Source organism: Enterococcus sp. GPZ-007 (genome assembly GCF_059374735.1).
Window position 1 is genome coordinate 1 of sequence record NZ_JCAFYN010000026.1, and the last position, 57,671, is coordinate 57,671.

Annotated in this window: 55 protein-coding genes (1 of these 55 running past the window's edge); 40 read left to right on the forward strand and 15 right to left on the reverse strand. The window is 39.1% G+C overall.

The genetic code is table 11. The features are described 5' to 3' along the window. The first annotated feature begins 119 nt into the window (after positions 1-119). The 3 genes from AC4J95_RS13380 to dinB all read left to right on the forward strand — a co-directional run bounded on the left by AC4J95_RS13380 (position 120) and on the right by dinB (position 3,200). Positions 120-1,154, forward strand: coding sequence for a helix-turn-helix domain-containing protein (locus tag AC4J95_RS13380; RefSeq protein ID WP_494550313.1), 1,035 nt, complete (start codon positions 120-122; stop codon positions 1,152-1,154). Between the two features lie 171 nt (positions 1,155-1,325). Next, a complete protein-coding gene (locus tag AC4J95_RS13385; protein WP_316401042.1) occupies positions 1,326-1,856 on the forward strand; it encodes a type II toxin-antitoxin system Phd/YefM family antitoxin in 531 nt (176 codons plus the stop codon). A gap of 213 nt (positions 1,857-2,069) precedes the next feature. Continuing rightward, positions 2,070-3,200: a DNA polymerase IV gene (gene dinB, locus AC4J95_RS13390; RefSeq protein ID WP_494550314.1), complete on the forward strand. Its 1,131-nt coding sequence runs from the start codon at positions 2,070-2,072 to the stop codon at positions 3,198-3,200. Here dinB and nrdG read toward each other — a convergent pair. After that, complete coding sequence (nrdG, locus tag AC4J95_RS13395) at positions 3,192-3,794, reverse strand: anaerobic ribonucleoside-triphosphate reductase activating protein (protein ID WP_494550315.1); 603 nt, start codon at positions 3,792-3,794, stop codon at positions 3,192-3,194. The genes dinB and nrdG overlap by 9 nt on opposite strands. A gap of 98 nt (positions 3,795-3,892) precedes the next feature. Next, the gene (gene nrdD, locus AC4J95_RS13400; protein WP_494550316.1) at positions 3,893-6,082 is read right to left on the reverse strand and encodes an anaerobic ribonucleoside-triphosphate reductase; all 2,190 of its coding nucleotides are present in this window, start codon (positions 6,080-6,082) and stop codon (positions 3,893-3,895) included. Between the two features lie 421 nt (positions 6,083-6,503). On the opposite strand from nrdD, the gene AC4J95_RS13405 reads away from it, so the two are divergent. From AC4J95_RS13405 to AC4J95_RS13440, 8 genes are all read left to right on the forward strand, one after another. Next, positions 6,504-7,271, forward strand: coding sequence for an ABC transporter ATP-binding protein (locus AC4J95_RS13405; protein ID WP_494550317.1), 768 nt, complete (start codon positions 6,504-6,506; stop codon positions 7,269-7,271). Beyond that, a complete protein-coding gene (locus tag AC4J95_RS13410; RefSeq protein WP_494550318.1) occupies positions 7,261-9,273 on the forward strand; it encodes an FtsX-like permease family protein in 2,013 nt (670 codons plus the stop codon). Before AC4J95_RS13405 ends, AC4J95_RS13410 begins: the two co-directional genes overlap by 11 nt. A 225-nt stretch (positions 9,274-9,498) precedes the next feature. Continuing rightward, the gene (locus AC4J95_RS13415) at positions 9,499-9,648 is read left to right on the forward strand and encodes a teichoic acid D-Ala incorporation-associated protein DltX (RefSeq protein WP_316401036.1); all 150 of its coding nucleotides are present in this window, start codon (positions 9,499-9,501) and stop codon (positions 9,646-9,648) included. Between the two features lie 44 nt (positions 9,649-9,692). Beyond that, complete coding sequence (gene dltA / locus AC4J95_RS13420) at positions 9,693-11,204, forward strand: D-alanine--poly(phosphoribitol) ligase subunit DltA (protein ID WP_494550319.1); 1,512 nt, start codon at positions 9,693-9,695, stop codon at positions 11,202-11,204. Beyond that, positions 11,204-12,424 carry a D-alanyl-lipoteichoic acid biosynthesis protein DltB gene (gene dltB, locus AC4J95_RS13425; protein ID WP_494550320.1) on the forward strand — a complete coding sequence of 407 codons (1,221 nt, stop codon included), beginning with the start codon at positions 11,204-11,206 and terminating at the stop codon, positions 12,422-12,424. The genes dltA and dltB overlap by 1 nt, the downstream gene beginning before the upstream one ends. Before the next feature lie 48 nt (positions 12,425-12,472). Beyond that, complete coding sequence (gene dltC, locus AC4J95_RS13430) at positions 12,473-12,706, forward strand: D-alanine--poly(phosphoribitol) ligase subunit DltC (RefSeq protein WP_088933251.1); 234 nt, start codon at positions 12,473-12,475, stop codon at positions 12,704-12,706. Next, the gene (gene dltD, locus AC4J95_RS13435; RefSeq protein ID WP_494550321.1) at positions 12,706-13,971 is read left to right on the forward strand and encodes a D-alanyl-lipoteichoic acid biosynthesis protein DltD; all 1,266 of its coding nucleotides are present in this window, start codon (positions 12,706-12,708) and stop codon (positions 13,969-13,971) included. Before dltC ends, dltD begins: the two co-directional genes overlap by 1 nt. 397 nt (positions 13,972-14,368) lie before the next feature. Next, complete coding sequence (locus AC4J95_RS13440; RefSeq protein WP_494550322.1) at positions 14,369-15,493, forward strand: DUF2922 family protein; 1,125 nt, start codon at positions 14,369-14,371, stop codon at positions 15,491-15,493. Positions 15,494-15,593: 100 nt separating this feature from the next. Here the strand turns inward: AC4J95_RS13440 and AC4J95_RS13445 are convergent, their stop codons facing one another. Together AC4J95_RS13445 and AC4J95_RS13450 are read right to left on the reverse strand one after the other, a co-directional pair. Then, positions 15,594-16,217 (reverse strand): response regulator, encoded by a 624-nt coding sequence (locus tag AC4J95_RS13445; RefSeq protein ID WP_494550323.1) that lies wholly within the window; start codon positions 16,215-16,217, stop codon positions 15,594-15,596. Positions 16,218-16,248: 31 nt separating this feature from the next. Beyond that, the gene (locus tag AC4J95_RS13450) at positions 16,249-17,349 is read right to left on the reverse strand and encodes a sensor histidine kinase (RefSeq protein ID WP_494550324.1); all 1,101 of its coding nucleotides are present in this window, start codon (positions 17,347-17,349) and stop codon (positions 16,249-16,251) included. Positions 17,350-17,512: 163 nt separating this feature from the next. Between AC4J95_RS13450 and AC4J95_RS13455 the strand changes: the two genes are divergently transcribed. The 3 genes from AC4J95_RS13455 to AC4J95_RS13465 are packed head-to-tail and all read left to right on the forward strand — an operon-like array spanning position 17,513 to position 20,752. Continuing rightward, positions 17,513-18,445 carry an ABC transporter ATP-binding protein gene (locus AC4J95_RS13455; protein ID WP_494550325.1) on the forward strand — a complete coding sequence of 311 codons (933 nt, stop codon included), beginning with the start codon at positions 17,513-17,515 and terminating at the stop codon, positions 18,443-18,445. A gap of 11 nt (positions 18,446-18,456) precedes the next feature. Next, positions 18,457-19,593, forward strand: a complete 1,137-nt coding sequence (locus AC4J95_RS13460) for an ABC transporter permease (protein ID WP_494550326.1) — start codon at positions 18,457-18,459, stop codon at positions 19,591-19,593. Continuing rightward, positions 19,580-20,752: an ABC transporter permease gene (locus tag AC4J95_RS13465; RefSeq protein WP_494550327.1), complete on the forward strand. Its 1,173-nt coding sequence runs from the start codon at positions 19,580-19,582 to the stop codon at positions 20,750-20,752. Before AC4J95_RS13460 ends, AC4J95_RS13465 begins: the two co-directional genes overlap by 14 nt. A 45-nt stretch (positions 20,753-20,797) precedes the next feature. On the opposite strand, the gene AC4J95_RS13470 is transcribed toward AC4J95_RS13465, so the two are convergent. After that, the gene (locus AC4J95_RS13470) at positions 20,798-21,208 is read right to left on the reverse strand and encodes an NUDIX domain-containing protein (protein WP_494550328.1); all 411 of its coding nucleotides are present in this window, start codon (positions 21,206-21,208) and stop codon (positions 20,798-20,800) included. A 125-nt stretch (positions 21,209-21,333) separates the two neighbouring features. Between AC4J95_RS13470 and AC4J95_RS13475 the strand changes: the two genes are divergently transcribed. From AC4J95_RS13475 to lplA, 5 genes are all read left to right on the forward strand, one after another. Next, complete coding sequence (locus AC4J95_RS13475) at positions 21,334-22,413, forward strand: M42 family metallopeptidase (RefSeq protein WP_494550329.1); 1,080 nt, start codon at positions 21,334-21,336, stop codon at positions 22,411-22,413. Positions 22,414-22,481: 68 nt separating this feature from the next. Then, the gene (locus AC4J95_RS13480; RefSeq protein WP_494550330.1) at positions 22,482-22,649 is read left to right on the forward strand and encodes a hypothetical protein; all 168 of its coding nucleotides are present in this window, start codon (positions 22,482-22,484) and stop codon (positions 22,647-22,649) included. 88 nt (positions 22,650-22,737) lie between these two features. Continuing rightward, positions 22,738-23,511, forward strand: coding sequence for a DUF975 family protein (locus AC4J95_RS13485; protein WP_494550331.1), 774 nt, complete (start codon positions 22,738-22,740; stop codon positions 23,509-23,511). Continuing rightward, complete coding sequence (locus AC4J95_RS13490; RefSeq protein WP_494550332.1) at positions 23,508-24,245, forward strand: MBL fold metallo-hydrolase; 738 nt, start codon at positions 23,508-23,510, stop codon at positions 24,243-24,245. Before AC4J95_RS13485 ends, AC4J95_RS13490 begins: the two co-directional genes overlap by 4 nt. A gap of 33 nt (positions 24,246-24,278) precedes the next feature. After that, positions 24,279-25,286 carry a lipoate--protein ligase gene (lplA, locus tag AC4J95_RS13495; RefSeq protein WP_494550333.1) on the forward strand — a complete coding sequence of 336 codons (1,008 nt, stop codon included), beginning with the start codon at positions 24,279-24,281 and terminating at the stop codon, positions 25,284-25,286. Positions 25,287-25,333: 47 nt separating this feature from the next. On the opposite strand, the gene AC4J95_RS13500 is transcribed toward lplA, so the two are convergent. After that, positions 25,334-26,911: an MFS transporter gene (locus AC4J95_RS13500; RefSeq protein WP_494550334.1), complete on the reverse strand. Its 1,578-nt coding sequence runs from the start codon at positions 26,909-26,911 to the stop codon at positions 25,334-25,336. A 302-nt stretch (positions 26,912-27,213) separates the two neighbouring features. Here AC4J95_RS13500 and AC4J95_RS13505 point away from each other — a divergent pair, with 302 nt between their 5' ends. Then, positions 27,214-27,717: a signal peptidase I gene (locus tag AC4J95_RS13505; protein WP_494550354.1), complete on the forward strand. Its 504-nt coding sequence runs from the start codon at positions 27,214-27,216 to the stop codon at positions 27,715-27,717. A gap of 43 nt (positions 27,718-27,760) precedes the next feature. On the opposite strand, the gene AC4J95_RS13510 is transcribed toward AC4J95_RS13505, so the two are convergent. Both AC4J95_RS13510 and AC4J95_RS13515 read right to left on the reverse strand, forming a co-directional pair. Beyond that, positions 27,761-28,048: a YtxH domain-containing protein gene (locus AC4J95_RS13510; RefSeq protein ID WP_494550335.1), complete on the reverse strand. Its 288-nt coding sequence runs from the start codon at positions 28,046-28,048 to the stop codon at positions 27,761-27,763. A 221-nt stretch (positions 28,049-28,269) separates the two neighbouring features. Continuing rightward, positions 28,270-28,635, reverse strand: a complete 366-nt coding sequence (locus AC4J95_RS13515) for an ACT domain-containing protein (RefSeq protein ID WP_494550336.1) — start codon at positions 28,633-28,635, stop codon at positions 28,270-28,272. 131 nt (positions 28,636-28,766) lie between these two features. Here AC4J95_RS13515 and AC4J95_RS13520 point away from each other — a divergent pair, with 131 nt between their 5' ends. The 5 genes from AC4J95_RS13520 (at position 28,767) to AC4J95_RS13540 (ending at position 32,451) form a co-directional block, all read left to right on the forward strand. Then, positions 28,767-29,720, forward strand: coding sequence for a zinc-binding dehydrogenase (locus tag AC4J95_RS13520; protein WP_494550337.1), 954 nt, complete (start codon positions 28,767-28,769; stop codon positions 29,718-29,720). Between the two features lie 133 nt (positions 29,721-29,853). Next, on the forward strand, positions 29,854-30,150 hold the full coding sequence (locus AC4J95_RS13525) for a hypothetical protein (protein ID WP_494550338.1): 297 nt from the start codon (positions 29,854-29,856) through the stop codon (positions 30,148-30,150). Between the two features lie 110 nt (positions 30,151-30,260). Continuing rightward, on the forward strand, positions 30,261-31,148 hold the full coding sequence (locus AC4J95_RS13530) for a helix-turn-helix transcriptional regulator (RefSeq protein ID WP_494550339.1): 888 nt from the start codon (positions 30,261-30,263) through the stop codon (positions 31,146-31,148). A 66-nt stretch (positions 31,149-31,214) separates the two neighbouring features. Then, positions 31,215-31,844: a GyrI-like domain-containing protein gene (locus AC4J95_RS13535; protein WP_494550340.1), complete on the forward strand. Its 630-nt coding sequence runs from the start codon at positions 31,215-31,217 to the stop codon at positions 31,842-31,844. Positions 31,845-32,178: 334 nt separating this feature from the next. After that, on the forward strand, positions 32,179-32,451 hold the full coding sequence (locus AC4J95_RS13540) for a Na+-transporting malonate decarboxylase, carboxybiotin decarboxylase subunit, madB (protein WP_494550341.1): 273 nt from the start codon (positions 32,179-32,181) through the stop codon (positions 32,449-32,451). A gap of 48 nt (positions 32,452-32,499) precedes the next feature. Here the strand turns inward: AC4J95_RS13540 and AC4J95_RS13545 are convergent, their stop codons facing one another. From AC4J95_RS13545 to AC4J95_RS13570, 6 genes are all read right to left on the reverse strand, one after another. Continuing rightward, positions 32,500-33,300 carry a DUF2705 family protein gene (locus AC4J95_RS13545; RefSeq protein ID WP_494550342.1) on the reverse strand — a complete coding sequence of 267 codons (801 nt, stop codon included), beginning with the start codon at positions 33,298-33,300 and terminating at the stop codon, positions 32,500-32,502. Continuing rightward, positions 33,297-34,181 carry an ABC transporter ATP-binding protein gene (locus AC4J95_RS13550; protein ID WP_494550343.1) on the reverse strand — a complete coding sequence of 295 codons (885 nt, stop codon included), beginning with the start codon at positions 34,179-34,181 and terminating at the stop codon, positions 33,297-33,299. Before AC4J95_RS13550 ends, AC4J95_RS13545 begins: the two co-directional genes overlap by 4 nt. After that, complete coding sequence (locus tag AC4J95_RS13555; protein WP_494550344.1) at positions 34,168-34,809, reverse strand: TetR/AcrR family transcriptional regulator; 642 nt, start codon at positions 34,807-34,809, stop codon at positions 34,168-34,170. Before AC4J95_RS13555 ends, AC4J95_RS13550 begins: the two co-directional genes overlap by 14 nt. Before the next feature lie 181 nt (positions 34,810-34,990). Beyond that, complete coding sequence (locus AC4J95_RS13560; protein ID WP_494550345.1) at positions 34,991-36,976, reverse strand: LacI family DNA-binding transcriptional regulator; 1,986 nt, start codon at positions 36,974-36,976, stop codon at positions 34,991-34,993. A 241-nt stretch (positions 36,977-37,217) separates the two neighbouring features. Further along, complete coding sequence (locus AC4J95_RS13565) at positions 37,218-38,273, reverse strand: Gfo/Idh/MocA family protein (RefSeq protein WP_494550346.1); 1,056 nt, start codon at positions 38,271-38,273, stop codon at positions 37,218-37,220. Continuing rightward, positions 38,270-39,169, reverse strand: a complete 900-nt coding sequence (locus AC4J95_RS13570; protein WP_494550347.1) for a sugar phosphate isomerase/epimerase family protein — start codon at positions 39,167-39,169, stop codon at positions 38,270-38,272. Before AC4J95_RS13570 ends, AC4J95_RS13565 begins: the two co-directional genes overlap by 4 nt. Positions 39,170-39,376: 207 nt before the next feature. On the opposite strand from AC4J95_RS13570, the gene AC4J95_RS13575 reads away from it, so the two are divergent. The 7 genes from AC4J95_RS13575 (at position 39,377) to AC4J95_RS13605 (ending at position 46,975) form a co-directional block, all read left to right on the forward strand. After that, the gene (locus AC4J95_RS13575) at positions 39,377-40,198 is read left to right on the forward strand and encodes a sugar phosphate isomerase/epimerase family protein (protein ID WP_494550348.1); all 822 of its coding nucleotides are present in this window, start codon (positions 39,377-39,379) and stop codon (positions 40,196-40,198) included. Positions 40,199-40,208: 10 nt separating this feature from the next. Continuing rightward, positions 40,209-41,342 (forward strand): substrate-binding domain-containing protein, encoded by a 1,134-nt coding sequence (locus AC4J95_RS13580; protein WP_010745698.1) that lies wholly within the window; start codon positions 40,209-40,211, stop codon positions 41,340-41,342. A 17-nt stretch (positions 41,343-41,359) separates the two neighbouring features. Further along, on the forward strand, positions 41,360-42,853 hold the full coding sequence (locus AC4J95_RS13585; RefSeq protein ID WP_494550349.1) for a sugar ABC transporter ATP-binding protein: 1,494 nt from the start codon (positions 41,360-41,362) through the stop codon (positions 42,851-42,853). After that, entirely contained in the window at positions 42,834-43,829 is a 996-nt protein-coding gene (locus tag AC4J95_RS13590; RefSeq protein WP_494550350.1) for an ABC transporter permease, read from the forward strand. Before AC4J95_RS13585 ends, AC4J95_RS13590 begins: the two co-directional genes overlap by 20 nt. 23 nt (positions 43,830-43,852) lie before the next feature. Further along, positions 43,853-45,031 (forward strand): Gfo/Idh/MocA family protein, encoded by a 1,179-nt coding sequence (locus AC4J95_RS13595; protein WP_494550351.1) that lies wholly within the window; start codon positions 43,853-43,855, stop codon positions 45,029-45,031. A 76-nt stretch (positions 45,032-45,107) separates the two neighbouring features. Then, a complete protein-coding gene (locus AC4J95_RS13600) occupies positions 45,108-46,019 on the forward strand; it encodes a sugar phosphate isomerase/epimerase family protein (RefSeq protein ID WP_494550352.1) in 912 nt (303 codons plus the stop codon). Positions 46,020-46,030: 11 nt separating this feature from the next. Then, on the forward strand, positions 46,031-46,975 hold the full coding sequence (locus AC4J95_RS13605) for an ROK family protein (protein ID WP_494550353.1): 945 nt from the start codon (positions 46,031-46,033) through the stop codon (positions 46,973-46,975). 536 nt (positions 46,976-47,511) lie between these two features. Here AC4J95_RS13605 and AC4J95_RS13610 read toward each other — a convergent pair. Continuing rightward, the gene (locus AC4J95_RS13610; RefSeq protein WP_270791309.1) at positions 47,512-48,864 is read right to left on the reverse strand and encodes a hypothetical protein; all 1,353 of its coding nucleotides are present in this window, start codon (positions 48,862-48,864) and stop codon (positions 47,512-47,514) included. Positions 48,865-49,716: 852 nt separating this feature from the next. Between AC4J95_RS13610 and AC4J95_RS13615 the strand changes: the two genes are divergently transcribed. From AC4J95_RS13615 to AC4J95_RS13650, 8 genes are all read left to right on the forward strand, one after another. Next, positions 49,717-50,514: a MerR family transcriptional regulator gene (locus AC4J95_RS13615; protein WP_270791308.1), complete on the forward strand. Its 798-nt coding sequence runs from the start codon at positions 49,717-49,719 to the stop codon at positions 50,512-50,514. A 58-nt stretch (positions 50,515-50,572) separates the two neighbouring features. Next, positions 50,573-51,334, forward strand: coding sequence for an SDR family NAD(P)-dependent oxidoreductase (locus tag AC4J95_RS13620; RefSeq protein ID WP_270791307.1), 762 nt, complete (start codon positions 50,573-50,575; stop codon positions 51,332-51,334). 161 nt (positions 51,335-51,495) lie between these two features. Continuing rightward, positions 51,496-53,418 carry a BglG family transcription antiterminator gene (locus tag AC4J95_RS13625; RefSeq protein WP_270791306.1) on the forward strand — a complete coding sequence of 641 codons (1,923 nt, stop codon included), beginning with the start codon at positions 51,496-51,498 and terminating at the stop codon, positions 53,416-53,418. Between the two features lie 212 nt (positions 53,419-53,630). Continuing rightward, on the forward strand, positions 53,631-53,960 hold the full coding sequence (locus tag AC4J95_RS13630; RefSeq protein WP_270791305.1) for a PTS lactose/cellobiose transporter subunit IIA: 330 nt from the start codon (positions 53,631-53,633) through the stop codon (positions 53,958-53,960). A gap of 3 nt (positions 53,961-53,963) precedes the next feature. Beyond that, entirely contained in the window at positions 53,964-54,269 is a 306-nt protein-coding gene (locus AC4J95_RS13635; protein WP_270791304.1) for a PTS sugar transporter subunit IIB, read from the forward strand. A gap of 2 nt (positions 54,270-54,271) precedes the next feature. Beyond that, the gene (locus AC4J95_RS13640) at positions 54,272-55,642 is read left to right on the forward strand and encodes a PTS sugar transporter subunit IIC (protein ID WP_270791303.1); all 1,371 of its coding nucleotides are present in this window, start codon (positions 54,272-54,274) and stop codon (positions 55,640-55,642) included. Continuing rightward, the gene (locus tag AC4J95_RS13645; RefSeq protein ID WP_270791302.1) at positions 55,635-57,092 is read left to right on the forward strand and encodes a 6-phospho-beta-glucosidase; all 1,458 of its coding nucleotides are present in this window, start codon (positions 55,635-55,637) and stop codon (positions 57,090-57,092) included. The genes AC4J95_RS13640 and AC4J95_RS13645 overlap by 8 nt, the downstream gene beginning before the upstream one ends. A gap of 107 nt (positions 57,093-57,199) precedes the next feature. Then, a protein-coding gene (locus tag AC4J95_RS13650; protein WP_270791301.1) for an HAD-IIB family hydrolase crosses the window boundary here: on the forward strand, positions 57,200-57,671 show its 5' portion. It continues 374 nt past the right edge of the window; only the first 472 of its 846 coding nucleotides appear in the window; it begins with the start codon at positions 57,200-57,202; the stop codon falls past the right edge of the window.

Below are 57,671 nucleotides of genomic sequence, written 5' to 3' on the forward strand. Positions count from 1 at the left end.
AAACATCTGAGTATTCAGATGTTTTTTTTTTCGAAAAAAAGTTGAGAATAAACTCCGATAGAACTTGTGATATTTTTAAATTAGAAGAACTACAATGAGCAGAAGAGGAGATGCTAAGGATGATTTGGCAACTTATAATGACTAAGAAAACGCAACGATATTTGAAACTACTTGAATTAATGAATGACGAACAGTATAAGCTAACAGAACTGGCTAAAAAACTAGAAATAAGCATAAAAACCGTCAGACGTTCTATTGGTGAACTAGAGCATAAAGGGTATATCATAAAAGATAAACCGTGGCGAATTAATCGACAACAGTATCCAAATTACCTTGAGCTTTATCGGAAAATATTGACCGAGGATCCGCTCCTTCAACCTTTTAAGCAATTTCTTTGGAGACTGCCCTCTGCAGAAATGAAGTATACAGAGGTAAGAAGGTTAAATGGACACTTGATTTATTTGAACCTTTGGGCAAAATGGCGAACAGGTAAATTGCTAGGTGATCCAGGTATCATTCTATTTCTACAGTTACGTTACTTGAGAGATTTTTATTATTTTGAAGAAGAGGAAATTTATCAACAAGTGGAGCAATATTATCAGCATCAATCTGCTCCTTCATTTGACCGAGCGTTGTTTCCAGACCAAGTGCTGATCAATAGTTTCATTGAGAAATTTAATGTCCAGGAACAACTAGCCGGCTTTTTCTTTTTTGATCATCTGCGTTATCATTTTCTGCTGTTTACTGAATTTTATCATTGTCATCAAAAGCACCAAACTGTCTTATATCAGGAAGTTAGGAAAGCAAGTCGAATTATTGAAGATACGATTGCTTGGGAAAGTGAACTATTAGAGAATACATTCAGAGTGAAGCTCTTTGATCTTTTTATCGGAATATACCAAGGTCTGCCTATAGCGCTCTTCAATGCAAAATGGCAGCAGGGACCAGTTTCGCCAGACTATCAACGTTTGAGTAAAGAATTAAAACGACAACTATCTATGTTGAATAATTGCCGAATAGATGAACTGGCGTTAGCTTTGAAAAATATTGTGTTTGCAAGCCATCAGGTGGCATTTAAAACGACGCCCAACTTAGAATCTTCGCTATTGATTCAAGAAAGGTATCAGACATTTTTATCGGATGGTGGAAACTAAGGTGAAGATTTTTCTTCAAGAAAGGTTATGCTATAATGATTAGGACTACGATAAGAGTATCATTCTATTTAGCATGTTGTTTAATGACTAACGTGATTGATAGAGTGGGAACAATTGAAAATAAGGGGTAGTTCTTCTAGCAGAAGGGCTAGAAAGTAGGAGGAGAGCAGAATGGGCTTACGAAAATTAGATGTTCCGACATCTTCGATTACAGAAGTAAAAAAATCTCCAATGGATGTTTTTGCTCAAGCTCGTAAGGCAGAGACCGGGGTTTATATTTTTAATCGCGAAAAAATTGCCGGTGTAATGCTGACAAAAGAACAATATGAAGCATTGGTAGAAGAATTAGATACTTTACGAGATACCTTATATCAACCGGTGGAGCGTGAATTACCGGTTCCAGAAGAGTTAGAAGAGCTGGCCACGGCTTTAAGAACGACATTGGCGAAGGGGTCTGTGATTTCAGCCCGTTACTTAGATGAACGCATGGTGGCAACTGGTTTCATCACAAAAAAAACCGGCTTTGGCGGTGTAACGGAAATGATGAAAGAACTAGAGGACACTGGAAAAATCATTTATCAATTGCGTCGTCGGGAGCATAATAAAGTCATCTATGCCGAAATTTTTGGCGAACCGCAGGAATTCCAACGCGGTTCTGCTGATAAGCTGATGATCCGTAAAGTGAATTTGATTGAGCGTTGATGCTTAATTTTTTCATACCGAATAAAATGAAACTGAACGATCTTCTTTTATCGCTAGTGATAAAAGAAGATCTTTTTTTGTCATTAGAATGCTGAAAAATTGATGGCAGAGGTGGACTCTTAAATTCCTCTTACTTTCAGCAGGAATAATTGTCTGTGAACGGACGTTCGGTTATAATGAGAGTAACAATACTGTTGAAAGGAGGCGGGCCGGATGGCAGAGTTGGTTTTTCCCTTGAAAAATGATACTTCGCGGAAAATTATTCATATCGATATGGATGCCTTTTTTGCTTCTGTCGAAGAGCGGGATGATCCTGAATTGGCAAAGCGTCCGCTGGTAATCGCTCGCCATCCTTCTGATACGGGCGGCAAAGGCGTCGTGACGACGGCCAATTACAAGGCGCGCATCTACGGAATCCATTCTGCTATGAGCGCTCAGAAGGCCTATGAGCTGTGCCCTCAGGCGATCTTCAAGCCAGGCGATCATGCCAAATATAGTGCGGTCTCGAAACAGGTACGAGAAATTTTTCATCGCTATACCGATATCATCGAACCTGTCTCCATTGATGAGGCCTATCTTGATGTGACGGAAAATAAGATCAACGCACGTTCCGCGATTAAGATCGCTCGCTTGATCCAGCAGGATATTTGGCAGGAGCTGCAATTAACCTGTTCATCTGGCGTCAGCTACAATAAGTTTTTAGCGAAGCTAGCTTCGGATTATCAAAAACCGCAGGGAATGACCGTGATCTCACCGGAAGAAGCAGTGGTATTCTTGAAGCGGTTGCCGATTGAAAAATTTCATGGGGTCGGAAAGAAGACAGTTCCGAAAATGAATGAGCTGGGTATTTTTACTGGTGCGGATTTGTATGAGAAAAGCGAGATGTTTCTGATTCAAGTGTTCGGTAAGATGGGCTATTCCTTGTATCGAAAGGTGCGGGGTATCCACGATTCGCCCGTCAGTATCACGCGGGAGCGAAAATCAGTTGGCAAGGAACATACATATGGTCGTCCGTTATCAACAGAGGATGAGGTATTGAGTCAGCTGCGGCAATTGGCGGAGAAGGTGGAGAGCTCACTGAAGCGAGTCCAGCGTCATGGGAAAACAGTCGTCCTGAAAGTTCGTTATGCGGATTACACAACAGTAACGCGGCGAGTCACGCTTCCTTATTACATAGAAAAGAAAGAAGAATTGTTTTCTCAAGCGAGCTTGATCTGGGAAGAGATCGGCGGTGTAGAAAAAGGGATCCGATTAGTCGGCATTACCTTGACCAATCTAGATCCCGTTGCGTATGAGAATATTGTCCTCCCGCTATGGGAAGAACGTGAAGAGCGATCAAATTAGTTCGCTCTTTTTAATTTGTTCAAAGGCCTTTTCCGAATCGTGCAGCTTTTCCCAGATCACGACTTCACCTTGAGCCAATGACTTTTTAACATCGATGATTCGTTGATTGGAGCTGCCGCGGAATTGCAGCATCAAATTTTTCTTTGAGAGATCAAAACGGCCATCTACGAGAATATCAATCTTACTCAACATCTCCAGTTTGTCCTCGCTGTCCAGCAGCAGTTCTTCAAAGGTATAACCGCTCCATGACCAGATATCTTTTGTATCGCCAAATTCAGCGCGAAGACGGTCGATTATTTTTAAGCAGACTTGCGTATTTAAGAAAGGCTCACCGCCTAAGAAGGTCACACCTTGGACGTAATCGTGAGCGGTATCTGCAATCAACTGATCTTCTAGTTCTTGGGTGAAGGGCTTGCCGTAATGGAAATTTTGCGAGGCGGCATTGAAGCAGCCTTCGCAGGCAAAGGGACAGCCGCTAACATAGAGACTATTGCGGACGCCTTCGCCATCGACAAAGTTAAAGGCCTTATAATCAGCGATGTATTGTTGGCTCAGTTCGCTGGCTAGCCATTCTTTGGGTTTAGGATTACGCATATTTTTCCCCTTTCAAGTAAAACAGGGAGCGGCAAAGAGCGCCGTCCCTGTCAATCGTATTTCTGTTTGGTTCAATGGACAAGATCCATTGAACGTTTTTACATATGTTTTACGCGTGAGGCGATTTCTTCGTGACGACCGTGAACCATTGGACGTGCTTGAGGGTTTCCTAAGTAGCCGCAAGTCCGTTTCACTACATCACATGATTTTGGATCGTGATTGCCGCATTGTGGGCATTCAAAGCCGCGTTTGGTTGGCTTGAAGTCGCCTTCGAAGCCGCATTCGTAGCAGTGATCGATTGGTGTATTCGTTCCTAAATAAGCGATGCGATCGTAACCATAATCCCAAACAGCTTCCAATGATTTTGGATTTTGTTGCAGAACAGGGTATTCACAATAATGAATGAAGCCGCCAGAGCAATATTTAGGATAGTCTTTTTCAAAGTCTAATTTTTCAAACGGTGTTGGATTTTTACGAACATCGTAATGGAAACTATTTGTATAGTAGTCCTTGTTCGTGATATTTTCAACGATCCCGAAGCGTTCAGTATCTAAACGGCAGAAGCGGTCAGTCAAGCTTTCACTTGGTGTTGAATAAACACTGAAGTGATAACCATATTCGTTGCCCCATGCATCGGCGTGTTCCTTCAAGTCTTTCATGATGTCGATAGTGAAGTCTTTTGCTTCCGCGTTGTCTTCCCATTCGCCGCCGTAAAAGACGCTGGCAACTTCATAAAGACCAATATAGCCTAGAGAAATCGTTGCTCGTTTGTTTTTGAACAATTCATTGACCGCATCCGTCCGTTTCAAACGTTTGCCGAATGCGCCATATTGATAAAGGATCGGCGCGTTTGCCGGTGTTGCTTCTTTACAACGGTCGATTCGGAAGACTAGTGCGTCTTTTGCGATTTGCAGACGTTCTTCTAATAATGACCAGAATTTTTCTTTGTTGCCGCCAGACTCTAACGCGATTCGCGGTAAGTTCAACGTAACCACACCAAGGTTCATGCGACCCGCATTGACTTCTTCACCTTGTTCATTTTTCCAGCCTTGCAGGAATGAACGACAGCCCATTGGCACTTTGAAGCTGCCGGTTAATTCAATCAATTTATCGTAGTTCAAGATGTCTGGATACATCCGTTTTGTTGCGCACTCTAAAGCCAATTCTTTAATGTCGTAGTTTGGATCAGTTGGATTCAAGTTTGTTCCACGACGTAAAGTAAAGATCAGTTTAGGGAAGATCGCTGTGCGTTTTTCGCTGCCTAGACCTTCGATGCGAATTTGCAGGATCGCTTTTTGGATTTCACGTTCAAACCAGTCTGTTCCAAGACCAAAGCCTAGAGAAGTGAATGGTGTTTGTCCATTTGATGTGAATAAAGTATTGATTTCATATTCCAAACTTTGCATTGCATCGTAAATGTCTTTACGGGTTTTTTGTTTTGCGAAAGCTTTTTGTTTTTCAGGATCATCGATCCATTCTTCCGCATCTTTTAAGTGTTTTGCGTAATTTAGGCGCGCAAAAGGAGCTAATAGCTCGTCAGTACGATCCGCCGAACATCCGCCGTATTGGCTTGATGCCACGTTGGCGATGATTTGCGAGATTTGGGCAGTCGCTGTTTGGATTGATTTTGGACTTTCAACTTCCGCATTTCCGATCTTGAAGCCGTTGTTCAACATGCCTTTGAAGTCAATCAAACAGCAGTTAGTCATCGGGGTATATGGATGGTAGTCCAGATCATGGTAATGGATATCACCTTTTTGATGGGCGTTGGCTACGTGCGGCGGCAACATCTTCAAACCAATTGATTTGCCAACGATTCCAGCTGTCAAATCGCGTTGTGTGTTAAAGACATCACTATCCTTATTGGCATTTTCGTTCACGACAGTTTGATCCTTGTTGATCAATTTGCCGATCGTAAAGTTGATATCGGTCGCTTTGCTGCGTTGGAAGTCGCGACGTGTCCGATAATTGATATATTCTTCTGCTAATTCATATTCGTTGTGTTCTAATAATATATGCTCCACAATGTTTTGAATTTCATAAATTTTGATATCGCTAGTGAAACGTTCAGAAATTTCTGCATCTACACGCTCAACGATTGACTGGATACGTTCATGAGCCAATGGATCGACTGATCCTTTAATTTTCGTTTCTGCTTTGATCAAAGCATCATAAATTTTTTGATCATCAAAGGCTGTGTGACGACCATCACGTTTTACGACCTTAATATTTTTTAGCGACGGCTGATATTCGTTGATTAACGAATCTTTTGTGTGGATTTCCATCATTGCAAACACTCCATTTCCTCTAAAGTTCATTATCAATCATATAGTATTTCTGACGTGGTTGCAACGATATATGGTATCTTTTTTCGGATAAAAAAGAAAAACACACCATATATAGTGTGTTTGTTTACTGAAAGATGAAAGAAAGCTGATGAGGTCAAGCTTCTATTTGAGATAAAATAACTTAAAAATATTTTACCGAAAAAGTGAAAAATTTGTAAGATTATTGAAGGACGTTTCACATGGGAATCTGCCCCAAATATGATACCATAAAGAAAAAATTTTGGATATCAAAAATAGGTTTTTGTTTCATTGTTTGTTGAAATTTTCACCTGAGTGCTCTACTGAAAGATGACTAGTATAACTAACAAGCTCTAGTTGTAAGATCTGCGGCATTCAAATAGAACGAATATGGGAGGAACCAATGAAAAAAATGATCGATGTGCAGCATCTTAGTAAAAGCTTCGGCACACGTAATAATAAGGTCACTGTTTTGAATGATTTGAACTTTACTGTAGAAAAAGGCGAATTTGTCGGAATTATGGGACCTAGCGGAGCCGGTAAGACGACTTTGATGAATATTCTGTCGACGATTTCATTGCCAACGATGGGTTCAGTAAAAATCGATGGCGCGGATATCACGCAAATGCGTGAAAAGCGTCTGACTGATTTTAGACGGGAAAATCTCGGTTTCATTTTCCAGGACTTCAATTTAATCGATAGTCTGACAGTGAAGGACAATATTATTTTGCCGCTGACTGTCAGCAAGCTTTCTTATGAAGAGATTGAGGAACGCGTCCAGCGCTTAACGCGGATCTTGAAGATCGAACAGATTTTGGAGCGCTATCCCGAGGAAATCTCGATCGGACAGCAGCAGCGGACGGCAGCAGCTCGTGCCTTGATCAGTCGTCCGTTGGTTCTATTTGCGGATGAGCCAACGGGTTCTTTGGATTCGAAGGCGGCTACAGAATTCTTGAATTATTTAGATGAGGTCAATTTGCATGAAGAAACAACGATCTTAATGGTGACCCACGATCCTTTCACAGCAAGCTATTGTAATCGAGTCTTGTTCATCAAGGATGGGCGTTTCTTCTCGGAGATCGTACGGCGTTCGTCTCGGAAGGATTTTTTTGAGAAGGTTATCGATATGCAGGCTACGATCGGCGGAGGTGGAAAGGCGAATGCTGATTAGTATTGTTTGGCGAGGCTTCAAAAAACAGCTGTCGAATTATTTAATATTTTTCTTTAGTCTGATTTTTGCGGTCATGGTCTATTACTCCTTTACCGCGATGACTTATGAGCAGCCCTTGATCCGCAGTGCCGGGAAAAATACGCAGCTGGTGGGCATGCTGGGTTTCGGCAGTTTTGCTGTTGTTTTGATCTTGCTATTTTTCATGGCGAATACCAATCGCTTTTTTATCGAGAATCGCCGCAAGGATATCAGTATCTTTCATCTCTATGGTCTGAATTATTATCAAATCTGTCTCTGGTTCATTTTGGAAATTTTCTTTATCGGGATTTTTTCATTTATGATCGGGATCGGAGCCGGCGTTCTGCTATCCAAGCTTTTTAGTATGATTTTAGTAAAAGCGATGGATCTGCCATTGCAAGTCCACTTCTTTTTATCAACCGACGCGATCGTCGCTACGGGATTAGTGGTGCTCTTTATTTTGGTAGTTGTTTCATTCCAGATTCTCTGGCTAGTATCCGGCTATAAATTCTCCCATTTGAAGAAGCTTCAACTGCGAAAGATTCAAGCAATGAAGGTGCCGCTTTGGCAGAAATTATTGGGAGCCATCGGGGCTTTGCTGTTGCTGACTGGCTGGGGAATGGCGCTGGTCTATATTAGTCTGGCTCGTTGGGCAAGTGATTCCTTCGGCTTATTACAGGGCAACGCAGTATTGATGCTGCTCATCTTTTTATTTTGTGTAGTGGGCAGTTATTTGTTTTTTGCCTTCACACTGCGCTGGTACAATTCTTATCGACCGAAGCGTTTGAATAAAAATTTGGGCATGTTATCAAGAAGCGAATGGCAGCTGCGGTTATTTAGTGAATGGCGGTTTTTAGGTTCGATCACCGTTGCGCTGGGTTTGGCATTAGCAATTTTAGGCGGGATGGCAGCAATCGTTTCATTGGAGATGCGTTCAGTTAATGAAATCGCGCCAGCTTCATTGATGCTTACCAGTGAAAGCTATGCTAAGTTTGCCCCCAAGCTACAAGACGTGACACCTTATCAGCGCCAATCCCTGCATTTCAAATCCGTTCCCGCTAAGCAAAGTGTGGAGATTTCTGGCGAAGGAATCAATTCGCAGCCAGAAGTCATGGATATGATCTCTCTTTCTGATTATCGTGCCTTTCAAAAAGTGAATCCGACCTTGCAGGATATCCAACTGAAAACGCCTCATTCGACGGTTGTTTTGAGTTCTTATCAGCGCTACTTCAGCGATTACGTTCGTTACAGTAAAGTAATCTATCTGAAGCATCGGAACTTGACTGTTCAAAAGAGCTTGCCAAACTTTTTTGGTGATCCTAGCCTGCGGTACGGAACGGGGATGATCGTTGTTTCTGATGAAGTTTTTGCAGAGACTCAAGGACATTACTATACTATTGAAGCGATCGATGTGGAGCGATCGTTTGAGGGTCAACTAAATCAGCTGGTTCACCAAAATCTTAAAGGAGATTGGGACTATCCGATCCATTATGATCTTTCCTGGAAAAACAATCAGATTGTCGGGAATATTACTGAAGGGGAAGGAACGAAAAAAGATGGTTCAACGATTTATCGATCGGAATATAGCTCTCGTCAAGAAGTCTATCGAGCGACTCGCAGCAGTATGGGGCTGGTTCTATTCGTAGTGACCTTTGTGACTGCGACCTTCATTATTGCAACAGCCAGCATGGTAACTTTGCGACAGCTCTCTGAGTTCAAGCAAAAGCGGAAAAAATACAGCTTGTTGCGGCAAATGGGGATTCCAGATAAAACGATCTATCAAGAAATCAAGCGCGAGAATCGAGTCGTTTTCTTCATTCCGGCGATTTTAGCTTTGATCCATAGTGTGTTAGCCATCTCGGTCATCTCTCACATTGCCAAAGATGCTAATTATGGGTTTGTTTATCTGTTTTGCGGCTTGATGCTGATAGTCTATGCGTTGTTCTATTGGGCAACCTGCGTTTATCAGAAGAAGGTTTTATAGAAGTTAAAGATTTTTTCAAAAAAGAGCTGTCTTATTGTGTGTTTCGCAATAAGGCAACTCTTTTTTTAGTTATCCAGTTTGATTTCAACTATACCAAACAGATATTCCTTTGTTTTGGGTATGTGACAAAACTGTTCGTTTGAAAGCGTTCTATGTAAGAGGAAGAAATGGTAGATTTTCGGCAAGCTCCTATAATGAATACTAAATAAAGGAGAGGGCGATCGAATGAAGGAATACTTTAAACGCCCGGCTACTCGTTACTGGTTAAGCTTTATTGGAAAGACGCTTTTCTACTTTGCCGTCCTTTTGATTTTAGTTTACTTATACCATTACAAGAGTATCCAAGGCGGTAATTTTATCTATAACGAATTTTAAGGGATTGAAAAGAGTTCGTTCTTGAACTGAACGGGGGGACAATCATGCAAAATATCATCACAGCAATCGACCAATGGGCAAAGAAAATTCCAGAGGCGATTGCGTATCAATCAGAAACAGAAGAGTTCAGTTATCAGACCTTGAGTCAATGGTCTGATAACTTGGCTCAGTATTTGAACAAAAACGCAGCAGCGAAGACACCGATCGTCGTCTTTGGTGAATTGGAATTTGAAATGATCGCCAGCTTCTTAGGAGCCGCTAAAAGTGGTCATGCCTATATTCCAATCGAATCAAACACACCACTAGATCGGATTCAATTAATTTTAGAAGTAGCACAGCCAGCGATGGTCTTAAGTGTTTTGCCATGGCCAGAAGAAATTGATGTAGACATTCCGGTCGTTACACCAACCGAACTCGCTGAGGTCTTCGCAACAGAACATGGAAAAGAAGCGTTGCAGCCGGTCATGGATGACGAAACTTTTTATATCATCTTCACTTCTGGTACGACTGGTGTACCAAAGGGTGTTCAGATAAGCCATAAGAATCTGCTGAGCTTCGTCAATTGGGATTTGAAGGATTTTGGGATCGAAACAGGGATGCGCTTCTTATCACAAGCACCGTATTCTTTTGATCTATCTGTAATGAGTGTTTATCCAGCGCTTTGCAGCGGAGGAACTTTGATACCAATGGAAAAAACAGTCATCAATGATTTCAAGAAGTTATTCAGCTTTCTGCCGAAGTTAGATTTGGAGGTTTGGGTTTCAACACCGTCATTCATGGATATTTGTTTAATGGAAAAGACCTTTGACGGTGAGCATGTTCCTTCTTTGAAAATCTTCCAATTCTGCGGCGAAGAGCTACCACGTAAGACAGCCGAAGAATTACTGCGGCGCTTCCCGAATGCGAAAGTCTTCAATACTTATGGCCCAACTGAAGCAACAGTTGCCATGACGCAAATTGAAGTGACAGCCGAGGTATTGGAAAAATATGATCGTGTGCCGATTGGCTACATCAAGGAAGATACGGAAGTATTAATCTACGACGAAGATCAAGTAGCAGAAAAGGGCGCTTCCGGCGAGATCATTATCAAAGGTCCAAGCGTCTCCAAAGGGTATATGAACAATCCAGAAAAAACCGCAGCGGCCTTCTTTGAAATCGACGGTGTTCCAGCGTATCACACTGGCGATGCCGGCCGTCTTCAGGACGACGGGTTGCTGTTATATGAGGGTCGAATTGACTTTCAAGTGAAGCTGCACGGCTTCCGAATCGAATTGGAAGACATCGATCATCATTTGGAAAAGGTTTCTTATGTAAAGCAAGCGATCGTTGTTCCGAAATATCAAGATCACAAAGTCCAACAACTCGTCGCCTATGTCGTTGCCAACGACAACGAGTTCGAAAAAGCCTATCAGTTAACGAAAGCAGTCAAAGAAGGATTGGCAGAAGGCGTTATGGAGTATATGATTCCGCAAAAATTTGTGTATGTAGATCAATTGCCGCTGACAGCGAATGGCAAGATTGACCGCAAGAGACTAATCAACGAGGTGAATAGCTGATGCTGATCCCTCACATGGTGCCTTATGCGTCACCGACTTATTTCATTATTTTGTTTGTGACCTTGCTGCCGCTGATCTTAAGTTTGCTGATACGGGGCAAACGAATCGGCTGGTATCAATCACTGATCACGCTGTTCTTTCTTTACATTTCCTTTGGTGGAAAAGATTATCGTCAAGGATTGGCGCTGATTGGTTATGTGATCTTCCAAAGTATTTTAGTTTGGTGCTACAACCACTATCGTAAGAACAAGAATCAAGCTGGAGTCTTTTACTTCGCGGTCTTTTTAAGTATCGTACCGTTGTTTCTAGTCAAGGTGACACCCTTTCTAGATGGTCAAAATTCAATCGTTGGATTTCTTGGAATTTCCTATTTAACATTTAAATCGGTTCAGATCATCATGGAAATGCGGGACGGCATGATCAAGGAATACAGTCCGCTGAACTATATTAAGTTCCTGCTGTTCTTCCCAACAATCTCTTCAGGTCCGATTGACCGTTATCGTCGCTTTGAGAAGGATTTAAAGGAACCGCCTGCACCAGAAAAATACGTGGACCTATTAGGTGCCGGTGTCCATGATATTTTTGTCGGCTTTTTATATAAATTCGTGATCGGCTATTACTTCGGTCAAGTTCTGCTGCCAATTGTTGATCGCATGGCGATGCAGCATGGCGGAATCTCTTGGGGCTTAGTCGGGTATATGTATGTTTACAGCATGTACTTGTTCTTCGATTTTGCCGGTTATAGTTTGTTTGCGGTTGGTACCAGCAAACTGATGGGATACGAAACACCGCCAAACTTTAACAAGCCGTTCTTATCTTGGAACATCAAGGAATTCTGGAATCGTTGGCATATGACCTTGTCCTTCTGGTTCCGTGACTACATCTATATGCGCTTGATGTTCACCTTGATCAAAAAGAAAACCTTCAAGAGCCGGATCGTAGCGTCAAATGTTGGCTACTTTGCCTTATTCTTGATCATGGGCGTATGGCATGGCTTGACTTGGTACTATATTTTATATGGATTCTACCACGCTGCCTTGATTTGTTTAACCGATGCGTGGCTGCGCTTCAAGAAGAAGCACAAAAAACAGATTCCATCCAATAAATTTACCCACGCATTGGCGATTTTCTTAACCTTCAATGCCGTCTGCTTGAGCTTTTTAATCTTCTCAGGCTTTTTGGATAAGTTATTATTTCATAACTTATTTTTAGGGCGTTAAAAATTAAATTACCTACTTAAATATAAAACACGAAATGGAGCGAGTAACATGGAAGACACATTATTTAGTATTTTAGAAGATATCACAGGAACGGATGAAGTAAGAGACAATCCAGAGGTAGATCTGTTTGAAGAAGGCTTGATGGACTCTTTAGCGACCGTTCAACTATTGGTTGAGATTGAAGGTCAATTAGGCGTGCAAGTTCCTGTTTCAGAGTTTGACCGCGCTCAATGGAACACACCGAATAAAATTATTGAACAAGTGAAAGCTTTGCAAGCCTAATGAAAAAGAAACTCTTCGGTATCTTTGGGCCGATTGTTTTAGCGGCAGTATTATTGGTTCTTCTGTTTTTTTCACCGTTTAAAATTAACAGCAACGATCCAAAGCTGATCAAAGCTGCTTCAAGTTCGATGGCGGGAAATGTTCTGCGAGGAAACAGTATTACTAAGGAAGCTCTAAGTACCGATAATTATGTACCGTTCTTTGGTTCCTCTGAATTGAGCCGGATTAGTCCATTCCATCCTTCGGTTCTAGCCGAAAAGTATGACCGCGGCTACACGCCTTTTTTGATGGGAGCACCAGGAACTCAATCACTAACACAATTCATGATGATGCAGTCGTTGGGAAATGAACTAAAGGATCGAAAGGTCGTTTTCATCATTTCACCACAGTGGTTTGTTAAAAACGGCATTAAACGCGATTACTTTGATGCCTACTATTCCCCAGAACAAACCTTGAACTGGCTGTTGAATCTAAAAAAGGTTCAAGTTAGCGATCAATATTTGGCGCAACGTTTGACCCATTATGGAGTGGTAAGAAAAGATAATCGTTTAGAACGGATGCTGGATGCGGTCATGAAGGGCGATCTGCCAGACAAGACCGACATCGCCTTTAGCAAACTAAAATTGAATATGCTGGAAAGAGAAGATGAGCTATTCAGTACGATCGGCATGATCAGCAAGCAGGACGCGATCGATAAAAATGTCAAAGCCTTGCCCGAAGATTATAATCAGAGTGAACTGAATACTTTAGCCGATCGTTTAGGAAAACGGGCAACTGAGGGAAATGAATTTGGTATCCAACAACGTTTCTATAAACAACGGATCAAGCCGCATATGAATCGTTTTGCTGATTCGCAAAAGGAATGGGATTATCGTTACTCGCCAGAGTTCTCTGATTTTCAATTGGCATTAGATCAATTAGCGAAAAAACATAGTGACGCGCTCTTTATTATTCCGCCAGTCAATGGCCGTTGGGCGAAATTCACTGGGCTTTCAAATGAGATGCTGCAGCAATTCTCTGCTAAGATCAAATATCAATTGACTTCGCAAGGATTTAACCATATCGCTGACTACTCTAACCAGCAAAACACTCCGTATTTCATGCAGGATACGATCCACTTAGGCTGGAAGGGCTGGTTAGCAGCAGATAAGAAAATCGCACCATTTTTGAAGGATCATCAATCACAAGTGGAGCAGTATCGAATCAATAATCGATATTTCTTAAGCAAAGAATGGCAAGAGATGAATCCAGAAGCAATAAAATAAAAAATGAGGCAGTCACAATTCTAACTTGTGGCTGCCTTTTCTTATTTATAAGTACGACTCTGAAGAATTGGATGATTTTTTTCATCATTTAATGATGAAATTTTTCCGCCTGATTTATTCGTTTCACAAACAAAAAAATGAGCAGCGATATGACCGACAACAGTTTATCGGTGTTCTTTTTATTTGAGAATCAGTAAAACAAGGAAGAAAAACAGGAAGATTGATCTGTTTTTTTTTAATAAATCCATTTAATTTAAAAATAGCCGCAAAATGTGTTCTTTTTTATTTGGCTTCTAGCATCGCTTAATTAAAATCTCGCCAATTCTAGCATCTAGCGTTATGATTTTTTTGAAGAAATAAAACGCATACATTGTTGGAAAAGAAGGAGCGGATTTACATGAAAGCAAAAGAGCAGAAAACACCACTATCTCAGAGACAGTTACTAGGCATGAAGCCCAGTACACTTGAAGCCAAAATCATCAGTTATTTCGAATTTTCTCAAGATGTGTCATCTGTCATCAAATATCTCGTTATTACCATGATGCGAAATGCCCTTGTCACAACGGACTTTTCGTTTCTCTGTAGAGAGCTAATCTGTGATTTATTCATGACGGCCGGACCTAATGACGTGATGCGGAAATACTGTACTTATTTTGAAGATTATTTCAAAAAAAGAGGCGATTGGGATAAAGTTATCCGCCGCTTATTTGCAGATAAGAAGGAATATTATCGCTTATCCGAGGAAACTCGTTCATATAAAAAAATTTTAGATACTCTAGGGACAAATGAAGTCAAGAACCCGGATCATACCATTCGTCTAGTCTCAGTGTTTGAAGATGCTGCCGGGAAAAAACATACCCTGACGCTCCGAGATGCGGACGAAAGGCGATCAAAAGCAGAAATCAATAAAATTCTAGAAATCATGACAACCGTGGATCTTTTTGAAACCGCTACTGGCGTAAGGCGCTTTATGACGCTTGTTAAAGCGAATCGTCCAGGAACAATAGAGACGTTAGACGAAGAGGAAGTGCAAGACGAGTCACAGGTGGAATCTGTTCAAAATTTGGTATCCGAATCAAGAGAAAGGAAGACGATAGAAATCGTTGTCTCAGAAAGCTTTGATCCTGAAGCCTTAAGCGAAAAGGAGCTATTAGCCATGATCCGAGTGGGTCATCCAGATGTGGTTAGTTTGCAAGATGTTCATGTAGTCTTTACTGAACAAGAATCGGAAGTGACGCAGTCGGATGAAGATGTAGAAATGCAAGAGCCAATATTGGAGCCTGTGATAGACTCGAACTCGCCACAACCAGCGTTAAATGATAGTTCCCAATCGAAGAGTTCAACTGGGGTTTCTGATCCACCGGCCACGGATCAAAAGAAACCTAAAAAGCGCAAACGGCTAACAGCGAAACAAGCTTACGCCCAATCTGTGATTGAAAATAGAGGGAATAATATTCAAAAAGGCAGCAGTAAAAATAAGAATAATAAGAACGGCAGAAAAAATAAAAAGAAAAGGAAGTAAAGCCGCTACTTCTGCAGTCGATCTATTTGTCGTGCCTCCAATAAACCTAATAAAAAAACCTAAGTAGAAGAATTCTCCTTAGGTTCCGACGGTAGTTTTATTAATAGTGCTTATAATAGAAGATCGCCAATTGTGTTCGATCACGGACTTCTAATTTCTCCAGCAGTTGGCTGATATTATTACGTACGGTGCCTTCACTTAAAAATAACTCTTGGGCAATCTCTTTGTTGTTTTTGCCGTTGGCAACAGCGATCAATATGCTTTCTTCCCGTTCGGATAAGTTGATCGTCGATTGTTTACGCGGAGATTGATCTGTCAAAATCGAGGCTAGTTTCCCTACGATCTCTGTCCCAAACACGGTTTGTCCGTTGTAAACAGCTTTGATTGCTGGAACGATACTAGCAAGATCCTGCTTGATCAAATAACCTTTGACACCGATTTGCAAGGCCTCTCGGATATATTCATCATCGGAAAAAGTTGTCAGCAACAGGATCACAGCATCTGGTACTTGCTTAAAGATTTCCTTTGCCGCTTCAATTCCAGTACTTTCTCCCATACGAATATCTGTTAGCAAAACATCGGGGCGTTCCTGCAGGTATAGCTTGACTGCTTCTGAGGCAGAGTTTCCTGTGCCTACAACTTGGATCTCATCCGATATCTCTAAAATAGTTTTCAATGATTCCGTTACTAACGGATCGTCATCAACGACGACAACGTGAATCATGGCAAACCTCCTCGTTTAAATATTTTTTTAATTAGTGAATGCTGTGAAAAGCCGAGTGTGTATCTTTTGGCAACACCACATGGATTAGAAAGTTATCTAGGGTCTGGGAGACATGGAGCTGTCCACCGATTTGTTCCACTCTTTGTCGCATACTTTTCAAACCAATTCCCTTGCCGCTTTTTTTAGTCAGCGTTCCATTATCAAGAATCTGCAAGCGATAGAAGGCGGGTAATTCATTGAAAGAGAGTGTAACTTTCGTCGCGTTACTGTGTTTCATCACATTAGCGAAGGCTTCTTTCAGAACCATTAATAATGTCCGTTCCTGTTCTTGACTCATTTTTTCTGGAATATTTCCCCGAATCTCAACATCACAAAACTGAAAATCTTCTATTAATAAGTCTAACCCCTTTGAGAAAGAGAGAGAAGTTTCATGGAGATCATGAACGCTCTCACGAATATTGTCCATACCCGTATGAATCGTTGTTTTTAATTGATTCAACGGTTTTTTTAGGTTGTCTGCCTGATTGATGGCTTCGATCGCTCCTAGTTGAATGATGGCACTGGATAATAAATGACCAACATTGTCATGGATGTCACGAGCAATTCGATTCCGTTCTTCGGAAATCTCCAAATCAATGAAGGTTTCCTGCGACTGCACCAGCTCGTGATTTTTTTGTTTTAACAGCTCTTGTTTTTCCCAACTATCATCCTTCAGCTGCAATAAGGCTTCTCTAATATCTTCTTGTTTTTTGCCGCGCCAAGCTAGCAGGATGGCAAAGCAATTTAAGCATAAAACTAGCAGTCGTTCAGGGGATGAGTAGGCGTCTTGAAGCAAGGGGATGACTAAAACAATGAGTGCCCAGCTCCAAATCACTTCTTCACGCCAGGCAATTCTTAAGTTTGCCGGCAGAAAAACGAGTAGCGTCGGCCAGAAAAAGCTCAGAATCAATAACGGAAAAACACCAAATACTTGTCCTAACGACTTTTTGAGCAGTAAAGCAGGACCAGCTAAAAGAATACTCGCCAAGAGATAGACCACCATTTGCTGTTGAAAATTTTGTTGAAAAAGTAACAGGATGCCGATCATTTCTAAAAAGAAAAAATCCGTCCAATAACTATTTAAATTTTTCATTGCCGCTCCTTTTAATGATCGTAAAAAACGATTAGAGATTTTCGTCACGGTCGCTATGCATATAATGACATTTGTCATCTTATGATTGGCGCAAACTCACTACTGGAAAGTTTCTAATTTTATTATAGTAAATGTAAGAAGAAAAGGAAAAGGGGTTTTTCAAATGTTGATTGAAATCGAAAATTTAGTGAAACGCTACGGTGACTTCACCGCATTAAATCATTTGAACTTATCAGTAAAAAAAGGAGAAATCTTAGGGTTGCTGGGACCAAACGGGAGCGGTAAATCAACGACCATCAATTGTGTATTGTCGTTGTTAACGTTTGATCGCGGCTCAATTAAGATTTTCGGAGAAGAAATGGGACCGGAAAAATATGCCATCAAACAAAAAATCGGTGTCGTTCCTCAGGAGATTGCTTTTTTTGAAGAGTTGTCTGTCACGGATAATATCAAATATTTTTGCGGTCTGTATGTTCAAGACAAAAATAAGCGTGAACAATACGTGGAAGAAGTAATCCAACTGGTAGGGTTAGAAGAGTTTCGCAAATTTTACCCGAAGCAACTAAGTGGTGGGTTGAAACGTAGACTGAATATCGCTTGCGGGATTGTGCATAAGCCTGAGCTGATCTTCTTAGATGAACCAACTGTAGCAGTCGACCCGCAAAGTCGGAATAAAATTTTAGACAGCATCAAAGAGTTGAATCGCCAGGGTGCGACAATCGTCTATACGACCCATTATATAGAAGAGGTCGAGATTTTATGTAACCACATCGTCATCATCGACCAAGGGCAAGTCATTGCAGAAGGCAGTAAAGAACAATTGAAGAACATGGTTCGTGAGAATGAAAAACTGATTATTGAAGTGCCAGGATTGACGCGCGAGCAAGTCGAAGCAGTCGGTGTTTTCCCATCAATTATTGATGTTACATATGATGAAAGCTATCTAAGTGTAACGACAAAAGAGCTGAAGGAAGCGTTGCTGCCGATCTTAAATTATTTCGAAGCTGAAAAAGTCATGTATGCCAATATCCATACGCAAGAGGCGACATTGAATGATGTCTTTTTAGAAATTACTGGAAAAGAATTGAGAGATTAGGAGGAGCTAAAATGTTTATTCGTTTATTTACGTATCGACTACGGGTTTTGTTGAGAAACCGCAGTTTGCTATTTTGGACCTTCGCTTTTCCGATCGTATTGGGACTATTATTCAATCTTGCTTTCAGTGATCTTGATAAGATTGGGACAGTGGAACAATCAACGGTAGGGATCGTTTCGTCAAGCGAGGAAAATCAAGAACGCTTTGAAGCTGTCTTAAAAGAAATCAAGCAGGATGACAAGGTAATCTTTAAAAGCAAAGAAATGACGAAGAAAAAGGCACAAAATCAGCTTTCAAATGATAAAATCTCAGGCTACTTTGAGCTCGATAATAAAAATATCGAGCTGTTCGTCAGCAAAAGCGACACTCAACAGACTGTTTTAAAAGAAGTGCTGAATCAATATCTGCAAAATACGAATAAAGTCGAGACTCTGATGGCGACAGGCCAAGTTCAGCCTCAAGAGGTCAGTCAGTTGCTTCAGCAAGAAAATTACGTTAAGGATGGCAATGGAACGGGTAATTTTAATCTGAAATCTTTCTATTTCTTTACCCTAGTTGGGATGACCATCATGTACGGATTTATGTGGGGGCTTAGAAATGCGAACGATCAGCAGGCAAATCAATCGCCAGAGGGTCTGCGGCTGTGTTTGATCCCGCGGAATAAATTATTCGTTTCTACTGCCAATATGCTGGCTAGTTTTGTCTTATTCTACGTCCAAACCGTATTGATTTTACTATTCTATCGATTTGTTTATCAAGTCGAATTCGGTGACCATTGGAACTACATTTTACTTGTCTGCGGTTTAGGCGCGTTCACCGCCATTTCCTTTGGAACCTTGATCGGCAATACCTTGTCTAAATTAGATTTTCAGCAAAAGATCTCGATCGGTATTTCCATCTCCATGATCATGAGTTTCCTAGCTGGTATGATGGGCTCTCAATCAATCAAATATTGGATTGATGTAAATCTACCCTTTTTAGGTCGGATCAATATCGTCAATCTGATTAGTGAAAGCTTATACCAGCTATTCTATTATCAATCGTTGAATCCATTCTATATAAATCTGATGTGGTTAGCTGGGTTTGGTGTTGTATTTATCCTGCTAAATTACTCTTTTGAAAGGAAGGTTCAATATGACCACTTATAAAGCGATCCTGGAAATTTTAAAAAAGAAAAAAGGCAGCCTTTTATTAGGCGTCATTATCATGGGAGTGATCACCTTTTTCTATGCCGGCCAATTAACCCAAGATGCTGAAGAATTGACAGGTGCGAAAATTGCAATTCTTTCTAAAGATGATTCAGCGATTGAAAAGGAGTTTGTGGATTATTTAGGCAAACAACATACGATTGTTAAATTAAAAGATACGTCTCAAAAAAGATTAGACGATGCGTTGTACTTTGGCGAAGTAGAATACATTTTAGAGATTCCAAAGGATTTCTCCGAAAAATTGGCAAAGGGCGAACAGGTCAAGCTAGCCAGTAAGACCCGACCTGCAACATTTTCAAAATCGTTAGTCGATACGACTGTCAATAGCTATATCAATACCTATTTGACCTACCAAAAACAGATGCCGCAAGAAAGTCAAACAGCTCTGTTGAATAAAACAAAGTCGACCTTGAGCAAGGATGCAGAGGTACATTTTGATACGACTTATCATAAAAAGAAAAAACAAAATGTGACTGGACAAATTTATAATCTATTGGCTTATGGGATGTTCATGTCGATTTTTAGCGGATATGCTGCGGTGAATTTGGCCTTCAATCGTGAAGAAATCCGGCGGCGGAACAGCTGCTCACCGATTTCTCGCCGCAAACTGTCTCGGAAGATTTCGATTGGTAATTTAATTTACTCGGTCTTTTGCTTGATCCTGTTTTTGGCCTTCGTAGTATTCATTACTCAGGGGAGTTTAGACCACGTCACGGGCTATTTCGCATTAAATACGGTGGCATTTTTCATTGCGGTTATCAGCTTTTCGGTAATGATAACTAGTGTCATGCAAAATGAAGACGCGATCACGGGGATCAACAATATCTTCATCATGGGTAGCTGTTTTGTCGGCGGGGTCTTTGTCCCGAGTCAGTTTTTACCAGATATGGTCAACAAAGTAGCGGCATTTACACCAACTTATTGGTTCGCCCAAAACAATGAGCTAATCGGAAAAACCATGAATTTCAATCAACACTTTTTGGATAAATTTTTATTTAACTCTGGCGTTCTGCTAGCATTTGCCGCAGCATTCTGGGTAATCCACATGATTACGATGCGGGAAAAAGGGGCGTGGTCATTGAAAAAGGCTCACGCATAGTAAAAGATCAGCGTGTCCAAATCTGAATTTGGATACGCTGATTTTTTATACTTCAAAGTAGAATTGCTGTTCGTCGCCGAAAAAGATCGGCAGTAGCTCATTTAAGGTTCCGGCTAATTTTTGTGTTTTTAGCTCTTTTTTTTGGATCCAAAAAAGATTATCGGAAACAGCTTGCTTTTCGACTTTTGCAGTGTAGAGAAAAGCTAGTTCGCGGGTTTCCTTGTTTATGTTATTCCACTCAGCTGTGCCTTGCAGGATTGGGTGAGTTGTATACCCAGTTTCTTCTTTGATCTCCCGTACTGCCGCGGTATAACTGCCCTCCTCTTTTTCCACATGTCCGCCAGGGAAAGTCCAGCCGGGCCAATCTCTTTTCCTCCGATCTTGAACCAAGACTTCTCCTAATTCATTTTCGATCATTACCATCATGGTTAATTCAATTGCCAATAAACGTGCCATTTGATCACCTCGTAGTGATTATACAACATACTACGCAGATTTTTTTGACAATGGTATACTAATTTAAGAACGAAAAAGGGTACTGCCCTTATTTTTATGTAGTAGCATTTTTAGGAGGAGTAATAGTGGAGAAAAAGGAAGAGCAATTATTGATTGATTTAACTTCTGCGCGCGGCATCGCTGGCAATGAAGACGAAGTCAGAGAGGTTTTCAAAAGCTATGCGAAGGAATTTTCTGACGATATTTTCTTTGATGGTTTAGGCAGCGTCATTGCGAAACATGGTGGCGGTGGCGGACCAAAAGTTTTCATCTCGGGTCACTTGGATGAAGTCGGCTTCATGGTCACAAAGATCACAGAAAAAGGGTTTCTAGAATTTCAAACGATCGGCGGCTGGTGGAATCAAGTAATGCTGGCGCAGCAGGTTGAGATAAAGACCCGCAAAGGAAAAATTATCCATGGTGTGATTGGTTCAAAACCACCTCATGTGTTGACACCGGAAGCGCGTAAACGTCCATTTGAAATCAAAGATATGTTTATCGATATTGGTGCGACAAGTGCCGATGAGGCCAAAGAATGGGGCATCCGCCCTGGCGATATGGTGACGCCCTATATCCAATACCAACGAATGAATGATTCAAAATTCTTGTTGGCGAAGGCTTGGGACAATCGCATCGGAACGGCTGTGGCTCTACGTGTCCTAGAAAACCTATCAAAACGTGAACATCATAATGTACTGTTTGCCGGCAGTGATGTGCAAGAAGAAGTTGGGCTGCGGGGGGCAAGAACAAGTTCTCATATCGTAAATCCCGATATCGCTTTTGCTTTGGATACAGGTACAGCAGGTGATACTCCTGGAATGACTCCGAAAGAGGCAGATTCAGTTCTTGGAAAAGGACCACAAATTTTGATCTACGACGCATCAATGGTGCCTCATAAAAAGCTATTGGATTTCGTGATTGATGTTGCCGAAGAATTAGATATTCCATTCCAATACACGGTGATTGCCGGCGGCGGAACAGATGCGGGACAAATGCATCTGACCCGCGATGGTGTGCCATCGTTAGCCATCACGGTGCCGGTACGTTATTTGCATTCACATACGTCGGTCATCCATGAAGATGATTATTTCAATACAGTCAAATTGGTTACTGAAGTCGTTGCTCGTTTAGATTACGATACGGTGGGAGAGATCAAGAATTACTAGATCCTTCAGCCGGAGCAAGACGTTGTTTGTTTTATGTCCGTTGGTTCATGTCAAAGGAGAAATGTGATTTGAATACAAAGATAGATACAAAACGTACTGAATTGGATCATTTAAAGAAAGAGTTGAAAACATTTAAACGGCTTAACTGTGCGAATGTCTCGCTTGGGCTTGAAGCAAAACGAGTTGAAGAGAAAATACAGCAGTTAACAAAAGAAATAGAAGCATTGCAACAATAGCTAACAAAAGCTGCCGAGCTTTTTCGACCGTAGTAATTGGAAAAGGTTCTTCAGTAAGCAAATCAGAAGAGGATGGAGAAGTGATTTTATGCGTCTTAGTGAATATCGTCAAACTGCCAAAGATCGATTAAAGGATCAATGGGGGATCAATGTAGGATTAGTGGTGATTGTTGGCTTATTAACCGGAGCGATCGGGAATGTTTCAACGATGACCAATAATACGAATCTTCAATTAGGAATCTCATTCTTATTGAGTATTCTGGTGACTTTTGCTTTCAGCTATGCGCTTTATTACATCAGTTTGTATGTTGTGCGAGGCGGCAGAGCGGAATTAGGACAAATTTTTGTCGTCTTTCAACAGGGCTATTATGTGCCCTTGATGCTGATCAATATTCTTGCGCAAATCGTGCAATACGTATTAGCGGCCATCTTTTTTATTCCCTTACTGCTGCAAGCTGGAAGTAGTGTTTACTTCTCATTGATTTCAACAGGCGGGGTTACCAGTACGTCCAATGTTTCTGCATTGTTGAACATAGGCGTATTAGGACTTTATGTTGTTTTAACTTTGGCCTTCTTACTTGCAACGACTATTATCAGCATCATTTTCAAATTCGCTGTTTGGGTGAAATTTGATTATCCAGATCTTAGCGTGGGAGATTGTATCAAACGTGCATGGTCATTATTGAAGGATCGCTGGGGGAAATATATCTTATTACAATTGTCATTCATCGGCTGGTATATCTTAGGCTTTGTTGCATTAATCGTGGGTCTGCTTTTCGTGGCAGTCTACGTGAATACTGCAAGCGCAGCCTTTTATGACCAAGCCTTGAAGGAAAAGATTGATCAGGGGGAATTAGCATGAAATTGACCGTTCTCGGTTGTTTGGGCGCGTATCCTTATGAAGGTCAGGGAACCACCAGTTATCTGCTGCAAGCTGATGGCTTTAATTTGTTATTGGATGCTGGCAGCTCAACACTTGTTGAATTAGAAAAAGAACTTGATCCATTAGATTTGGATGCGGTGATCTTGACTCATTATCATCACGATCATATTGCCGATTTAGGTGTCTTACAATATTATTGGCAGCTGTATCCGACTCAAACACCGAAGCCAATCCTACCAATCTATGGGCACACGGAAGATGAGTTTCATTTCAATGATTTGACGATGGAAGGCGTCACCGAGGGACATGCCTACTTTGAAGCAGAAGAATTGAAACTTGGACCGTTTCTTGTTACGTTTATGAAGACGATTCATCCAGTACCTTGCTATGCGATGCGCTTTGTGGAAGAAAAAACTGGAGCTGTCTTTGTCTTCACAGGAGATTCCGGCTATTTGGAAACCTTCAATGAGTTTGCTAAAGAAGCCAATCTGTTTTTAGCGGATACGTATCTATTTGATGGCAACGAACGGCATAAAGCGCACTTTACCGCAGGGGAAGCTGGTACTTTTGCAAAAGATGCGTCAGTCAAAAAGTTAGTCTTGACTCATTTGCCGCAGCATGGCGATTTGGAAGAATTACGTCAACAGGCCACAGCTGCGAGTGCAGGAATTCCTGTTGAGTTGGCTCAGCCACATAAAGTGTTCGAGATTTAAGAAAAATTCATTTCATAATAAGGAGCTGGAAACATGCTATACGTACCAAATGACAAAGAACGTGATCCGCGAGTAAACCTTGCCATCGAAACTTATCTGTTGCAGAATATGCCGTTAGATGAACCAATCTTACTTTTCTACATCAATGAACCATCCATCATTATCGGTCGCAATCAAAATACGATCGAAGAGATTAATAAAGAGTATGTGGACGAAAAAGGCATCCATGTCGTTCGTCGCTTAAGTGGCGGAGGCGCCGTATATCACGATCTTGGAAATTTGAACTTTAGCTTCATTATGCCGGATGATGGCAACTCCTTTAGAGATTTCAAGAAATTGACCGAACCGATCGTGGAAGCACTGCATAAGCTTGGGATCGAAGGTGCACAGTTAAAAGGACGCAATGACCTAGTAATTGACGACAAGAAATTCTCCGGTAATGCGATGTATTCGACAAATGGCCGGATGTTTGCTCACGGTACGCTGATGTTCGACAGTGATATCGATGAAGTTGTGAATGCCTTAAAAGTCAAAAAAGACAAGATCGAATCAAAGGGGATCAAATCGATCCGTTCACGTGTAACAAACATCAAGGATTTCTTGCCAGCTGATAAACAAGCTATGACAACAGAAGAATTCCGCCAAGCGATTTTATTACAAATTTTCGGCGTGGATAGTGTTGACCAAGTGAAGACTCATGAGTTGAATGAGGAAGATTGGAAAGCCATCAATCAAATCTCAGATGAATACTATAGGAACTGGGATTGGAATTATGGTCGTTCACCAGAATTTAACTTAGAACGGCAAAAACGTTTCCCGATTGGCTCGATCGAAGTCCGTCTGGATGTTGCCAATGGTGAGATTGAAAAAGCCAAGGTCTTCGGCGACTTCTTCGGGTTAGGCGAAATCAAAGATGTAGAAAATCAATTGATCGGTACCCGCTATGAGAAACAAGCTTTAGAAGAAAGTATTGATCAAATCGATCTGACCCATTACTTTGGGAATATCACCAAAGAAGATTTCTTATCATTAATCTACTAAAACATACCTAAAAGAAAACGACCTTTCCGAAAATCGGAAGGTCGTTTTTATATATCCAAAGTGATCTTAAAGTATTGTTGCTTTTCCTTGTTTTGCCAATGCCATTCGCCATTTGAACGTTTGACTGCCTGTTCTATTTCTGGATGATGATCGATGGGAGTTGTTTTCGCGACTGCTTCATCGAAGGTATGGCGCGTGAAGGCACTCGTACTGCTTTCGATAATCAACTGCGTATGCTCCTGCTTAATGGAAATATCGATGCTGCCAAAATTTGGATCATTCAGAAATTTCTCAAACAGCTGGATTAATAAAGCGATGTTTTCCTCAACTACCATGACTGTTTCCTGTTCAACAAGCAATTGACAGGAGAAAAATTTGGCTTGTTTGCGAAATTCTTTTTGATAGTAAGCCTGCATCTCTTGAAGCAGATGCGTTAATGCAGGTATTTGATTGTTGCTATAGGCTTCTTTTTCAGCCAGTAGCGTAAAGGTCATTAGTAAATTTTGCTGTTTTTCTTTGATTACAATCGACCGTTGAGCATTTTCCTGCTGCTTCGCTCGGTAGTGCTGGATAAATGTGATATCTTCTTCAAACTGATAACCGGAGATCAGAATCATCAGTCCGCTAAATAGGATCAAGGGCCAATCCGTTGTTAAGTTGGCTGCTCCAGCGAACAGCTGGATATAAAAGAAGCAGTGGATAAAAGCAGCCATGATGATTCCCGGAGAACAAATGGTGTAAAAGCGATTATGATCAGCAGACTCCGCCAAAGCGACCGCTGAGGTAAATAGGGTCATGAAGACATTGAACCCGCTGAAAATCTGCATCGCGATAGGTAAGGATAATTTGCCAGCGGCGATACAAAGCAGACCAATGATTAAAAGAAAAACCTGTGAAGCAACACCGTAAAGATAATAATGCTGATATTTTTTTGCCCGTAGTAAATAGTAGTTGGTTAAAAAGACAGGAATCAGAATAGCCGTTAGATTGTAAATAATCGATAAGGTTTTTGGACCAAATAACGTACCGGCAGGAACATTTAAAACGATCGACTGTAATCCAACCAAAACCGTGAAGCCAATCAACAAGAGTGCGGAGATAAATTGCCTTTTTGATCTTTTTGGTCTTAAAAAGAGCAGGACCAGCAAGAGAACGATCAAGGTGGAGCAAAGGATCAAAAGTAAGAATTGCGGCAAAGAACGGAGAATAAAATAGCGGCTGACCTCCGCACCTTCACCAATGAAAACTTGGGCGGGAATCCCAGCGTAGTATTCATAGGGAGTCTTCGTGACGATCCGTAATTTGTGCTGCTGATAATCCTGTGGCAGACGAATTGTCGTTTGCAGCAGGCCTGGTTCACTATGGTTTGCATCAGCACCGTATTTGTAAATAAGTTTTTCTCCAATAAAGACCGAGACCCATTGGTGATTGGTTCGAACGACCAGCTGAGGATCTTTGAGGGTCATTTCCAGCTGCTGCTGCATAACCAGCGCATTATTGGGCTGGACATTTTTCAATCGTTGCTCCGTTTTGCCAAAAACATAATGATCCGAATGGTCTTTTACGATAAAGGTCCAACGATCTTTCAATTCAGAAACATTCGTTTTTTTTATTTCATTATTCACTGTGAATATACTAACTGAAACAATAATTAAAATAACTACAATTATTAATATGGAGTTTGTTTTTGTCCGCAAGCGAGACAGCTTTTTGTCGGCTAGATTAGCAATGATGGAATAACACCCTTTCATTCAAAAAAAGAAAATAAATAGCAATATAATCTACAATAATAGTAACATATTGAGGAAATCTGTCAAAATTAATTCAAATTTTTATTCAATTAACAACTAAAAATTCGATTTTTTTGATTAATGTGATATGATGGAGATAAGATTTTTTTCTTTTTATAGGGAGGTAGAAGAGGGTGATGAAGAATAAAAAAATAACGGTTGTATATGCAGTATCGATTTTTTCTTTATTTCTGCTAGCAATACTGACCATTGTTATTCCAAAGGTGCTGGATGTCACGCCGTATGTGATTTCGGACAATAAAATGGCTCCGGAATATCATCAGGGTGGTTTAGTTTTTGTGAAGGATGTGATGGATCCCATCCATGTCGGCGATACAATCACTTATTATGAGAACCAAGGGAAGGCCATCAAAACACGGCGCGTATTAGCAGTAGATAATAAAATCGACGGCTATTTTGTCAAAGGGGATAACTCCGATAAAGCCGAGATGGGATTGGTCCATAAACGGAATTTGATTGGGCGGCCTCATTTTTATCTACCCTACATAGGAGTTCTTGCCGATGCAAAAGTAATGAATATTTTAAAAAGCACACTATTCATCAGTGCTATTCTGATGACCTTATCTACTTTATTTTTGCATACAGAACTGAAGCAGAAATTTCGCCAGCAAGTCGAATAAAAAAAGACCTTTACCAAGAGAGGTCTTTTTAGCAGTTATCTATCTAATACGAAAGCTTCAACTCATCTTTCACTTCATCTTGGGTATCTTTCATGTCTTCTTTTACTTCCTGACGAGTTTCTTTCAACTCTTTTTTGACTTCTTTAGAAGCTTCTTTGATTTCATCTTTGCTGTCGTCTAAATCCTCTTGAATTTCCTTTTTCACTTCTCGCATCTCTGTTCGAAACTCGCTCTTCCAAATAGGGCGAAGAATGTAGCGATTGACCGTGATCATTCCAATACAAACAAGTCCTAATACTAATACAGTAACATCTAAACGATTTCTTTTCATTTCCAATACCTCCTGGTTTATTCTGACTCTGGCAAAATCCGCTAATTTCAAAAACACTGTTTTTTATTTTCCGATTTATTACTACACTCTCATAATAAGAGAAAAACGAAAGCGTTACGTCCTACCAAAGTTGTATCTTCTTCTCGGAAAAAAGGCTGGAATAATAAAAAGAATGACAAATAGATGAAAAAAGAGCCTGCAAAGGGCTCTTTTGGATAGATTTAAGCGATAGTATATCCAACTTCTTGCAAGGTCGTCACGGCAGCATCATATTTATCGGCTTTGATCAAGATATAATCGGTGTTATAGGTTGAGATGGCAAAAATACTGATGCCCGCGTCAGCCAGCAAGGACGAAATTTTGGCTAGAATCCCGACTAAACTAAAATCCAATACACCCTCGATCTTGAAGCCTTTCCAGCCATCTTCTCGCTTGATCGTGTCCGTAGGCACATTGTCCGTTGCGGAAACGATCGACGTTTCTTCATCCGTCACACCAATAAAAAGTGGCTGCTGTGTCAGATCCACCGTCTTTAGGTCAGCGACCTGATAGACAGATAATTCTAATGGTAAAGTTACTAATTTCATTGAAAATCTCCTTTCATTGCCACATAGTCATTTAAATTTAGCAGAGGTCTTGCAGGAATGCAATCTGATTTTTTGCTGAAAAAATGACTCCATAGTATATTTGAGAAAATCAGCAAAGGGGGATTTTAGGAATGAAAGCTTTGTACTTTGAACAATTTGGCAGCAGCGAAGTTCTGCAATACGGTGAACTACCTCAACCAAAGATCGGAAAAAATGATGTATTAGTAAAAGTGGCGTATATCGGCTTGAATTTCGCGGATATCTATCGCCGGCGCGGCGAGTACCATATTGAAAAACATAACCCATATATCAATGGCTACGAAGGCGCCGGAGTCGTGGTAGAGATCGGAGCCGATGTTACGAAGCAAAAGGTCGGAGAGACTGTCTTGTTTGTCGATGTACCATTCGCGAATGCTGAATATGTAGCAGTCCCCAGTGATCAAGCAATTCAATTACCAGCCGGTATCGACAGCAAACTAGCTGCAAGTATCGGACTGCAGGGAATGACTGCCGATTTCCTTGCCCATGATCTTGGAAAGAATCTTCCTGGTGAAAAAGTATTCATCACAGGCATCAGTGGCGGAGTCGGACAAATACTCTCGCAAATGCTTGTCGCAGATGGCATTGAAGTCTTCGGTTCCGCTTCATCAGCAGAAAAACAGGCATTGGCGCTGTCCCATGGCGTGAAGGAAGTTTATCCAAGCCGAGAAAATGCTTGGGTTGAAACGATTGAAGGACAATTTGCAACTGCTTATGATGGCGTCGGGTTGACCCTTCAGCAAAGCTTGGACTTGATCAAGCATCGTGGCAAAGTCGTCTTCTTCGGTATGGCTGGCGGTGATCCAATAAAGATTGATCCGGTTGCATTGATGTCTGAATCGAAAAGCCTTTTGACCGGAGATTTATGGGATTACTTGATTAGCTATGATGAACGAAAGACCCGCAGTGAACGCTTATTCAGCTATTTCACCAAAGGACAGATTCAAATCAGCGAACCAACCATCTTTTCCCTCTCAGAAGGCAAACAGGCTCATGAGTATTTAGAAACGGGAAAGAGTATCGGGAAAGTGTTGTTGAAACCATAAAGCCGATCAAGCAAACACCACATGCACTTTCATGTGGTGTTTTTAGCTGGGAGCAGGGTCGAAATCTATTGAAAAGTAATTCAACGTTCTTTATCATTAAAGAAAAAGTAGTAGTTTTAGGAGGAAAGTTTGGATGAGTAAAGCAAAACAGGCGATCATTAAGTATCTTTTTGCATTAGCTATAGTTGTTCCAATCGTACTTAACTACATGGGCTTTATACATTTTTTTTATGAACTTTTGATCTTTGGAATAGTCTCAGGTATGGCAGCAGTCCTAATCCTTTTTAAAAAATACTATTTTCTGGCTAACTTGATTAGTTCAAAAGGTGAGACCTACACAGCCTTTGAACTTAAGTTAGGAAGATATTCTGGTTATGCGTGTTTTGCCATATCAGTCATCTGTTTCGTCTTAGCTTTTATCAATAGATAGACTTATTCGCTTGTCCTTCTTCACATAAGCATCAGTGAAGAAGGGCTTTTTTATAACCTGACACGTGTTTGCTGGTTTACGATGCTATACTAATGATGGAGGTGAGTACTGTGGCGGAATATCGTTTGTTCCAGATGGTTTATTATTTGATGGATAAGGGGAGTACCACAGCACCGGAGCTGGCAGAGAAATTTGAGGTTTCGATTCGAACGATTTATCGCGATATAGATATTTTGAGTGCCGCGGGCATTCCTGTGTACACGACGCAAGGAAAAGGTGGCGGGATTTTTCTGCCGGAAAATTTTGTCTTGAACCGATCACTGATTTCAGAGGCGGAACAGCAGCAGATATTGACAGCTTTGCAAGGATTAAGCGGAGTGGATGAAAAAAAAAATCAAGCGCTGTTAAAAAAATTAGGCAGCGTTTTTCAGAAGCAGACGACTAACTGGATCGAGATCGATTTCTCAGATTGGCATCCACAAAGTGAAGAGCTATTCCAAATTATGCAAAAGGTGATTTTTCAAAAAAACCGGATTCGTTTTCGTTATTTTAGCCGAGAAAAACCAGGCTCTGATCGCAAAGTTGAGCCACTGAAGCTGATTTTTAAAGCAAGAGAATGGTATCTATATGCTTATTGCTGTGAGAGGCAGGCAAATCGGCTGTTTAAGTTGAAACGAATCAAAGACCTGCAGCTGACAACAGAACATTTCGAACGGGCAGCGCCAGAGAAGGTGCTCCAGTCGGAAAAGATTTATTCTGCTGATAAGCAATTGGTTCAGCTAGCCTTTGTTCCTGAAATGGCGTACCGGGTTTACGAAAATTATGATCGGGTTGAACAGGCAGCAGATGGCCGTTTACTCGTTTCACAAGAATATCCGGTGAATGATAGTCTATATAGCTTTCTCCTTTCCTTCGGCGGACAAGTAGAAGTCCTGTCGCCTGAGTCTGTCCGAAACGAATTGATCAAAAAAATCAATCAACTTAAAATGATTTACTAAACCTGACACGAGCTGACAGGGTTTGCTCGCTATAATGAAGTCAAAGTAGAAAGTGAGGGAAAAGAAATGAAGTATGATTGGAAAAAACAAGAGAAGCATTTATACGGTACGAAAAAGCAGCCGGAAATCGTGACAGTGCCGCCGCAGAAATTTCTCACGATTAAAGGAGAAGGCAATCCAAACAATCCAGATTTCTCGGATCGGGTCGGTGTGCTTTATCCAGTCGCCTGGAGCATCAAGATGGGCTTCAAAAAATTTTACAAAGCACATCTGGAGTTACAAGAGGACTTTGAGTATTCAGAATTTGCGATCTTTCCGTTAGAAGGTATCTGGTCCACGAAAAATACCGCTGATATCACCGATAAGGAAAGCTTCGAATACAAAATTATGCTGCGGCAGCCTGATTGGATCACACAAGAAATGTTCGAAAGTTCAGTAGCGGCCGTAGCAAAGAAGGAGCCGAATGCTTTGCTGCAGGAACTGAATTTTGAAACGATTGAAGATGGAAAATGTGTCCAAGTTCTGCATCGGGGTTCATTTGATGATGAACCAGCTTCTTTTAGAAAGATGGATCAGTTCGTTGCAGATAATGGATTGAAACGCAGGAGCTTCGAACATCGTGAAATCTATCTGAATGACGCTAGAAAGACTGCACCGGAAAAACGTCAAACCATCTTAAGGTATAAAGTAAAGTAATCAAAAAATAGCAAACGAAACTTATAATTTAATAGAATCTAAAAAAAATGAAAGTACCGCCATCACCCAAAATGGGGAAGGTTTAGCAAAAAAAATCATTTATACTATAAATGAACAGAGGGGATGACTCGTTCGTTCCCTTTGGACAAGCTCTGGATTACTCATGAATCGCAAAAACGGTTAAGTCTCTAACCTCTCTCTAACCCAACCCTGTTGTAGCGTTGTTTGAGAACTTACTATCGCGAGCATGAGCAGTCCAGTTTTTTGCTTCTCGGGCACAATTTTAGTCTTCCTTCGGGCTTTCTAGTATAGTGGTCCTGAGGGAGGTGAGGACATGGAAAATCTTATTCTAGTTGGTCACATTATATTTGGTATCGCTTCATTTGTCGGCTCATTATTATTGACGATCGGTTTTAGAAATACTTTCGCCAAACTGACAGGGATCCAAAAATCAGGCATCGTTCTAACCGTAGCAAGTCTTTTCGGAACAATCGCCTTTGCGATGCTTACTAAAGGAAATGTCATGGGTGCAGTCTTGTTTATCGTATTAGGTTTAGCAATGTGCGCATTACTTGTAGCACCAAAAGCCGTTAAAGAAAAAAATTAGCATAAGAAAAGTCTATCAGCATGTAGTTGATAGGCTTTTTAAACGTGTTCAAACAGCGATGTCTTTTTTCCCATAGTGATAATAGCTTATTCCAATACAGAATATAATCACTATGAGTGTGATGAAAAGATAAGGTGTTTGAATGGTTTTCCCAATCACTAAATCTTCAGTATTAAAGTAACTGAAGGGAGAAAGGTAGTTGAGAAAGGAAAGCTTTTCTTTTAATGAGGCGGAGATACTAAGGAAGTAGCCCAAGAAAACGATACCTAATGCAATGGCAGTATTGGTTCGTGTTTTTGTGATATAAGCAGATAAGACAAACCCAATAAACATAAAAATCAAATGGATCGCCCAAGCACCAAGGGAGATGAACAGGAATCCCTTAGTATCAAAATCATAAATTTTGAAGTGATTCATGAGAAACCAATTACTAACCGAGAAGAAAAGATCAAACAGAGTGACATAGATCAAGGGGCACAACAACTTAGAGGTTATCAACGAAGCACGGTTGATCGGTTTTGAAAGTAAAAATTCGATCGTCCTTTCACTTTCCTCTTTTGACAAAATGGAGGAAGATAGTAGAATCGCATATACACTGCCGAAAATCGTCACTAATAAAAAGGAGCGGCTGGCGTAAAAGTGTAAGATATCCGTCATATTCAAACGATCGAGACTCAAGGCCTGAACAAATTCCTTTGGATACTGGGCTAACATGGCTTCCGTGTTTTTCGCCATTTCCGCGACAGATTCAAAGCTGGCGAGCATCATTGCATTGACCGCAATCAGGAGGACCAGCCAAATACTCCAAGCAACAAGATTACGTTTCAACTCTCTTAACAAAAGGTTCACTTCGCTTCAACCCTTTCATAGTAGTGTAAGAAAACATCGTCTAAAGATGGATCAAGGATAGAAATATCTTTAATTGCTTCGTGGTGTAAAGAATCGATCAAATCATTGATATTTCCTGAGAATAAGAAGGTCACATGGTTTCCAACAATCTGATGATTTGAACTATTTGGTACATTAAAGGAGGCAGGCCGGTCAAAAAACTCTAACTCAATTTGCTTGAAATGACTTTCTTGCAGCGCATCAATCCTTTCAAGCTTCAAAAGCTTCCCTTCGCGGATAATCGCGATCCGATCGCATACTTTTTGCACTTCACGTAAAATATGAGAAGAAAACAAAATGGTTGTTCCTTTTTCTTTCTCCTGCTCTAAAAGAGCGAAAAATTTATTTTGCATCAGCGGATCAAGCCCGCCAGTCGGTTCATCTAGTATCAATACTTTTGGCTGGTGCTGCAATGCTTGTACGATCGCGACCTTCTTTTTATTTCCATAGGATAGGGCGGTCATCTTTTTTGTCAGGTCCAGTTCCAACAGCTGAGCCAATTCCGTAGCTCGCCGTTCACAGTCTTTTTTGTAGAAGCGGGCGGAGTAGAGCAGCAGTTCGGCAACCGTCATATCCTCATAGAAGTTGATTTCCGAAGGGACATAGCCCACGATCTCTTTGATTTTTTTCGCCTCGTGAATACAATTAATCCCGTCAATCTGTGCTTCGCCGCTATTAGGATAAATGAAGGAGAGAAGTAGCCTGATCAACGTCGATTTGCCAGCGCCATTTGGACCAATCAATCCAATGATTTCACCCGGGTCTACAGAAAAACTGATATCCTCGATTCCTCGCGATTGGCCATAGCTTTTTGAAAGATGTTCAATGTTAATCATGTTCATTTTCGATCACCCCATAGAGTAAGATGTCTAAGTATTCCCTTATTTCCTTTTCGATCGTGTCCTTGTTTTGGAAGAATTCCATTGGTGTATCTTTGTACAACGTGAGGTATTGCATAATGATCGTATTGATGTAAAGGGTCATTCCCTGTAAAAGCTTTTCAGAATCTTTTTTGATTGGCAGAGTAGCGATCGCTTTTTGAAGAACCTGTGCTGATTGCTGCTGAGCTTGGAGCATATACTTCTGAATGATTTCTTGCTTTTCTTTCACAACCTCGATGTTCGTTTCCTTAGCCGCTTGGTTTACAAAAAGAATCTTTTCTTTTGCTTTGGAAGAGTACAGAGTCATTTTATTCTCCATGCTTTCAAAGAGAATATCGTAAAAATTGTTTGCGGTAATATCCTGCTTCACTGACATCAAGTCTTCAATACTATCACGTAATAGATAGAGGTAAAATTCTTTTTTGCTGCCGAAATAATTAAATAAGCTGCCCTTTGAAATCCCTAATTCCTTTGTGATTTGATTGGTACTGGCTTCTCCATAAGGATATTTTGTAAAAATCTCGATTCCTTTTTGCGTGATCTTTTCTCGTTTGTCCAATGGTAAGTTAAAAAAAGTTTCTATTGCCATATACTGCCCTCCTGACCACGTGGTCATTTTGTTTTTAAAAAAAATATTTCTTTCATCGTTCGAGTACAGTGTAACATTTTATGACCGGGTGGTCAATCGGATGTAGGTGACAAAATATTTTTATACTCATAGAGCGCCTCTGAAACTAGTCTCAGAGGCGCTCCGTTTTTGTGTATAAAATTTACTTTCTAGCAAGCAGCTCTCGTAATTCTTTGGGCGGTTCTTCTTTAAAGATAGTCCGCCATGAGTTGAGTAAATTCCCCTTATTAACCATGAGTGGTTCTATTCCGATGAAGCTAGGTACATGTTTTTGCAGAATCGATTGTGCTGCGGCCAAAGCGATGGCTCTTCCTTGTTCGAAGGGCTGTTGCGCACTCACGCATTTTATCGGTCCATCCTCAGCAATCACTAACGCGGAAGAAAAGTCTAAATCGACTGTTCCAACAATGACATCTAAACGGTCTAGAGTAGCTAATGCCTTGATGACTTGTTGCGCCGGTCCATCCCATGAGATATAGAGACCTTCTATTTCCGGGTGTTCAGCCAACAGCTCCAAGGTTTTATCAAAGACCTCACTTTCACTTTTGAAGGAGGAGTTCGCTACTATTTCCATTGCCGGAAAATCCTCATCAATCAGCTGTTGTGCCGAGGTATCTCTTTGATTGGTGGCATAAAAATCAGAGTCGAAGGTCATTAGACCGATTTTAGTTTTTCCATTAGCAGCCATTTGTTCGCACAAGCCTCTGGCAGCAAGTCTTCCGTTGGTAAGCTCATTTACTGATACGACCGACACGTAATCGTTAGGGGTTAACCCCTTTGGAACATTGGTGATCAAGATTAATTGACTAGGGCTGTCAACAATCTTTTTAAAGGCCTCGGCGGTTTTAGCGGTATCAGTTGGAATCGCAATAAAAATATCCGGCTCTAATGACAGGAGACTGTCGATCTGTTTGTTTTGTAGATCAGAATCGAAGTGAGCATCAGTTACACCGATAATGTTGATGTTAAGTTCATTAAATAGTTTATTTATCCCGGCTTCATGCAGGTTCATCCAAGAAGCTCCCGTATAGTGGAAAGAGATGACTGCGGTTCTTTTCGTTTGTTTTATCTCAGCGATCTCTTTTTCCGTGAGCATAATACTGTCAATGGAGTAGGCTTTCTCACCAAACGGTCCCTTGGCAATTCCTGAGGTGGAATTTTGTAAATGGAAGGTAGTTGGAACGACCTTTTTTACCTGCAAATCTGCCGAATACGAGTGGAGGATATTCAAAGCTTCAGAAACGATGCTAGAAAAATCATGTTCAATACTAGTAATGGCTGGATTGCATAGTGAATACCAAGATTCGCTGCCTAAGGAAATGACAGAAATATCTTCTGGGATACGATAACCTGTTTTGCTAAAATAACCAATCACTTCATTGATAATTATTGGATCAACAAAGATACCAGTTGGCGGGTAAAGATTATCCTGTAAAAATAACTCATGCAGCTTTTCAAGCAGTTCCTTTTCGGAAAGTCGTCTAGTTGAAACAATATCCTCATCAATCTCCAACTGGCTTTTTTGAAAAGCCTGTTTAAAGCCTAGAAGCGAATCGTTCTCCACTTTATCAGAAAAGTCTATATAGGCAATTCTAGAATGACCACTTTTTATTAAATGATTGGTTGCATGCTCTACCCCGGCACGACTATCACTTGAAATGGATGGCAGAGTAATCGTTTCATAGTTATTGGTACTGATTATTACAAACGGAATCTTGTAAAATTTTTTAGGAAATACTGGTTCAACCTTTTCTGAGTAAATTAATATTTGACCAATAATTTTTTCAGCGAAGCTATCAAACATCACCTCAAATTCCTTCGTTATATCTTGATATTCGACAGGAATAACTACGACATTTTTATTTGTTTGCTGCTGGCGAATTTCTGCTAGAACACCCATTTGAAATTTGTCAGAAAAGTTTGGTACGTACACCAATAGGATTTGTACTTTGTTCTCATTTTTTTTATTTTGCTTTAGGACAAAATTTGGAACAGAATCAAGCGAAGAGAGGACCTCTTCTACTTTTCTTTCTAACTCAGGGCTAACATATCTAGTTTTTCTAACAACGTGAGAAACTGTAGCTACAGAAACGCCAGCCATTTCCGCTACTTCTTTAATAGTCGTCAAAAAATCACCATTTTCTATTTTTATCTAATTCACATCATACTACAAGGAATCAGTAAAGTGAACGTTTTTATAATTGACAAAGAAGTCAGCGAATCACGAGCGGCAGTAATGAATACTTACCTTGAAGAATACTGAAAGCAAATTGGTTTTTTAGTAAAGGTTTTTGGAAATTGTCCTTGGCAGAAAACACTTAGCCATTGTTGTTAAAGTGTTTTCTGCTTTTACCAGATTCGTTTTCTTACTAAAGACCATTTGGAAAATGGAGGACTTCATTTTTTCTTGAGGCCTCAAAACAAGCATCGATAATTGTCGTTAGTCGTATTAGTTCTTCATTTTTGATAAAAGGCTCAGCTTTCCCGTCAATTGCTTGGGCGAAATTGTCATAAAACTCAACGACGTTACTTTCGACATAAGGCAAAGGAAACGTTTCAACAGAATTATCATTTCTCGGGGCCATGGTTTTTGTGAGACCGGCACCAGTTTCGACCGGAACGGCTTCTTTTGCTAACTCTCCAGTCAAGGTTACAAATTTTCCGTTGAGTTCAAAGTCTTCAATGACAGCTGTTCCAATCGATCCAACAACATACCATTCAGGTAATTCGATGAAATTGGTCGTTCCAACTTCTAAATAGGCTTTCTTCAATGAATCAAAAACAATTTCTATTTTAAACCCATCGTCCACTTCATGATTCAAAAAATAGGTTAAAGTAGCATGTAGACTAATTATTTTTTGATTTGGAAATAGAAATAGTATTCGGTCTATTAAGTGAACACCCCAATCTAGTAGCATACCGCCGCCTTGATTTTTATTTCTGCGCCAATCTTTTGGAATCCCGCGAGAACCTTGTACGCGATTTTCAACATATAACAGCTCACCCAGCTTTTTTTCTTCGAGTAATTTTTTGGTGATTAAAAAATTTTCATCCCAACGTCTATTTTGGTGGACGGTAAATTTTTTCCCGCATTTTTCTGCAGTTGTTAAAATTTCTTTTAATTCTGAAGTATTCAACGTAACAGGCTTTTCTGAGATGACATGTTTTCCTGATTGCAGAGCCTGAATGGCGATCGTCTTATGGGTATCGTTTGGTGTTGCTATCAAAACGATCTCAATGGTGGAATCGTCTAATAGAGCTGACAATGAGTCATACTTTTTGATTTTTGATGAAATTGTTGAGTAATCCTTGTCTGAATCAATATCAAAAATGCCAGTGATCTCAACGTATTGGCTCTCCTTGATACGTTTGATATGCTGCTTGCCCATCCCGCCAAAGCCTACTAAGCCAACTCTTTTTTTCATGTTAAAACATCCTTTCTATTAAAACATTCCTCAATATATTTTTTAGAGTGAATAAGTGTTTGTTCAGCTTCGCTTTTGTTCTCACTCTTGAACTCTAAAGTAAGATCCTTTGAATAGTTCTTCTCTTTCAGCGTTTCAAAAATCGTTCTCCAGTCAATGCTTCCTAATCCTAATGGGGCTGGTCTGTACCAACCAAAATCATAGGGATGCTCCCGTTCTATCTGTTTTCCAAAAATTCCATATCTGCTGAGATTATCAGTTTCAACAAAAACTTCCTTTATATGAATGTTGAAAATTCTATCGTAGTAATCAGTGAGTGCTTTCGTATAATCGATTTTTTGCCAAATAAGATGAGAAGGATCAAAATTTAGTCCGAAATTTTGATTTGGTATCCTTGAAAACATTTCGTCCCAAAGCTCAGGACTGTAGGAAATGGTTGCTGGGAATCCATTTTTATCCCATGACGGCATGGAACAATTTTCAATGGCGATTTTGATCTTTAATTGGTCTGCATATGCCACGATTGGACGTACAAGGGAATCTAGCAAAGTAAAGTTTTCAGCGATTGATTTACTGGCGTCCCGACCTAAAAAAGTACTGATTTGCGGAATGCCATTTTCAAAAGCGAAGTCAATGAGCGCATACAAATTGTCAATATGCATCTGTCTTAAGCGTTTTTGCTCGGTCAAAATATTTTGATAATAAGCTAGAGATGAAATACGAACCTCATTTTCAAAGAGCTCGGAATTTAAAAGTTGGGCATTGAAAAAGCTCAAACGCTGGACCGAACTTGGCGTTAAGGAAACTTCTAATTGAGAATAGTTGAGTTGATTAGCCAAATGGACCTTATCTAACAAAGATCCGTCAAAACAGCTTGTCAAAAATCCTAGTTTCATAAAAAACACATCCTTTTTACGTAAATTTTATATTTTCATCTCAAAGATACAACGGATCGGGAAATTTTTCAATGTTTTTCTGCCTAGTTTAGGATATTTAGCTAATAAAATGCGTAAAAACGAAAAAAATGTTGACGAATAGCGAGCGCGATGATAGAGTATGTTTGTGGAAAGCGCTAACACAATTAAATTTACGTAAAAGGAGTGGTGATTTTGAAAGTTGGATACATGACAAATGGTTTCGGTGGGTTAGTAGGTACAGGCGGAGGCGTCACCAATGTTCGAGAGTCAAAATATCTTTCTTTAATTGATGAAGCCGAAGTGACGAAGAAAATCTCTGAAGTTGGGTATCGCTACATTGAATTGTTTGATGGGAATTTGGAAAAATTTGATGATTCGCCAGAAAAATTGAAAGCGATTTTAGCTGAAACAAACACGAAGATCTTAGGGATTTATACCGGGGCAAACTATATTTATACTGATGCGTTCGAAGATGAATTTTTCCGTATTAAAAAAACGATTGAAAATATGAAAAAATTTGGAGCAAAACACTTAGTTCTTGGCGGCGGAGCGATCCGCGCAAAGGGAAATGGAGCTAAAGACTATCAGCTGTTAGCTCAAAATCTTGATCAAGTCGCACAATTTGCAGAGGAAAATGACATCATTGCAAGTTATCATCCCCATCTAGGTTCAGCGGTTGAGACACCAGAACAAATTGAGCAGCTGTTTTCATTAACGACTATTCGTTTTTGCCCAGACATTGCTCATCTTGTGGCTGGCGGTGGCGATGCGTTAGAGTTAATCAAAAAATATCGCCAGCGAATCGAATATGTTCATTTAAAGGATTTGAAGGGGTCAGAATTTGTTCCGTTGGGCGAAGGGGACATCCGATTGGAAGAAATAATTCACTATTTAAAAGAGGATGGTTTTTCTGGGGATTGGTTAGTAGAAATTGATGGTTACTCAGGGGATTCTAGCCACGCTTGCGAAACTTCTTACAAGTTTTTAGAACAATTTTTTGAAGTATAGGAGGATAGTTATGAAGTTTATCAAAAAGATGATCGCTTTTTCATTAATTTTACTTTTTGCAACTGGATGCGGCTCGGATTCTGCAGCTAATAAGGATGCGTTAGAAAAAACAGATGGAAAAGACGAAATAGTGTTAGATGAAAACGACATAAAATCGACAGGACCAAACGGTGAAAAAGCCGCACCCGCCAGTTCTTTAACGCTGACAGATGAAGAAATCGCAAAATTAAAAGCCGGCAATTATTCAGCAGCAATTTCGTTTCATTATGCTGGAAATGATTGGTCCTCAGCTCAGCAAAAGGGACTTGAAGATACCTTCAAAAAATATGGGATCAATATTGTAGGAACAACTGATGCAAATTTCTCTGTTGAACAACAGGTATCCGACTTGGAAACCTTAACTGCTCTTAATCCAGATGTGATGATTAGTATTCCCACAGATGCCAAAGCGACATCTGATGCCTTCAAGCGAGTAAGTGATCGTGGAATCAAGTTAGTCTTTATGGATAACGTGCCTGATAATTTTGTTGCTGGTGAAAATTACGTTGGAGCTGTTTCAGCCGATAATTACGGAAATGGCGTTATCGCAGCGGAACTGATCGGAGACAAGTTGAAGGGCAAAGGGAAAATTGGAATTATTCACTACGATGTTGACTATTTTGTGACGAATCAACGGTTAGAAGCATTTGAAAAAACGATTAAGAAGAAATATCCAGATATTGAAGTCATTGCAAAAACTGGTTTTTCAGATGTCAACCAATCCACCGAAGTTGCTGATGCTATGTTGACGCAAAATCCAGATTTGGAAGCTATTTTCGCAATTTGGGATATTCCTGCCGAGGGTGTCTTATCAGCGCTTACCTCTGCTGGGCGCGAGGATGTTTTTGTCAGTTCAATTGACTTAGGTGATAACATTGCCAAGGAAATTGCCCAAGGAAAAGTTTTAGGTGTGGGCGCTCAGTTACCTTACGATCAAGGTGTAGCGGAAGCAACGATGGCAGCCTATGCTTTATTAGGAAAAGAGACACCTTCTTATGTGGCTGTTCCAGCAACAAAGGTGGAAAGAAACACCATTGTTTCTGGATATGAAATGGTTTACCACAAGAAAGCACCAGGCTTTATCACTGAAGAATTAGACAAATGATAGTAGAGGGTGAACGCATGCTTGATTCTATTTTAAAAATGAACAGGATTGAAAAAAAGTTTGGCGAAACAAAAGTTTTAAAGGACGTGGATTTTACCTTAAATAGAGGAGAAGTTCATGCATTGGTTGGTGGCAATGGCGCGGGTAAATCGACGCTTATGAAAATAATGACAGGCGTTTACTCGAAAGATGGTGGGGAAATTCGGATCGAGGATCAGCTAGTCGATTTTAAAAATCGCGAAGATGCCTCAAAAAACGGGATTGAAATGATTTTTCAGGAATTGTCTCTCGTTCAATCGATGACAGTGGCACAGAATATTTTTCTTGGGAATGAGCTGCAAAAAAGCGGATTGATTGATGAAAAGGAAATGAACAGGAAAGCACGATCAGCCCTGCTTAATTTAGGAATAGATATTGATCCTAAAGCAAAAGTCGAAAGCTTGAGTGTCGGACTAAGCCAGATGGTGGAAATTGCGAAAGCGGTTATTAAGGATGCTAAAATTCTGGTTTTTGATGAACCGACAGCCTCTTTGTCAGACGGAGAGTCAAAGCAGCTTTTTCAGTTGATTAATGACTTAAAAGATAAAGGTGTAACGATGGTGTACATCTCGCATCGAATGAATGAAATCATGAATATCGCGGATCGTATCACTATATTAAAGGATGGAACCAACGTTTTAACAGATGAAATCGCTAACTTATGCTTAGAGGATATTGTTTCGTTCTTTGTTGGCGAAAACGGACCGACTTTTGAATGGAAAAAACGTGAGTATTCACAGGATGAGTCAATTTTAAAGGTAGAGAACTTAACCATTAACCACGCTATTTCCGAGATATCCTTTGAAGTGAAGAAAGGGGAGATACTTGGTATTGCTGGATTGATGGGGAGCGGCCGAACGGAGATTTTGGAAGGGCTATTTGGCATCAGTCCAATAGAGGCTGGAGAAATCTATATTGATAATCAAAAGAGTACGATAAAAAATGCTCGAGATGCTATAAAATCCGGCCTCGGTCTGGTACCCGAAGATAGGAGAAAACAGGGATTGGTATTATCTCACTCCGTGAAAGAGAACAACATTTTACCTATTTTAAAGAAATTGTCCTTTATTGATTTCGTAATTGATGAAAAAGAATCACAAGAAGTAACTAAAAAGAACGTTTCGGACTTCAATATTAAAACATCAAGCATAGACAAAAAAATCAGTCTATTGTCAGGCGGAAATCAGCAAAAGGTTGTCATTTCAAAATGGTTGAACACAAATCCTAAAGTGATGTTATTGGATGAACCAACGGCTGGAGTTGATATAGGAGCTAAAACGGAAATCATTAATATCATTCGCGAGTATGCCGATAAGGGAAACGGTGTCCTGTTAGTTTCTTCAGAGCTTGCAGAGCTATTGGCAGCATGTGATCGCATCTTGGTTCTTTTTGATGGAAAAATAGTGAATGACATTAAACGAGAAGAAATTTCATGTGAGGAGGAACTACAGCATGCAATCCAAGCAGGCTAATTTAGAAAAAAAGACATCCGATACTAAAATCGATTTTAAAACAATCGAGTGGAATAAATACATGGTTTACATCGTATTTGTTATTGTTTTTCTGGCTTTCTCGATTTTTTTAGGAAACAAAGGCTTTTTAAGCTCCAACAATCTGTTCAATATTCTAAGACAAACGTCAATGATCTCTATCATGGCCGTTGCAGGAACTTTTGTATTAGCGGCTGGTCAGATTGATTTGACGGTGGGTGCGGTTGCAGCCATGACAGCCATGTGTGTGTCTTTAGTATTGCAAAGTACGAACTCGATTATTTTAGCCTTACTAACGGGCTTAGGATTTGGCGTCATTTGTGGAGCAGTGAATGGTTTCTTAGTTACCATTCTTAAAATTCCAGCATTTCTTGCCACATTGGGAATGATGCAGATTATTCGTGGGTCGGCTATGTGGATTACGAATACCGCAGCAGTTCCGATCAAGAACAATCAATTTAATAGTGTCTTTGGTATAGGTAGCGTTGGTGGTATTTCTGTTCTAATTTTATGGACGATCCTGTTTTATGTAGTCGGTGTATTTCTATTTAACAAAACGCCATTTGGGAAACATACATTAGCCACTGGCGGGAATGAGTTATCTGCAAAATATAGCGGGATAAATACAAATCTCATCAAGTTAAAGGTATTTATCATGTCAGGCGCATTCGCCGCATTTGCTGGGATTTTATACGCTGGAAGAATGCAGTCAGGAAGATACTCTTTTGGTGATGGTGATGAAATGTCTGTCATAGCAGCAGTTGTTCTTGGCGGTGCCGCTATGAACGGAGGCTCGGGTTCTGTTATAGGAGCATTAGTCGGGTCATTATTGATGGGGATTATCAAAAATGCTTTGATCTTGGCGGGATTGAGTTCTTCTCAACAAACCATTGTTCAAGGGTTGATTATTGTTTTCGCAGTTGCATTGAGCAATTTATCAAGTAAAAAAAATAATTAAAATTTTAAGGGAGAGATATTGAAATGATCAAAAAAATTAATGTTGGACTAATCGGAGCAGGCTTTATGGGAAAGGCACACGTAGTAGCATATTCAAATATGCCAAAATTCTTTTGGCCGGCTCCAGCAGTTCCCGTACTAAAGGTAGTTTGTGATGTTGAAGAAGAGATCGCTAAAGAGGCAAAGGATCGCTTTGGTTTTGAAGAAGCAGTCACTGATTGGAAAGCGGTTGTGAATAATCCAGATATTGATGTTGTCAGCATCTGTACACCAAACGACTCTCACGCAGAAATTGCGATCGCTGCGCTAGAAGCTGGAAAGCATGTCTATTGTGAAAAACCAATTGCCAGTACCCATCAGGATGCAAAAGCAATGAGTGAAGCCGCAGAAAAAGCAGCGAAAAAAGGTATTATCTCAATGTGTGCGTATCAATACCGTCGTGTTCCAGCTTTAGTTTTGGCTAAGAAGTTTATTGATGAAGGTTCAATCGGCGAAATTCTAAATGTACGGGCACAATATCTGCAAAGCTGGTCTGCTGATCCAGATTCTCCTTTATCTTGGAGATTCCAAAAAGCCATTGCCGGAGCAGGGACATTAGGCGATATTGCTACTCATGTGATTGATATTTCTCAATACTTAGCTGGGAACATCAGTGAGGTCGTTTCTACAGTGAAAACCTATATCAATGAACGCCCAGTGCAAGAAGGCGGAGTGGATTTATTAGGTACGGTGAAACTTAACGGCGATGTGAAGAAAGAACCTGTAGATGTAGACGATGAAGCGTCATTCTTAGTTAATTTTGAAAGTGGGGCAGTCGGAAGTATTGAAGCTACCAGAAATGCTTGGGGTCGAAACAACTTTATCTCTATTGAGGTTCACGGTACAAAAGGTTCTTTAATCTTTAACTATGAACGTTTAAACGAGCTTCAAGTTATGTTTGCAGATGATCCAGATGATCGAAAAGGTTTTAAAACAATTTATACTGGTCCGGCACACTTCTATGGAGAAGTTACCTGGAATATTCCAGGAATGAACATTGGTTATGGAGAATTAAAAACGATTGAAGCGTACGAATTCATCAAGTCTGTAGTAAGTGGAAAACAACCGTCAACTAGTTTTGCGGAAGGCTACAAAGTGGATTTAGTCACAGAAGCAGTTATGAAATCTTCTGAGACAAAGGCTTGGACTAAAGTAGGGGAATAGTCGATTTTAAGTAAGAGGACCATTTATCCTGATAATGGTCCTCTAATATGGAAACATTTTGAAAGGAGTTTTATTTATGAAGCTAGGAATTGTAAGTGCCATTTTTGATCAAAGCAGCTTTGAGGAAATGATTGATATCGTAGCGGAGACGGGTTTAGAATGTGTAGAAGTTGCTTGCTGGCCTAAAGGAAAAGCAGAACGACGCTATGCGGGTGTTTCTCATATTGATACGAAGAATTTAACAGCAGAAAAAGCGCAAGAAATTTTGGCTTATTGTGAGAAAAAACAGGTAGAAATTTCTGCATTGGCCTATTATCCTAACCCACTAGATGAAAACTTGGAAAAACGCCAAGAAGCAATCGCTCATTTATATACACTAATTGATGCAGCGAAACTGTTGGGCGTAAACTTGGTGACGACTTTCTTAGGGAGGATGCCGAGCAAAAGTGTCTCTGAAAATCTAAAAGAGGTTGCCAGTGTTTGGCCGCCGATTATCCAATACGCAGAGGAACGAGAAATCAAAATCGGGATTGAAAATTGTCCAATGCTTTTTACTGAGGATGAATGGCCTGGTGGGCAAAACCTGATGACGACACCTAGCAATTGGCGGAAAGTCTTTGAAATTTTAGATAGTGATAACTTGGGGATTAACTACGATCCTTCTCATTTTGTTTGGCAGCAAATCGACTATATAGAACCTATTTATGAGTTCAAAGATAAGTTGTTCCATATTCATTATAAGGATATTAAGCTATATCCGAACAAATTGAAGGAAGTAGGCATAATGGCAACACCTCTGGAATATATGTCACCCAAATTGCCAGGTTTAGGCGATGTGGACTGGGGAAAATATGTATCTGCGTTGACTGATATTGGTTACAACGGATATACCTGTATCGAAGTTGAAGATCGTGCATACGAATCTGATTATGAAGATGTTAAGCGTTCCGTCAGACAAAGTGCCCATTATTTGCGGAATTTTGTCTAGGGGAGGTTTCCTTGGAAAAGCAAAATAAAAAGATAATCGGTGTAGATATTGGCGGGACGTCTATCAAGTTTGCATTAATGGACACGCAAGGGATAATTGAAAAAAAGTGGTCGATCCCAACAAGCATTTCAGAAAAGGGCAGATACATTCCGGCTGAAATAGGTTCTTCAATCCTTAGTTCAATAGACAAGAATACTTTAAGAGCGGTTGAAGGTATCGGAATTGGTGTTCCGGGAGCGATCTCCTCAGATGGAGCGGTCGTTGTTCGAGCCGTCAATCTTGGTTGGGAGCAGCTGCCTTTGAAGAAAATGATTAAACGAGAGTTGGGCATGGAGGCTTGCTTGCTGAATGATGCGAATGCAGCTGCTTTAGGTGAAATGTGGAAAGGGGCTGCCTGTGGTAGGAAAAATCTCCTTTTTGTTACTTTGGGTACAGGAGTAGGAGGCGGCATCATCTTGAATGGTGAGGTACTAAATGGCTGTCATTCTGCTGGAGGTGAAATCGGTCATATTCCCATTAGAACTGATGAGAACAGATTGTGCGGCTGTGGTGGCAGAAATTGCTTAGAAACCTTTGCTTCAGCCAATGGACTTATGCTTTCTATGCGAAAAAAGCTGGAACAGTTAGGTGAATCTTGGACAGACATTACTCCGCCAATCATTTTTAAAAAGGTAGCTCAAAATAATATAGCTGCAAAAGAGGTTTTAAATGAGTTTACCACTGTTTTAGCTCAAGCTTTGGCAGGCATTATGAACACGATTGATGTGGAAGAAATTATTATTGGTGGCGGGGTATCTGAAGCAGGAGCCGATTTATTAGATCCGTTAAAGGAAAAGTTGGAAATGTATGTTTTTCCTCCAATTAAGGATCACTTCTTTTTAAGAAAAGCTCTATTAGGCAATGATGCGGGAATCTATGGAGCTGCATATTCCTACTTAACTAAGAGTGCACGGTGATGTGCTATTTCTTTCTACAAAAGAACTGTCTAATTCGGTTCTACAGTATGATTTTAAATCTTTCCTATTTTGAAGTAGGGAGGATTTTTTAGTATTCAAATAATAAGGAAAACAGAAGTTCTCAACGCTCATTTTTGCAATAAAAAAACTGTTAGCATATTAAGCTAACAGTTTATAAATGATTAAATACATCACAGGAGGGATTCGAACCCCCGACCGTCCGCTTAGAAGTAGAAGCATCGAAATTCCATATGACCCACCAAAATAGACTCAAATGGCTCTATTTCAAGTTTTTTGATAAATTTCGAATCTTACACTTAGTAGTTTGTGGTAGCAAATAAACTAAAATGGCAAAAAAAGTGTTAGCAAGCTGTTAGCAGAATCATTAGCTTGAAAGAAAGAGTTGAATACGTATAGTTTAGGCACATTCATTAAATGGATGTGTCTTTCTGTTATTTTATGCATTTCTATTTTTGTGGTAGTAAAAAGATATAAGCAAATGGTGAGCGTATATCTTTTTTGGTAACTTTCTAGAATTAAGAATTTGTTTTTGATAAAAAGGATACTGGATCTTCAAATCTATTATAAATACCAGTTGTATCAAATAGTTCTTGAAGAAGTTTTCCCTTTTCTTGTGGATTGGTTTTGATCTCTAAGAAAAGACACAATAATTGAGTTGTGGTTAATAAGCAATGGTCACGTTTTTTTGAATAGTTGATCATTTGTTTAGGGAAAATGTCTTCAGTTCTTTTAGAGAGTTCCTTTTTACGGAAACCATTTACCACTAGAATCGCCTTTGGAATGGTGCCATTATTCTCAATAAATTCGGACACCCATTTTTCTAATTGTGCGGCATGTTTTTCAGCGGCACTTTTAGAAACACCTTTAATCTCAATGACAAATTTGTGATTGTTATATTCAAAAATACCATCAGCACGATTATGTTCCGATTCCCAAATCGTAAATCCTAATTCGGAGAAAATTTGGGTGACAATTTTTTCTAACTCTTTCCCGCTAGAAGTTAGTGTTAGTTTATATTTTTGAATAGCTTCTAATCGTTTTTGTTGTTTCTCTTTCTGAGCAATCAAATTATCTATTTTTCCTTGAGTTTCTATAATTTTCTCAGAAAGAGAATTTTCTTCGAGAATTGGGTAATTGTTAGTCCAAGAAGGCAATTCAAATTCTTCGATAGAAAATTGTTTCTCTTCGTGAAAAGTATCAATTGACTTCAAAAAATTATTAACAACTGTACGAAAACCTTTATCACTTTTGTAGTTATCTCTGCTCAATGATACTGGTAAAATTAATAACTGAGCAGATTTGAAAATAAAAGCTTTTGCAATTATTCGTTTAGAATTGGGGATAATAGCCAAGTCAATCGAGCTTTCAAAGCTACTTTCTAAGTAATAATGATATTCAAACTGAATATCATTTATTGAGAATAAGTTCTCGTAAATATTATCAGTATAATACATTAAATCATAACCAGAACCAGCATGAAAAACCAAATTATCTATCGGTATTATTGAAAGGAGTCTAATTAATTCGTAGCCATTGGTCATAACTGCATATATATTTTCTTTGGGAGGAATAATAATAATGGTTTTTCCTGATTCTAAAAATTCAGCAATTTCCTTTTTTCTTCTTTTTATATCAGATACTAGAGTATAAGAATCAACCTCATCTAGTAATGGGGCTCCACGATGATAAACTAGATGACCTCTTACTGAATCTTTTTTAAAACTGTATTCATATATGACATGGTTCAAATCAATAATAAGGATATCATAGCTTAGTACAGACTCTGATGAACTAAAATTGATATTATCAATATTTTTGAATGTTAATTCTGAAAAATTCATACTTAACCCTGCAATTTTATTTTTCACGATGCTACTCCTTTTCAAACAGAATTTTAAAATAAGCATACAACAAAAAAAATGAAAGAAAAGTTGAGCTAAAATGAAAGAAAAGTTGAGCTAATAAGTACTATTCATATTGAAGATATTGCTAAGCACCTTACGGAGCGTGGCGTGTGCACTTGTCCTGGCGTTAGCCAGGAGACATTGTGCACACGCACACGCCAAAGTGTGCGTGGTTGGTTTTGGGCAGGCGCTTGCGCCTGCCCAAAACCGTTTACCTCCCGATATCTAATAGGGGGGGTAGAAATAAAATAACGAAACAAAAAAGATTCGATGAACGTTGGTATAGAAGGCTTAATTCAAGGTTGTGTTTTGTGTCCTTTTTGATGATTTTTGGGGGACACAAAAGTTGAAATCCGATATTAGCAATAGTTTAGATGGTTTTTTTATGATTCAAAAAAAAGTAAATTCGTTATTTATTCTTAAAGGAAACTTGGAGTTCAAAGAAGTATGAAAATATTGATACAGATTTTGCTTATCCAATACTAAGACTAGAAAATGAAATCAATTACTCAAAGAAAAATTGTACAAATATTTGGCAGGCCTGTTTATATTAAAAAGATGAAAAACAAGAGTTTAATATCCAAACAGATTGTACAAAAGCTAGGAGAATAAGCTCATATCCATATGAAGTAGGGGATACAGATACAAAACATGATTGTCTATCTATAATAAAACGTTTTCGATGGAATTTCCAAAGAAATAATTCAGCGAGTAGTAGCACTTTAAATTTTGCCAAATAAGCTATTAGCTGATTTTGATTATATTTACACAAAGCAAGTGGTAAAATAAGACTAAAAAATAGGATGCTGATGTTAAATGGATTATAAAATTGGAGATGTGTCAAAAATCTTAGATATTCCAATTGGTACACTACAGTATTATGAATCAAAAGGGATAGTTACACCTAGAAGAGATTTAGAGAACGGTTATCGATATTATAATGATTGGAACATCTATGAGTTAGTTAGGTATCAAGTTTATAAAATGAATAGTTACTCGTTAAAAGAAAGTTTAACGACAGAAGAAAATAGTAGTTGGGAAAACTATTTGACAACACTTGAGGAAAAACGAAAGATTTATCAGAAAAAGAAAATTTTCTATTCTTTGTTACATGAAAGAACCCTGCGCTATTTAGATATAATGCAAGTTGCTAGACAAGAAAAATTTTCATATGAAATAGTTGAGTTCAATGAAAAAATGCATTACTTATTATTAGACACGTTAACAGATAAGTTAACCGAGAAGCTCTTTGGAAATGAAAAGGAATTATTTGCATTCGTTAAATATATTATCCATTTCAACTTAACAGATAAAAAGATAAATAATTTTAAGTGGGGATTAGCCTTAGATAATACCATTGTGGACTTAATGGAAGTGTCCGTCTCAAATGAAGTTTCTGTCTCCGCTTTTGAAATGTGTTTACGGACATACATTTTTATAGAGAATGATAATGAGTATCCTCTAGATTTTTTATCAGAATTATTTTCATATATTGATAAACAAGGATACAGACATACTAATGAGATATTCGGTAACTATTTGTTACATATTCACAACGAACTAGAAAATAGAAGATTGATCGAAATTCTTATTCCTATTTATAAAAAATCTTGACCCTCTAGTTAGTAAAGGGATTAATCTAACCTTATACTGACAAAGGAGGAAAAAGAAGATGAAGGAATTTCAAAACAAAACGGCTCTAGTTACCGGTGGGCTTAGCGGAATTGGTAAAGCGACAGTATTTGAATTGGCATCGAAATGTTGTACGGTGGTTATTTTTGATGTACAAGATGATAAGGCTGCGGCGGTGATTGAAGAGGCTGAAAGATTAGGTGGGGTAATTGAATATAGAAATTGTAATTTGTTCAATTCAACTGAAATTGATAAAGGTTTCGATTTTATTGAAGAAAAGTATGAACATCTAGACTTTGCCTTTAACAATGCCGGATTTGGCATATTGGATAAAAAATTTGGTGAAGTTACTGAAGATGAAATTGATCAACTACTAGGAATTAATGTAAAAGCCTGTATGTTGTGTATGATACGAGAATTAAAAATCATGGAAAAAAATGGTTTCGGTAGAATTGTGAGCACGTCTTCAGGAGCTGGGCTTACGGGAAGTAAAGGGATGGCCTTATATAGTGCGAGTAAGCACGCTGTTGTGGGGTTGACAAAATCAGCTGCTTTGGATTATCCGAGACAAGGGATAACTGTTAATGCCATTGCTCCAGGGGCAATTGAAACAGAACTGGTTTTGAGTCTTAAGGAACGAGATCCTGCCGAATTTGAAAAAGGCCTTAACAGAATGCCCATAGGAAGATTTGGGCAACCAGAAGAGATTGCTCGTGTTGTTTCTTTCTTGTTCCAAGAGGAATCAGCGTTTATTAATGGTACAGTAATTCCTGTGGACAGTGGTTTTGTAGCTGGCTCCTAGTTGTTTTAAGTAAGCAAGTAAGTTGGATGATTCCGTTCAATTTACTTGCTTTTCAAATTTTTATTTTAATTTGTTAAATTATTTTTTTCCTGAGATAGAGGAAAAAGATAAGCTTATTAAAAAAAATAAAAAATATATACTGAAACAAAGGAGGGGTCCGGATGAATATTTTGACGAAGCGTCAGGAAGAATTGCTCAAGTATTTGATTTATCAAGATAGGATTATTCCAGGTAAGAAGTTAGCGGAACATTTCAATGTTACCTCCAGAACGATAAGAAATGATATTTCGGTGATTGAAAGTATACTAAACGAAGAGTCAGGAATTGAGTTTTCATCGTTTCGTGGAAAGGGCTATCAAGTATCCATTATTGACAAGTATAAATTGAATAAATTCTTAGATAATTTTACTGATTACAAAAATGGATTGCCAGTTGAGCCTGAAGAAAGAGTAGATTATTTAATAAAGAGGCTTTTGTTAAGTTCTGAGTACCTCAAATTGGATGACCTTGCTGATGAGCTTTACATTAGTAGATCAACAGTGCAAAATGACTTGCTGCATGTTAAGTCTTCTCTAAATGGATTCGGGATGCAATTACTATCAAAACCCAGCAAAGGAGTCATCATCATTGGTGATGAGAAAAAAAGGAGATATGCTATTGCGGAAAAAGTAGCGGCGAGAATGAATGACCAAAATATTTCCATTTTATCCGATTTGATTCTATCTGAAGAGGAAATGCGACTATTACGAGACATTGTCTTAACAAGACTAAAAGAGTCGAAAATTGGTTTGTCTGATGTGGCGCTGAACAATTTAATTATACATATCGCTATTGCTTGCAGAAGAATACGTGAAACAAGTTACATTCAGAGGCATCATTCAAGTCAGATTAGGGGCAAAGAATCTGAGATAGCAAAAAAAATTATAAATGATATATCTAATTCTCTGGTGATAGAGTTTCCGGATATTGAGTCTGATTATATTGCGATGCATCTAAAAGGGACAAAACTTTTTTTTAATAAAGAAGAGTTAGATATTTGGAATGAACTAGAAAAAGATGTTTCAATAGTTGCAAAAAAAATGATTGAGGATGTTGAAAATAGATTAGACTTGGGAATTGAAGGTGATAAGGAATTACTGGCTGCTTTGTCAGTACACCTAAAACCTGTTTTGCATCGTTATGAAAACAGCATGTCTATTAGGAATCCAATGTTAGATGCAATTAAAGTAAATTACCCTATTGCTTTTGAAGCGGGTATAATAGCCTGTAAAACAATAGAAAAGCATTACTCTGTTTCAATTGGTGAAGATGAGGCTGGGTATATCGCTTTGCATTTTGGGGCTGCTATTGAAAGAATCAAAAAGCAGAACATGAAAAGAAGATGTCTTATTGTTTGTACAACCGGAAGAGGCAGTTCACAACTGTTGTACTACAAAATACAGTCGAAATTTGAAAATGTTATATCTATAGTGGGAGTAACAGAACTTCACAATATTCAGCAATACGATGATAAAGCTATTGATTTTATTATTAGTACTGTTCCAATACCAAGCAGCTTAAATATCTCTATTCCTTTTGTGGTAGTAAATGCTCTTCTTGATGAAAATTCGATAGGGCAGATTAAGGAAGTGATTGAATCAGAAAATAGATCAACTGCTATATTGTACTTGAATCAAGATGCTATTTACTTAAATATGAAATTATCTACTCCTGAAATGGTTATCCATTTCCTATGCAATGATTTGTTTGAAAAAAAGTATGTTCAATTTGGGATTGAAGAAAGTGTTTTGGCTCGAGAAAAATCTGCTCCAACGAGTTTTGGAAATTTAGTGGCAATGCCTCATCCAATTGAGGCTTTCTCTTCCGAAACTTTTTGGTCATTATTAACATTAGAGAAACCAATTCTATGGAAAGATAAACAAGTCCAAGTGGTATGTTTTCTTCATATTGCTACACACGATATGGATGAGCTTGAACCATTATACAATGATTTGCTTTCTTTATTAGATAGAAAAGACAAGGTCCAAGAACTTTTAGAAGCAAATAAAATTCCAGAAATTTTAGATATCGTGGAACGTTTGTAAATATTACTATGAGGAAATTAGTCATTCTTTTTCGTTAGACTAAATTGTTCCTCATGGTTTTTTTAATTCATTTGAAGCTAGAGTTCTTTAGCTACGACTTACATAAATCTGTTTGAATTGAAGGATTTCCTTTAGTAATGGAAATTCCTTGTGTGGAGAAAGTACTTAACTGGCTTTATGATTTAGATATAGAAGTTGGAAGGAGAAAATTTATGGAAAAACAACAAGAAATAGCTGTCGAAAATATATCTATGAATATTATTGCTCATTCTGGGAATGCGAGAAGCTTAGCATTTAAGGCTTTACAAAAATGTAAGGATGAGGATTACGTAGAATGCGATTCCCTTCTTGAAGAGGCAGGGCAGGCCTCTGTTAAAGCACATCATTCTCAAACAGAATTATTAGTAAGAGAAGCACAAGGGAAAGAAACAGCAATAAGTGTACTTTTAATTCATGCTCAGGATCATTTGATGACAAGTATGTTAGCGATTGATTTGATAAAAGAAATTATTAATTTAGAAAAAAATAAGAAAGGAGAATAAAAAATGAAGATTCTATTGATTTGTGCAAATGGTTTATCCACAAGTATTCTTATGCAAAAAATGGAAAAGTGGGGGAGAGAAAACAGCAGAGATTTATCAGTAAAAGCAGTTCCTATGGGGGGTTATGAGGATGTGTATCAAGAATACGATTGTCTCTTAGTTGCACCTCAGATCTCATACAAATTAAAGGAAGTAAGAGAAACAGCAGTTGGAAAACCTGTAGGTGAAATCAATACAATGGATTATGGATTAGGAAATGTCGAGAATATCATGAAGAATGTAGATAAATATTTAGCTGAGGGGGAATAAGTATGAATAAAATGATGAAACTCATTCAAGAAAAATTGACGCCTATTGCTAATTTTTTTGGTCAACAACGTCATTTCGCGGCCCTTCAAAAAGGAATTATGACAACAATCAGCTTTATTTTAGTTTCCGCAATTTTTATGATTATTGCAAATCCTCCGGTTACGCCTGAACTTGTTGAACAAGGCGGATTTTGGTCCATTTTTTCTGGTTGGTTAAATTTTGCGACGGCAAACAAAATGACGATACTAATTCCATTTAATATGACGATGGGAATGATTTCTGTCATTGCGGCTTTTGCGATTGCCTATTATTTGGCTGCTAGCTACAAAATGTCAGCCTTAAACAGTGGATTAACAGCGATGATTTTATTTTTCATTACTGCAGCACCAACAATGTACTATCAATTAGCAGATGAAACGACTTTATCTGCGATAAATACGAATTACTTAGGAGCTGCCGGATTATTTTGTGCGATATTAGTAAGTTTACTTTCAGTAGAGATTACTAGGTTCTGTCAAACACACAATTTAACGATCAAGATGCCGGATGGTATTCCGCCTTTTCTATCGGATATATTTAACTCGCTTGTCCCGCTATTACTTAATATCAGTATCTTTTTTGGAGGGAACTTGCTAATCAGTGTGTTTGATCCTAAATTATCAATTCCTTCTTTAATAGAAAATATCCTTAGAATTCCTATCGCTGGAGTTAATTCGGTACCAGGGGCCTTACTTGTCTGCTTCTTCATTTTGATTTGTTGGTGTGTTGGAGTACACGGGATGATGGTTGTTATGCCGTTAACAACACCGATTACTCTAGCAGCTTTTGCAGAAAATGCAGAGCTGTTTGCAAGTGGACAACCGCTAGTTTTTCACCCAATTTTCATGACAATGGCAATAGCATTTATAGGCGGAACTGGGAACACATTATCATTTGTTCTTCTTTGTCTGAAAGCTGAATCTAAACAATTAAAAGTTTTTGGAAAGGCTTCAATTATTCCGAGTATCTTCCGAGTTTCAGAACCAGTCATTTTTGGAGCACCGATTATGTTCAATCCAATTCTAATGATTCCCTTTGTTGTCGGAGGAATGCTTTCCGCTATTTTGTTCTGGCTTGCCTGTATCTCCGGTCTATTAACGTCACCATATTTGCTAATCACTGGAACTTTTCCAATTCTAATTAATGGGTTTATTAAGTCATTGGACTGGCGATACATTGTATTCGAGATTTTATTAACGATAATTTTAATCTTTGTCTGGTATCCATTTTTCAAAGTTTACGACAAGCAATTGCTAGAACAAGAAAAAGAAAACGAATCAAATCAAGCTCAAAATGATGAACTAATTGAGGAAGGACTTTATTCAAATGAATAGCAAAATATCTACAATTAATTTTCCTACTGATTTTTTATGGGGAGGCGCAATAGCGGCCAATCAAAGTGAAGGGGCTTACAATGTTGATGGAAGAGGATTAGGAAATATTGATTTGATTCCACAAGGCCCCGATCGTTGGAAAACAATCATGGGGGAGCTTGATACACTTGAAGAAAAGGAGGATTACCATTATCCAAGTAGACATGGTATCGATTTTTATCATAAATATAAAGAGGATATAGCGTTATTAGCGGAAATGGGTTTCAAAGTATTTCGTTTATCTATTTCATGGAGCAGAATATTTCCCAACGGAGATGATCCAATGCCAAATGAAGCAGGTCTAAAATACTATGAAAATGTTTTTAAGGAATGCCAGAAACATGGGATAGAACCACTTGTTACGCTCTCTCACTATGACGTACCGCTTAGTTTAGTGAAAAGATTTAATGGGTGGGAAGGTCGAGAAACATTAGTATGTTTCAAAAAATATGTCAGTACCGTTGCACGTAGGCTTGGTAAATATGTTAATTATTGGTTGACGTTAAATGAAATAAACGCAGTTAGTCACCTGGCTTTTCTTGCTGGCGGAGTTGTACTGGATAAAAGTAAAAAGAAAGACTTTCAAATTAACCGAGCAATCCATCATCAGTTGACCGGGTCAGCTTGGGCTGTAAAAATCATTCATGAAGATAATCCAGAAAGTAAAGTAGGATGCATGATTGCTGCTGGTGTTTCTTACCCTTATAGGTGTGCACCAGAAGATATTTGGTTAGCATATGAAACCGATCGTGGTAAATATTTTTTCACTGATGTAATGGTACGTGGGGAATACCCTAATTACAAATTAAAGGAGTACGAAAGAATTGGTTTTGAGATTCCATTCAGAGAGGATGATGAAGAAATTTTACGTAATCATCCGATTGACTTTATCTCATTCTCCTATTACGCTTCCCACTTGGTTTGTGCAGACAAAAATGTGCTTGCCGAACAGGCAAAAGGAAATGTTTTCCCGACACTTAAGAACCCCTATTTAAAAGAGAAGGAGTCGGCATGGAAACACCAACGTGATGCCCAAGGACTTAGAACAACTTTAAATATGTTTTATGACAAATATCAACTGCCGCTCTTTATAGTTGAAAACGGAGTTGGAGGGATAGATCAGTTAGAGGATGGCAAAATCCATGATGATTATCACATTGATTACTTGAAAGAACATATAGACGCAATGAATGATGCTATCAATATTGATGGTGTCGACTTAATTGGATACACTTCATGGGGTTGCATTGATGTGGTTTCCGCTTCTTCGGGGGAAATGAAGAAAAGATATGGATTTATTTATGTGGATGTTGATGATCAAGGTAATGGGAGCTATAAACGATATCGAAAAGATAGTTTTTATTTCTATAAGGAGGTCATCGCTTCAAATGGAGAAATCATACGTCAATAAATAAAACAGAAGAAATGCGAAAGCATGAAGAGAGTTGCAAGTTGCGGAAAGGTGGATATAAGTGAATAGCCTGATAGTAACTTGTGGCTTTTTTTGAAAGGAAAAAAATGATTAAATTATTTGCCAGTGATTTGGATGGTACTTTATTGAAAGGACGCAACCCGGATGATCCTGTTTATGACATCATTGAGAGGGTTTTAGAACAGAAAAAGTATTTTGTGATAGCTACTGGAAGATTGATGTATCCAGAACATATTAAAGCAATAAAGTTTGATAAGTATCCCGTTTACATCATTTGCATGAATGGAGCATTGATTAGAAACCCTCAAAAAGAAATAATATTTAGAAAGAAAATCAATGATCCGTTTTTAATGAATATGTTTAAAGAATTTCCTGCTGTTTTCTTTGAACTTATTGGAGAAAAGAATATCTATCTAAAACAAACAAGAGAAGAATTTATCGAACATGTAGTTAGTAGTGAACTGAGAAGGTCAAAACTACCTAGAGATAACTTATTCTTGTTTTTAAAAAATTTTCTTTTTGAGTGCAATGAAAAAGATATCTTGAATGAAGGAATAT

Bases quoted from the DNA above. Each gene is read 5' to 3' on its own strand.
- AC4J95_RS13550 (WP_494550343.1), bottom strand. From the start codon at position 34,181: ATGAACATGATTAACATTGAACATCTTTCAAAAAGCTATGGCCAATCG.
- AC4J95_RS13585 (WP_494550349.1), top strand. From the start codon at position 41,360: ATGCTTGATTCTATTTTAAAAATGAACAGGATTGAAAAAAAGTTTGGC.
- AC4J95_RS13505 (WP_494550354.1), top strand. From the start codon at position 27,214: ATGAAGAATAAAAAAATAACGGTTGTATATGCAGTATCGATTTTTTCT.
- AC4J95_RS13625 (WP_270791306.1), top strand. From the start codon at position 51,496: ATGAATATTTTGACGAAGCGTCAGGAAGAATTGCTCAAGTATTTGATT.
- dltC (WP_088933251.1), top strand. From the start codon at position 12,473: ATGGAAGACACATTATTTAGTATTTTAGAAGATATCACAGGAACGGAT.
- AC4J95_RS13565 (WP_494550346.1), bottom strand. From the start codon at position 38,273: ATGAAAAAAAGAGTTGGCTTAGTAGGCTTTGGCGGGATGGGCAAGCAG.
- AC4J95_RS13525 (WP_494550338.1), top strand. From the start codon at position 29,854: ATGAGTAAAGCAAAACAGGCGATCATTAAGTATCTTTTTGCATTAGCT.
- AC4J95_RS13540 (WP_494550341.1), top strand. From the start codon at position 32,179: ATGGAAAATCTTATTCTAGTTGGTCACATTATATTTGGTATCGCTTCA.
- AC4J95_RS13535 (WP_494550340.1), top strand. From the start codon at position 31,215: ATGAAGTATGATTGGAAAAAACAAGAGAAGCATTTATACGGTACGAAA.
- AC4J95_RS13490 (WP_494550332.1), top strand. From the start codon at position 23,508: ATGAAATTGACCGTTCTCGGTTGTTTGGGCGCGTATCCTTATGAAGGT.
- AC4J95_RS13405 (WP_494550317.1), top strand. From the start codon at position 6,504: ATGAAAAAAATGATCGATGTGCAGCATCTTAGTAAAAGCTTCGGCACA.
- AC4J95_RS13515 (WP_494550336.1), bottom strand. From the start codon at position 28,635: ATGAAATTAGTAACTTTACCATTAGAATTATCTGTCTATCAGGTCGCT.
- AC4J95_RS13380 (WP_494550313.1), top strand. From the start codon at position 120: ATGATTTGGCAACTTATAATGACTAAGAAAACGCAACGATATTTGAAA.
- AC4J95_RS13455 (WP_494550325.1), top strand. From the start codon at position 17,513: ATGTTGATTGAAATCGAAAATTTAGTGAAACGCTACGGTGACTTCACC.
- AC4J95_RS13415 (WP_316401036.1), top strand. From the start codon at position 9,499: ATGAAGGAATACTTTAAACGCCCGGCTACTCGTTACTGGTTAAGCTTT.
- AC4J95_RS13440 (WP_494550322.1), top strand. From the start codon at position 14,369: ATGAAAGCAAAAGAGCAGAAAACACCACTATCTCAGAGACAGTTACTA.
- AC4J95_RS13470 (WP_494550328.1), bottom strand. From the start codon at position 21,208: ATGGCACGTTTATTGGCAATTGAATTAACCATGATGGTAATGATCGAA.
- AC4J95_RS13510 (WP_494550335.1), bottom strand. From the start codon at position 28,048: ATGAAAAGAAATCGTTTAGATGTTACTGTATTAGTATTAGGACTTGTT.
- dltA (WP_494550319.1), top strand. From the start codon at position 9,693: ATGCAAAATATCATCACAGCAATCGACCAATGGGCAAAGAAAATTCCA.
- AC4J95_RS13600 (WP_494550352.1), top strand. From the start codon at position 45,108: ATGAAGCTAGGAATTGTAAGTGCCATTTTTGATCAAAGCAGCTTTGAG.
- AC4J95_RS13465 (WP_494550327.1), top strand. From the start codon at position 19,580: ATGACCACTTATAAAGCGATCCTGGAAATTTTAAAAAAGAAAAAAGGC.
- dltB (WP_494550320.1), top strand. From the start codon at position 11,204: ATGCTGATCCCTCACATGGTGCCTTATGCGTCACCGACTTATTTCATT.
- nrdG (WP_494550315.1), bottom strand. From the start codon at position 3,794: ATGCGTAATCCTAAACCCAAAGAATGGCTAGCCAGCGAACTGAGCCAA.
- AC4J95_RS13450 (WP_494550324.1), bottom strand. From the start codon at position 17,349: ATGAAAAATTTAAATAGTTATTGGACGGATTTTTTCTTTTTAGAAATG.
- nrdD (WP_494550316.1), bottom strand. From the start codon at position 6,082: ATGATGGAAATCCACACAAAAGATTCGTTAATCAACGAATATCAGCCG.
- AC4J95_RS13570 (WP_494550347.1), bottom strand. From the start codon at position 39,169: ATGAAACTAGGATTTTTGACAAGCTGTTTTGACGGATCTTTGTTAGAT.
- AC4J95_RS13640 (WP_270791303.1), top strand. From the start codon at position 54,272: ATGAATAAAATGATGAAACTCATTCAAGAAAAATTGACGCCTATTGCT.
- AC4J95_RS13555 (WP_494550344.1), bottom strand. From the start codon at position 34,809: ATGGCAATAGAAACTTTTTTTAACTTACCATTGGACAAACGAGAAAAG.
- AC4J95_RS13630 (WP_270791305.1), top strand. From the start codon at position 53,631: ATGGAAAAACAACAAGAAATAGCTGTCGAAAATATATCTATGAATATT.
- AC4J95_RS13595 (WP_494550351.1), top strand. From the start codon at position 43,853: ATGATCAAAAAAATTAATGTTGGACTAATCGGAGCAGGCTTTATGGGA.
- dinB (WP_494550314.1), top strand. From the start codon at position 2,070: ATGGCAGAGTTGGTTTTTCCCTTGAAAAATGATACTTCGCGGAAAATT.
- AC4J95_RS13645 (WP_270791302.1), top strand. From the start codon at position 55,635: ATGAATAGCAAAATATCTACAATTAATTTTCCTACTGATTTTTTATGG.
- AC4J95_RS13485 (WP_494550331.1), top strand. From the start codon at position 22,738: ATGCGTCTTAGTGAATATCGTCAAACTGCCAAAGATCGATTAAAGGAT.
- dltD (WP_494550321.1), top strand. From the start codon at position 12,706: ATGAAAAAGAAACTCTTCGGTATCTTTGGGCCGATTGTTTTAGCGGCA.
- AC4J95_RS13615 (WP_270791308.1), top strand. From the start codon at position 49,717: ATGGATTATAAAATTGGAGATGTGTCAAAAATCTTAGATATTCCAATT.
- AC4J95_RS13620 (WP_270791307.1), top strand. From the start codon at position 50,573: ATGAAGGAATTTCAAAACAAAACGGCTCTAGTTACCGGTGGGCTTAGC.
- AC4J95_RS13590 (WP_494550350.1), top strand. From the start codon at position 42,834: ATGCAATCCAAGCAGGCTAATTTAGAAAAAAAGACATCCGATACTAAA.
- AC4J95_RS13635 (WP_270791304.1), top strand. From the start codon at position 53,964: ATGAAGATTCTATTGATTTGTGCAAATGGTTTATCCACAAGTATTCTT.
- AC4J95_RS13580 (WP_010745698.1), top strand. From the start codon at position 40,209: ATGAAGTTTATCAAAAAGATGATCGCTTTTTCATTAATTTTACTTTTT.
- AC4J95_RS13410 (WP_494550318.1), top strand. From the start codon at position 7,261: ATGCTGATTAGTATTGTTTGGCGAGGCTTCAAAAAACAGCTGTCGAAT.
- lplA (WP_494550333.1), top strand. From the start codon at position 24,279: ATGCTATACGTACCAAATGACAAAGAACGTGATCCGCGAGTAAACCTT.
- AC4J95_RS13460 (WP_494550326.1), top strand. From the start codon at position 18,457: ATGTTTATTCGTTTATTTACGTATCGACTACGGGTTTTGTTGAGAAAC.
- AC4J95_RS13445 (WP_494550323.1), bottom strand. From the start codon at position 16,217: ATGATTCACGTTGTCGTCGTTGATGACGATCCGTTAGTAACGGAATCA.
- AC4J95_RS13385 (WP_316401042.1), top strand. From the start codon at position 1,326: ATGGGCTTACGAAAATTAGATGTTCCGACATCTTCGATTACAGAAGTA.
- AC4J95_RS13520 (WP_494550337.1), top strand. From the start codon at position 28,767: ATGAAAGCTTTGTACTTTGAACAATTTGGCAGCAGCGAAGTTCTGCAA.